The sequence below is a fragment of the Microvirga arabica genome (genome assembly GCF_016811235.1).
In the GTDB taxonomy this organism is placed as follows: Bacteria; Pseudomonadota; Alphaproteobacteria; order Rhizobiales; family Beijerinckiaceae; genus Microvirga; species Microvirga arabica.
Genome location: NZ_JAFBID010000040.1, coordinates 1 through 51334 on the forward strand (window position 1 = coordinate 1; position 51334 = coordinate 51334).

Genomic DNA, 51334 nt, shown 5'->3' on the forward strand with positions numbered 1-51334 from the left:
TTCCGATCCGGAAAAGGGCAGGGGTGGGGGTGCCGGCGCAAACCGATCTAAGGTCGCGCATACACCCCCCTCTCCAACTCTCCCCCACAAGGGGGGAGAGGGCCTGTCGGCGCCACCCCGTGACGACCTCGTCCTCGTGGGCGAGTTCGGTCGCGCCCATGGCCTGAAAGGTGAAGTGCGGCTGAAATCCCATACGGGCGATCCGCAGGCGATCGCCGGTTACCAGCCGCTGATTGCCGGCAACGGCAAAACCTATTCCCTCAAGAACGTGCGGACGGCGCCAGGCGGCGCACCCGATCTGCTCATCGCCGTCGTCGACGGCGTGACCACGCGCGAGGCCGCGGAAGCACTCAACCGCGTTCAGCTCCATGTGGAGCGCGACAAGCTTCCTCCGCCTGAGGAAGACGACGAATTCCTGCTCGCCGACCTGATTGGCCTGTCCGTTCAGACGGAAGCCGGCGACATCATCGGCACTGTTGTGGCCGTGCCCAATTACGGCGGCGGCGACCTTCTCGAAATCGCACCCGCGCAAAAAGGCCCGACGGCGTTCCTGCCCTTCACCAAGGCCTTCGTGCCGATGGTGGACATCGCGGCTAAGCGCATCGTGGCGGCACCGCCGGACGACCTGTTCGAGCCGGCTAAGCCTCAGCCCGAGGACGAGGCGTGAGCTTTTCCGCCACCATCCTCACGCTCTATCCCGACATGTTCCCGGGACCTCTCGGGATGTCGCTCTCCGGCGATGCGCTGACGCGCGGCGTGTGGTCGCTCGAGGCCAAGAACATCCGCGACCACGGCCTTGGCCGTCACCGCACCGTCGACGACACGCCGGCGGGCGGCGGCCCCGGCATGGTGATCCGCTGCGACGTGCTGGCCTCTGCCATCGACGCGAACGTTCCAGAAAACGATCCGCGCCCGAAGCTCCTCATGAGCCCCCGGGGGAAACCGCTCACGCAATCTTACGTGCGCGAGCTTGCTGCCGGTCCGGGCGTCGTCATCGTGTGCGGCCGGTTCGAGGGGGTGGACGAGCGCGTGATCGAGGCGCGCGGGCTTCAAGAGGTGTCGATCGGCGACTACGTGCTCTCCGGCGGCGAAATGGCCGCGATGATCGTGCTCGATGCCTGCGTGCGCCTTCTGCCCGGCGTCATGGGCAAGGAGGCGTCGGGCACGGAAGAGAGCTTCGAGTCAAACCGCCTCGAATATCCGCATTACACCCGCCCCCGCGAGTGGGAGGGCCGGCCGATTCCCGACGTGCTGCTCTCCGGCAATCACGCCATGATCGAGCGCTGGCGCCGCGAGGAATCCGAGCGCATCACCCGCGAGCGGCGGCCGGACCTGCTGCGGGGTCAGTAGTCCGACCAGACAGGGTGTCCATTCTCGCCCCAGTAGCGACACCAGCGCGCCAACGAGAGTAAGATCAGGAGCTGCTCTTCTTCATGGGAGCAGTCATCTCCAGCCTCGAGAGCCATGACGTCTCTGGAGATGTCGTGCTCCTGAGCATGCCTGAGAGCGGCCTCCTCAAGCTCATCGCTGTACTCGACCAGTTCCTGGGGTGAGAGATGCATCCAGGCTTTATTGTAGAGTTCGAGGCCGAGAATGTCCTCGATGCCTTCCAAGGTAAGTGCTTTGCCGCGGAACGCATATCCCTCCACATATTGCCCAGGGCCGCTGGCATAATGCGGAAGGCCTGGGCTGGGAGGAGCGAGCGCAAGCACGTACTCGCCATGGATGTCCTGCCTGAACTGCTCGAACGACTTGCCTTCGCGTTTGGCGTTGCTTTCGTCATAAGCGCTTCTGAGCCAGGGATCCGCCACGGGATCGATACCTGCGCGCGGGCAGCACAATGTGTCGTACGGTGAAACGGAAATGTCTTCCAGCTGACGAAGAAGAATCGGCCCATCGGCCAACCGGCCGGTGCTGACATCAGACCTCACCCTTCGCCCTAGAAGCACTTCAACCCGCTGCTTCAAACGGACGAAAAAAGGTGGGGATGGAATGTCGAAGAAGGCAGCTTCTTTGAGAGCTTCGAACAGCCGCGCATGCTCTTCCTCATAGCCCAGCTTAGGCTTACCAAGCGGTATCAAATCTAGACCCATGAGAACCTCCAAATTTAATATAACATATCAACTAGATCTGGGAAGAAGCCCTGGCACTATGGTTCAGCAAGCTTTGGTCATCCTCCCATAACGTCTCTCACCAGGTCATTGCCGTATCGAGAATTACTGTGATGAAGTTTGCCTCCGGCCGCTCTTGTCCGTGAGATTCAAGGGTGATCAGTTTGCGTCGTGAGGAATCGGAGCGCATCACCCGCGAGCGGCGGCCGGATTTGCTCACGTCCGAGTGGGGCTGATCCTCAGACGACTGACCCCGAGCCGCCACTTCGAGTTCACCCCGGCGCTGCCGAGCAGGATGAGCCCGATACCGCTCCACTGGCCGAGCGACAGGTCGCGGCCATAGGCCAGGTAATCCACGAGAATGGCAACAGCCGGATAGGTGAATGAGAGCACGGCGATCACCGGCGTCGGCAGCTTCTGGAGCGCCGCATACAGAAGGATGTACATGATGCCCGTGTGCACGATCCCGAGCACCGCGAGATACCCCCATTGCAGGGACTCCGCCGGCAGGCTTGAGAAGTCGGCCAGCGGCAGGAGAATCGCGGTGCCGAGCAGGGCTTGCACCAGCGCGATCACGTGCGGCGGGATGCCTTTAAGCTGCTTCACAATGACGGACGCCACAGCATAGAGGAAGGCAGCCCCCAGTGCCTGCAGCAGACCGATTCCATAGCCGCTGCTCCAGGGGAGACCGCCAGCCTCGATCTGGGTGACCATCAGAAGACCAAGGAACGCGAGGGCAATGAAACCGAGCGCGTCTCCCGTCGGCCGCTCGCCGAACAGCATCATCCCGAGCAGGATCAGGAAGAAGGGCTGGGTGTTGTAGACGGCGGTGGCGATCGAAATCGACGCATGCCCGTAGGACGAGAACAGCAGCACCCAGTTGAGCACGATGGCCGCACCGCTTAAAATGGCGAGCATCAGCGTGCGCGTCGAGAACGGCCATGGCGCCAGAGGCCCTTTCGTCCAGCAATAGGCGAACAGGCTCAAGGCCCCGAACAGACAGCGGAATAACACCACGTTCCAGACGCTCTGGCCGGACTCGACCACGAAGTACCCGATGGTGCCCGAGAGCGCCATCGCGCCGATCATCTCCAGCCGTCCCGACACCTTAACTTGCGATCCCATGGCTGCGCCTCCTGTGACGAGGGCAGAACTTTATCTTTCGCCGGGACGGGCGTACTTTCATGATCGAAAGCAGCTTGAACAATCGGCCTTCGAAGCAATGGCAATCTCAGCAAGAAACCTTAAAAGCAGAAACTCGGTTCCGGACGAGATCGACCAAGCGCTGATCGGCCTCCTGAGCGACAACGCCAGGCTCTCCCATGCGGAGCTTGCCCGGAGCGTGGGCCTCTCGCCTCCGAGCATCGCCGAGCGGCTGCGACGGCTGGAGGAGGACGGCGTGGTCGGTGCCTATACGCTCGAACTCGACCCAAAGGCCCTGGGCTACACCCTCACGGCCATCGTGCGCATCCGGCCGCTGCCGGGACAGCTGCACCATGTGGAGAAGCTCCTGATCGAAAGCCCCGAGGTCATCGAGTGCGATAAGGTGACGGGCGACGATTGCTTCGTGGCGCGCTATCTCCTGCGCTCCATCGACGAGCTCGATCCGATCTTGGAGCGCATTGCACAACGCGCCCAGACCAGCACCTCCATCGTCAAGGCCTCACCGGTCAAGCGCCGGCTGCCGCCCATTCGCTGAAAGGGGCTTCGGCATCAGGCACGTGCGTTCGCTCCGAGCCTTGTCCCGAAGGTCTTCAGGTACTTCATTCCCGTATCGCACATGACCGTCACGATTGTGACATCCGGCCCCAGCCGTTCGGCGAGCCGCAGAGCCGCGAGCACGTTGGCGCCCGTGGAGGTACCGGCGAACAAGCCTTCCTCGCGCGCGAGGCGGAACGCCATCGCCATGGCTTCCTCGGTCGAGATGCGCTCGATCAAATCGGCAAGCGTTGGCTGCCAGAGCGGCACCACATAGCCCGCACCTATCCCGTCGATCTTGTGCGCGCCGGATGGGCCGCCGGAGAGCACGGCGGACCCGGCGGGCTCGACGGCAACGATCCGGATGTCGTCGTGATGACGGCGCAGCCCCTCGGCAATGCCGCGCAATGAAGCCGCTGTTCCGACACTCTGAACGAAGCCATCGATGCGGCCGCCCGTCTGCTGCCAGATCTCGTCTGCCATGCGGTGATAGGCGGCGAGCTGATCCCGGTTCCTCATCTGGTCGGTCCAGAAGGAGCCTTTCGCTTCCGCGATGATGCGGGCCTGCTCGATCATGTCCTTGGTGAGCTTTTCCGTCATGCGGCCGCCCTCGCTTTCCACGATGTGGAGCGTCGCCCCAAGCAGCCGCATGTGGTCGAGCTTTTCCTGTGCGAAGGCATCGGACGTGACGACGTCGAGCGGGTAACCCTTCACGGCGCAGACGAGCGCCAGCGACACGCCCGTGCTGCCGCCGGTATATTCGACAACCGAGCCGCCGGGTTTGAGCCGTCCATCGGCCTCCGCCACCTCGATCATGGCGAGCGCCATGCGGTCCTTCATGCTTCCGGTGGGGTTCTCGTTCTCCAGTTTCAGCAGAATGCGCGCGCCGTTGCTCGGCACGATGTGGCGCAAGGGGATCAGCGAGGTGTTGCCGATGCGGTCGAGAATGGTGCGGGGCTGTACGGTCATGGATGCTGTCCAAAAGTGCGGCTTTCGATAAACCGCCATAGGCATTCCGTCAGGTCCGGAATTCGGACTTCTCGGCCCTTGGCCGCCATGGTAGCGCTGTGCTCATGGCAGATTACGGTCAGTTCTGTTCCGTGGCCCGCGCCCATGAGGCAATCGGCGGGCGCTGGACCCTTCTCGTGGTGCGCGAGCTTCTGTGCGGCAGCCGCCGCTTCAACGACATCCGCCGCGGCATCCCGCGCATCTCCCGCACCATGCTGTCCGAGCGCCTGCAGGCCTTGGCCCAGGCAGGTGCCGTGCTGCGGATCGAAGGCGATCACGGCCCCGAATATGCGCTCACGGGAGCTGGCCGGGAGCTGATGGGCATCGTGAGCGCGCTTGGCACCTGGGGGCAGCGCTGGCTGCCGCGGCACGCTGCCGATGAGGATCTCGATCTCGAACCCGTCCTCGTCGACATGCAGCGGCGGGTGCGCGTGGAGGCTCTGCCGAAGGAGCCCGTCGTCGTTCGCTTCGAGATCGAGGGGCAGCGCCAGCCGCGCTTCCTGCTGCTGAAGGAGGCCGAAGTCTCGCTCTGCACCCAGAACCCCGGCTTCCCTGAGCCCCTCCGTGTCCGCGCCCGCCTGCCGGCGCTGGTCGCCTGGTGGCGGGGTGACGTGAGCTTTGCCGAGGGGCAACGGATGGGGCTGACGGTGGAAGGGCCCCGAGAACTCGCCAAGGCGTTCCCGCACTGGTTCGAGCGCTACCTGTTCGCCGAGGTCCAGCCTGCCGCACGGCCATAGGCTCGACAACCCCCCCGAACTCCTGTATAGGCGCGGCCTCAACTTAAAACAGGACGCCGAAATCCAGCGGGTCCGGGGCTTGCCCTGAGGCCACGCAACGGCAGGAGTTAAGACCATGAACCTCATTCAGCAGCTCGAGCAGGAGCAGATCGCCAAGCTCGCCAAGACCATTCCCGATTTCCAGCCCGGCGACACCGTCATCGTCAACGTGAAGGTGAAGGAAGGCGAGCGCACCCGCGTTCAGGCCTACGAGGGCGTCTGCATCGCCCGTTCGGGCGGCGGCCTCCAGGAGAGCTTCACGGTTCGCAAGATTTCCTACGGCGAAGGCGTCGAGCGCGTTTTCCCGATCTATTCGCCGAACGTCGACTCGATCAAGGTCGTGCGCCGCGGCGCCGTCCGTCGCGCCAAGCTGTACTACCTGCGCGACCGTCGCGGTAAGTCGGCCCGTATCACCGAGCGCGCCGAGAAGAAGACCCAGGCTGCAGCCGAGTAAGGCTCCCACTTCTCAGGCAAAGTTTTTCAAAGCGCGGTGCAAACCGCGCTTTTTTGCTGATGGAACAAGCTTTGCGGAAAGGGTGGCGCGACAAAAATATAATTGCGCGTTGCATCATCTCTGCTATGCGATCGTTTCAAGGCGGCCTGCGCTCAGGGCATCTTCACCCGGGGGTGGCAAACCGCTAAACACGTTGAAATCACCGTTGTCGAGACTGTTGGAAGAGAACCATGGCCAAAGCCCGCACCCTCTATGACAAGATCTGGGACGATCACGTCGTCGATCAGCAGGATGACGGGACGTGCCTTCTCTACATCGACCGCCACCTCGTTCATGAGGTGACTTCGCCTCAGGCCTTCGAAGGCCTGCGCATGACCGGGCGCACGGTGCGCCAGCCGCACAAGACCCTGGCCGTGGTCGACCACAACGTGCCGACCTCCGACCGCTCGCACGGGATCGAGGATCCCGAGGCAGCGACCCAGGTGGCGGCTCTGGCCCAGAACGCCAAGGATTTCGGCGTCGAGTATTATAACGAGCTCGACACCCGTCAGGGCATCGTTCACGTGGTCGGGCCGGAGCAGGGCTTCACCCTGCCGGGCATGACCATCGTGTGCGGCGACAGTCACACCTCGACTCACGGCGCCTTCGGCTCGCTGGCCCACGGCATCGGCACGTCGGAGGTGGAGCACGTGCTCGCCACGCAGACGCTGATCCAGAAGAAGGCCAAGAACATGCGCGTGACCGTGGACGGGCAACTGCCCGCCGGCGTCACCGCCAAGGACATCATCCTGGCCATCATCGGCGAGATCGGCACCGCCGGCGGCACCGGCCATGTGATCGAGTATGCGGGCGAGGCCATCCGGTCGCTCTCGATGGAAGGCCGCATGACGATCTGCAACATGTCGATCGAGGGCGGTGCCCGCGCCGGCATGGTGGCGCCCGACGAGAAGACCTATGCCTACTTGAAGGGCAAGCCCAAGGCGCCGCAGGGCGAGGCCTGGGACGCGGCCGTGCGCTACTGGGACAGCTTGCGCACCGACGAGGGCGCGTTCTTCGACACCGAGATCCGCCTCGATGCCGCGAACCTTCCCCCCATCGTCACCTGGGGCACGTCTCCTGAGGACGTGATCTCGGTCACCGGCGTGGTGCCGAACCCGGACGACATCCAGGACGAGAACAAGCGCCGCTCCAAGTGGCGTGCCCTGGAATATATGGGCCTGACCCCCGGCACGAAGATCACTGACATCGCGCTCGACCGCGTGTTCATCGGCTCCTGCACCAACGGGCGCATCGAGGACCTGCGGGAGGTGGCCAAGGTGGTCGAGGGCAAGCGCGTGGCGGGGAGCGTCAGCGCCATGATCGTGCCGGGCTCCGGTATCGTGAAGATGCAGGCCGAGGCCGAGGGTCTCGACAAGATCTTCAAGGCGGCCGGCTTCGACTGGCGCGAGCCCGGCTGCTCCATGTGCCTGGCCATGAACGCGGATCGGCTGGCGCCGGGCGAGCGCTGCGCCTCCACGTCGAACCGCAACTTCGAAGGCCGTCAGGGCTTCAAGGGCCGCACCCACCTCGTCTCGCCCGCCATGGCGGCAGCAGCGGCGATCGCCGGCCGCTTCGTGGACATCCGCACCTTCGGCTGATCCACAGCCACACACGAAAAGAAAAGGCCGTGACCCTTAGCGAGTCACGGCCTCTTTCATTCGAAAAGCCTTTCGAGCTTAGTCCACGTAGACCCGGCGGCCGGCCACCACCTGGCGGCAGCGCTCGACCGGGCGACGGACGATCACGCCGTTCCGGCGGACGCGCTCTTCCATCACCGTGCGGCACACGGTGCGGGTGCGGGCGGGACGGACCACGCGGCGCTCGATGATACGCTCGCGATAGGCCGGGCGGTTCTGCTCCAGGCGAACGCCGTTCGGGCCGATCCGCACATCCACGCCCTGAGCCGACGCCGTGCCGGCGCCGAGGACAGTCAGCCCGGCCACAGCCAGGACACCGAGAATCATACGCATTGTTGCCTCTTCAAGAATTGGTTATCCGGGACTGTTAACGGCTGAGCCTCGGAGGCGTTCCGTTGCGAAGAGGTCGTTGAGGCGCCATGGTGAACCCAATGTTAAGCCGGGAGGGACCGATGAACGACCGGGAGCGCGAGGCCTCTGAGGCCCGCGAGGCGTTGGAGCGCGTGCAGCGGGACACGGAAACCCTGGGCTCCTCGGCCCTTGCCCGTATGGGCCGGCGGGCCGGCGACCATTTCGGTGCTAGGGACGCCATGGACCCGGACGGCGGCACCGACCCGATCGAACTCTGGGGCCGGCGCATTGGGCGCGTCCTGTCCCTGATCGGCGTCGTGGTCCTCGGCTTCTGGCTCCTCGTTCAGCTCGATATCCTTTGAAATTATGACCGATCTCGCTACCCTTCAGGCCCCCTCCCTCGACGATATGGAAGCCCTGGCGCAAGACGCCTATGCCCGCCTGCCGGAGGCGTTTCGCGCCCTGTGCGAGGGCGTGGTGATCCGGGTCGAAGATTTTCCCGATGACGAGACCCTGCGCGAGATGGGCTGCGAGACGCCTTTCGATCTCTTGGGTCTCTTCCGCGGGATCGGGCTCGCCCAAGGCGGCGCCATGATGCAGACGGGCCAGTTTCCGAACATGGTCTGGCTCTATCGCCGCCCGATCCTCGATTACTGGGCCGAGCACGAGGAAAGCCTAGGGTCCATCGTCACCCACGTGCTGGTGCACGAGATCGGCCACCATTTCGGCCTCTCCGACGAGGACATGGAAGCCATCGAGGCTGCCGCCGGCTAATCCCCGCAGCAACCTCTTATCTGTGAAGCTCACGCATGGATCAGAACGCCTTTCTGTTCACTTCACAGGATGTAGCGGCCCTCAACGAAGTGGCTGCTTTCCTGGCTTTGGACAATTTCGGCCCTAAGAGGTCTGACGGCCTGCCGGAGCATATGGCAGCTGGGTCTGTCGATTGCATCATCCTGGCAGGGAATTGCGTTCTTGAGACGGCCGAGGGTGCCTTTCGTGCCATGAAGGGCGATGTTGGCCCAAAACTCCTGATCACGGGCGGCGTCGGGCACGCAACGGAGGTTCTGCGCCGGAAGGTTGCAATGCATGCGGTCTATCGAGCTGTAGTCACGGATGCACGAACTGAGGCTCACATCCTCGCGGACATCGCCGAGCGGTTCTGGAGCATTGACCGTTCAAGCATTCTCATCGAGCCGGAGTCCACCAACAGCGGCGAGAATGCCCTGCTCTCGCGCAGGGTTCTCGAGAATGCCGATTTGCCTGTGAGAACGATCCTGCTCATCCAGGACCCGACGATGCAAAGGCGGGCCGATGCCACATTCCGTCACGTCTGGAGCGATCGTCCTGACCTGAAGGTCCTCAACTGGCCGACATTCACCCCTCGCGTTCGCCTCGCCGGGGAGGAGCTTCAGTTCGACCTGAATGGGATTGCGGGATTGTGGTCGATGGATCGCTTCCTGGCCCTCGTCATGGGAGAGATCCCCCGGTTGCGCAACGACCTCCATGGCTATGGCCCGAGGGGCAAGGGCTTCATAACGCATGTAGACATTCCTGAACACATCGAAGCAGTCTTTGCGCAATTAAAGAACAGCTTCGCCAGCCATTTTGTAAGACACTAAGTCATCATGCGGCTATCGTTGCCCTAGCCGATCCTAAAACCCTTTGGTATGAGGCTCCCGAGAGCGGCCCTTTGCCGCCCGAAGGAATGAGGATCATGGACAAGTTTACCGTGCTGGAGAGCGTCGCGGCGCCGCTGCGGATCATCAATATCGACACCGATATGATCATCCCCAAGCAGTACCTGAAGACGATCAAGCGCACGGGGCTCGGCACCGGCCTGTTCTCGGAGATGCGCTACCGCGAGGACGGCTCGGAGAACCCGGATTTCGTCCTCAACCAGCCGGCCTACCGCAATGCCAAGATCCTGGTGGCGGGCGACAATTTCGGCTGCGGCTCCTCCCGCGAGCATGCCCCCTGGGCGCTGCTCGATTTCGGCATCCGCTGCGTGATCTCCACGAGCTTCGCCGACATTTTTTACAACAATTGCTTCCAGAACGGCATCCTGCCGATCAAGGTCTCGCCGGAAGACCTGGAGAAGCTCTTCGACGATGCCAGCCGCGGCGCCAACGCCACGCTGACGGTCGATCTCGAAAACCAGGAGATCCGCGGTCCCGACGGCGGTTCGATCAAGTTCGACATCGACCCGTTCAAGAAGCACTGCATGCTCAACGGCCTCGACGGCATCGGCCTGACCATGGAGAAGGCCTCCGCCATCGACAGCTTCGAGAAGAAGCTCTCGGAACGCGCCTGGGCTTAAGATATCATCCTTGATGCATGAGGATGAGCCATGATTCAGGGCAAGCCGCGGGTTCTCGATCGCGCCGATTGGGCAACCCATCCGAGCCTTTTCTGGAAGGGCCATGTGGAGGGGCACACCCTCGGCACCGGCGTGACCGTGCTTTTCTATTCCACGGAAGAGGTCGGCGGCGGGCCGAAATGGCACGTCCATCCCTATGATGAGATCTTCATCATCCGCGAGGGGCGGGCGCTCTTCACCGTGGGCGACGAGCGCTTCGAATGCGAAAAGGGTCAGGTTGTTTTCGGACCGGCCCATGTGCCGCACAAGTTCGTCAATCTCGGTCCGGGTCGGCTGGAAACCACCGACGTTCATGTGAGCGACCGCTGGATTCAGACCAATCTGCCCGATCCGGAGATCGAGGCCGGCTGAAGAGGCCTTCTCATGACGAAAGCGTGAGGTGCGGCTCCGTTTTCACAAGATTAACCAAATTTACTGCAATCTGCCCGGCATGAAAAATCTTCTTGCCCCCGCTCTCCTCGTTCTCTCAAGCCTTGCCGCCGCCAATCCGGCTGCCGCCCAGGCTGATTTTGGCTCGTGCCTCGCCGGCCTGAGATCCCAGGCCGCCGCCAAGGGCATTTCCGGCCAGGCTTTCGATGCTGCGACCCGCGGCATTACGCCGGATCTGACGATCCTCGACCTCATGAGCAACCAGCCGGAGTTCAAGACGCCGATCTGGGACTACCTCGCGGCCCTCGTGGACGACGAGCGGGTGCAGGACGGGCGCACCGCCATGCGCCAATGGGGACAGGCTCTTGCTGCGGCCGAAGCGCGCTTCGGCGTCGACCGGCATGCGATTGCGGGCGTCTGGGGCGTCGAGTCGAATTTCGGCAAGGATATCGGCGGGCGGCCCCTCGTGCAGTCGCTCACGACGCTGGTCTGCTACGCGCCCCGCCGCAACGAGTATTTCAAGGGCGAGCTGATGGCGACGCTCAAGATCGTGCAGGACGGGGACATCAACCCGGCCAATCTGCGGGGCTCGTGGGCCGGCGCCTTCGGCCATACCCAGTTCATGCCCTCGACCTTCCAGCGCCTCGCCGTTGACGGCGACGGCGACGGGCGGCGCGACATCATGAACTCCGTGCCGGATGCGGTGCATTCCACGGCCAACTTCCTGAAGAAGGCCGGCTGGGTGAACGGCCTGCCCTGGGGCTACGAGGTGCGCCTGCCGGCGAACTTCAACTCCAGCCTTGCCGGGCGCAAGAACAAGAAGCCGCTGAGCACCTGGGCCTCGATGGGCGTGCGCCGCATCGACGGACGTCCCCTCGAAGGCAGCTACGCGGCCGGCATCCTGATTCCGGCGGGCGTGAACGGCCCGGCCTTCATCGTCACCAAGAACTTCGACGCGGTCTATTCCTACAACGCCGCCGAGTCCTATGGGCTTGCCATCGCGCTCCTCGGCGACCGGCTGAAAGGCCTGTCCGGCATCCAGACCGCCTGGCCCACCGACGACCCGCCCCTGTCCCGCGCCCAGCGCCGCGAGCTGCAGACCCTGCTCACCGCCCGCGGCTACGATGTCGGCGAGCCGGACGGCAAGATCGGCTCCAAGACCCGCGAGGCGATCAAGGACGTGGAGCGCCGCATCGGCCTCGAGCCGCGCGGCCGGCCCGGCGGCAAGGTGCTGCAGGCGCTGCGGGGGTAAGGCCCATGAGCGGGAGCACGCTTCTGCTGTTCGTGCCGGCGTGCTTCGCTCTGAACCTGGCCTTCGGCCCCAACAACCTGCTGTCGCTCACTTATGGCCTGCAGCAGGGCGTGCGCACGGCCGTCCTCGCCTCGGGAGGACGGCTCATCGCCTTCGCGCTGATGATCGGGCTGACGGCGCTGGGCGTCGGCGCCGTGCTTGCCGCCTCAGAGGCGGCCTTCACGATCCTCAAATGGGCCGGCGCCGCTTATCTGGTCTGGCTCGGCTTCAAGATCCTGCGGGCCTCCGGCTCGGTGACGGCCCCGCGCGAGGCAGCGCCCCGGCGCTCCCTGCGGTCCTTGAGCCAGCAGGAATTCTGGACTGCCATCGGCAACCCCAAGGCGATCCTGATCTTTACGGCCTTCCTGCCGCAGTTCATCGAACCCCACTCGTACTGGACGAGCTTCGCACTGACCGGCCTGATCTTTCTCGTGCTGGAAGTCTTTGCCGTGCTGTTCTACGCCGTGCTCGGCCAGCGCTTGAGCGCCCTGAGCCGCAACAGGCACGTTGTCGGATGGCTCAACCGCATTTCCGGCGCAACGATGATCGGGTTCGGCGTTGCGCTGCTGTTCGCGCGACGTCCCGCCTAAGCGTTTCCAAGCCGTTGAGCCTTCCATCGGCCGGCTTGCGGTGGCGATGGGTTTGGAGTTGAACTGCTCCCATGCTCATCGCCATCCTCACCGACATCCACGGCAACCGCGAGGCGCTCTCCGCCTGCCTTGCGCATGCGCGCCTGCTGAAGGTCGATCGTTTTGTTTTCCTCGGCGACTATGTCGGCTACGGGGCCGATCCGGCCTGGGTGGTCGACATGGTCAGGACAATGGTGGACCAGGGCGCCGTCGCGCTGCTGGGCAACCACGATGCGGCTATCGACGGCTCGGACGAGGACATGAACGGGACGGCCCGCGAGGCGCTGCGCTGGACCCGCGGCCAGCTCGGGCCCGAGCAGCGCCGGTTCCTGGCCGATCTTCCCCTCGCCCACGAGGAGGGAAACGTCCTCTACGTCCATGCCAACGGCTATGCCCCGCGCAACTGGGACTACATGGACGAGCCCATGGCGGCGATCCGGCATTTTTCCCGCGTCGAGGCGCACATTACCTTCTGCGGCCATGTGCATGTGCCCATGCTCTACCACATGAGCACCACCGCGAAGGTGGGCAGCTTCTCGCCGGTGGCCGACAACGACATCCCGCTTCTGCCGACCCGCACGTGGCTTGCCGTCATCGGGGCCGTCGGGCAGCCCCGGGACGGCGTGGCGGCTGCGAATTACGCGATCTTCGACACGGCCCGCCAGACCCTGCGCTACCTGCGCGTGCCCTATGACACGGCCACGGCCGCCCGGAAGGTGCGGGAGGCGGGCTTGCCCGAAAAGCTGGCGCTTCGCCTCGAACAGGGCCGCTGACGCATGCGCTGGCGTCTTGAACCGGGCCTAGTGATCGACGGCTTCACGCTGCAGGAGCACATCAGCACCGGCGGCATGGCGCTGCTCTGGACCGTGACCCGCGAAGACGATCCGACGCCCCTCGTCATGAAGATCCCGCTTCTCCTCGACAGCGACGATCCGCTGCCCATCGTCTGTTTCGAGACCGAGCAGATGATCATGCCGCGCCTTACCGGGCCGCATGTGCCGCGCTTCGTGGCGGCCGGACCCCTCGATCCCATGCCCTACATCGTCATGGAGCGGATTCCGGGCGATTCGCTCAAAAGCCGCCTTGAGGAAGTGCCGCTGCCCTGGCCCGAGGTGGTCGCCATCGGGGTGAAGGTGGCCAATGCCCTGCACGACCTGCATCTGCAGAAGGTCATCCATCTCGACATCAAGCCGAGCAACGTCATGATCCGCGAGACGGGCGAGATCGTGCTCATCGATTACGGCTTCGCCCGGCACGAGCAATTGCCCGATCTTTTGGCCGAGGAGTTCCGCGAGCCCTTCGGCACCACGCCCTACATGGCGCCCGAGCAGGTGCTGCAGGATCGCGCCGACCCGCGCAGCGACCTCTTCGCGCTCGGCGTGATGCTGTATTTCTTCGTCACCGGCGAGCGCCCCTTCGGCAACCCGAGGGGCGGCCAGATCCGCAAGCGCCTGTGGCGCGATCCGGTGCCGCCGCGGGCGCTCACCCCCGACTGTCCGACCTGGCTGCAGGAGATCGTCCTGCGCTGCCTTGAGGTCGACCCGCAGGACCGCTACGCGACGGCCGCCCAACTCGCCCTCGACCTCGATAATCCCGACCAGGTAAAGCTCACCGAGCGCGCCGAGCGGTTCGCCCGGGACAGCGGGATGAAGACGTTCCGGCGCTGGCTCAAGGCGCGTAAGGCCCAGCCGCTGGAGACGCCCAACATCGCCGGACAGCTCTCCCGCGCGCCCATCGTGCTCGCTGCTGTCGACCTGTCGCCCGGCAGCGAGGATCTGGCCGAAGCCTTACGCCTGATGGTGCAGCGCATCCTGTCGCTTGAGACCGAGGCGCGCATCGCCTGCGTCAACATCCTGAAGACCTCGCGCATCGCCGTCGACATCCTGGAGGATGCGGAGGGCAACAGCCTCCACGTGCAGCGCCTCGTCCAGCTCAAGCACTGGGGCTCGTCCCTAGAAATCCCGAAGGAGCGGATCTCCTACAGCGTGCTGGAGGCGCCCGATCCGGCGGCGGCGCTGGTCGATTATGCCCGCCACAACAATGTGGACCACATCGTGATCGGGGCGCGAGCCTCCTCGGCGCTCCGGCGCTACCTGGGGAGCGTCTCATCCCAGGTGGTGGCTGAGGCGCCGTGCTCGGTCACGGTGGTGAGGACGCCTAAGGACCGAAGAGTGGAGAACACCTGACCAGACTTGGTCTAACGGCCAACGCGATGAATGCTTGCAAGGCAAGGATCGCGCGCCTAAACCCTCCCGTCATGGCCGGACTTGTTCCGGCCATCCATGTCTTCGGAAATGCAGAGCCATCAAGACGTGGATCCCCGGGACAAGGCCGGGGATGACGAAACACAATCGAGCAGGGACACCGATCATGGCAACGCACAAGCTTCTCCTTCTCCCCGGCGACGGCATCGGCCCGGAGGTCATGCGCGAGGTCGAGAAGATTGTGGGCTGGTTCCGCAAGCGCGGCGTGGGCTTCGAGACCGAGACGGATCTCGTCGGCGGCTCGGCCTATGATGCCCATGGGGCGGCGATCTCGGAAGACGCCATGAAGCTGGCTCAGGCTGCCGATGCTGTGCTCTTCGGCGCGGTCGGCGGCGCGAAATGGGACAGCGTGCCTTATGCGGTGCGCCCCGAGGCGGGCCTGCTGCGCCTGCGCAAGGATCTCGGCCTCTTCGCGAATCTGCGTCCGGCAATCTGCTATCCGGCCCTGGCGGACGCCTCCTCGCTCAAGCGCGAGGTGGTGGAAGGCCTCGACATCATGATCGTGCGCGAGCTCACCGGCGGCGTCTATTTCGGCGAGCCGAAGGAGATCGTGACCCTGGAGGACGGCTCCCAGCGCGCGGTCGACACGCAGATCTATCACACGCACGAAGTGGAGCGCATCGCGCGCGTCGCCTTCGACCTTGCCAAAAAGCGCCGCAACAAGGTCTCCTCGGCGGAAAAATTCAACGTGATGAAGACCGGCGTGTTCTGGCGCCAGGTGGTCACGCGCATCCACAAGGCGGAGTTCTCCGACGTCGAACTGGAGCATGTGCTCGCCGACAACTGCGCCATGCAGCTCGTGCGCTATCCGAAGCAGTTCGACGTGATCGTCACCGACAACCTGTTCGGCGATATCCTGTCGGATATCGCGGCCATGCTCACCGGCTCCCTCGGCATGCTGCCATCCGCGTCGCTGGGCGCCGAGGATCCGGCCACCGGCCAGCGCAAGGCCCTCTACGAGCCGGTCCACGGCTCGGCGCCGGACATTGCCGGCAAGGGCTTGGCCAACCCAATTGCCATGATCGGCTCCTTCGGCATGGCGCTGCGCTATTCCTTCGGCCTGCTCGACGAGGCGGATCGTCTCGACAAGGCCATCGCCAACGTGCTCGCCTCCGGCACCCGCACGAAGGACATTGCCGGCCCCGGCATGAACGCGGTGGGCACGCAGGATGTGGGCGATGCCATCGTCAAGGAGCTGGATTCCCTGGCGTAAAACGACAAAAGCCCCGGAGCGCTCCGGGGCTTTTTTACTGAGAGGTCTTAGCGGATCGACCCGGTCGAATCGATATCCGAGAACGGGTTGCGCGCGCCTACGAACGGCCCGCCGATCGGATCGGGCAAGGAGCCCTCGCCGAAGCGGTCGCGCTGATGGCTCCAGGGCGGGTTCGCCACGGACGAGATCATCGGCGCTGTGACATAGCGGTTGAGTGTGCCCGGCTGGGCCACGGGGCCCGGATCGAGGAAGCTGCGGGGCTGCACGCGAAGAACGAGGGGACGGTCCTGAGCCTGCGCGTCCGCCACCATCGGGACGGTCGTGAGCGCAGCCAGCGAGGCCAGACCCAAAAGGGCGAAGCGGCGCATGGATAAACCTCCAAGGGTAGCGCGCCAGCTCGTTTTGCCGGGCGCCATTGGTACGTGTGAAGACTGTCAGAACAAGCCGACCTCGCTAAAATGGTTCCGTCAGGTCATGGTGTTCACTGAGAGGTGAGAGGGAAGCAACCGATGCAGCACAGGCGTGAGGTGCGGGAAGGCCTTGAAGACAAGGACGGCTTGAGCCTGCTGGGCGATATGCCCCTCGTGGCCGAGACGCCCGAGGAGCTTCTTGACGACGAGACGACGCCTATTGCGCGCTTCTTCGTGCGCAACAACGGCCTGCTGCCGGAGCCGGTGGTGGATGCGGAGGGCTGGACCTTCACGGTCGACGGCGAGGTGGAGCGCCCGCTGAGTCTGTCGCTCGCGGATCTCAAGAGCCGTTTCCCGCAAAAAACCTTTCGCATGGTGCTCGAATGCGGCGGCAACGGCCGCTCGTTCTTCGAGCCGAAGGCCGAGGGCAATCCCTGGACCAATGGCGGCGTCGGCTGCGCGGAATGGACGGGCGCATCCTTAAGCGACGTGCTGCGCGAGGCGGGCCTGAAGGAGAGAGCGCTGTCTTCACCGGCCATTTCGGCGCAGATCCCGACAAGCATGGAAGCCGCGAGCATCAGGCCATGTCCCGCGGGGTGCCGATCGCAAAGGCGATGGAAGAGCACACGCTTCTCGTCTGGGCCATGAACGGCGAGCCGCTGCCCTTCATCCATGGCGGTCCCTTGCGCCTCGTCGTGCCGGGCTGGCCCGGTTCTTTGAGCCAGAAATGGCTCAAGCGCATCTGGATCCGCGACCGGGAGCATGACGGGCCGGGCATGACGGGCCTGTCCTATCGCCTGCCGGTCCGCCCTCTGGCGCCGGGCCAGGATGGCCGGGACGTGGAGAACCGCATCATCGAATCGATGCCGGTGCGCAGCATCGTCACGGCGCCGGCCGATGGCAGCCGCTATCCGGCAGGCACACGCAGGATCGACGTTCGCGGCGCGGCCTGGGCGGGAGACGACGCGGTGGCGCGGGTCGCGGTGACCCTCGACGGCGGTGCGACCTGGACCGAGGCCGCGATGACGCCGCCGCGCAACCGCTACGACTGGACGCGCTGGCAGGTGTCCCTCACCCTGCCTGAGGACGGCTTCTATGAGATTTTCGCCCGCGCGACCGATTCACGGGGCCGGGCGCAGCCCTTCCGCGCCGCGAACTGGAATCCGAACGGCTACGGCTGCAATGTCATGCACCGGGTGGCGGTTACGGTCGGGCCGGAGGCTTGATGGAGACGGAAGCGGTGCGGGCAACAGGTCCGCAAGCTTCGGTCCGGCTGCGTTCAGCCTTGGCGAAGACCGCCTTGAGGGAGGGGCTGGAGCCGCCGGCTAGCGTCAGCCCGTCGATGAAGCAGGCCAGCTGCGCATCGTCGGGCGCGGAGGATCCGCAGAGCCAGCCCTGAAAGCTGAACTCCGTCTCCGCATCCGCGAAGCGGAAGGCCTGACAGGCCTGCTCGCCCTTGGCCGCTAGCGTCAAGGGAGCGGCCTCCAGGGTGCCGAACTTCGTCGCCACCGACCGGCCCTGGCCCTGATGCGCCACGGCCAGGCCCGCGCGGGCGGCCCGGCGCACGATGTCGATATAGAAGCTGCCCGCCGTCTCAGGCTGTCCCTGCACGAGGGACACCTGGGTATAGCGGAAGTCGCCGAAGCGGCCGAGGACCAGGGTATCCTCCCGCGCGCCATTCGTGTGCTGGCGCGCCTCCGTGGTGACGGGACCGGTAGCGCCTGCGAGAGCATAGGGAGCCGGGGAGGCAGGGACCGGCTTCCAGGCCGGTGCGGGGGCAACCAGGACGGAGGAGGGCACCGCCTTTGCGCGCTCGGCCGGGCGGCGTGCCGGCTCCAGCTGCAGGGCCAGATAGGCAAGGCCCGCGATGCTGCAGACGGACATCAGGATCACCCGCAGCCAGGATGGCCTCTTACGCCTCAGGCGACGGGCCGGGCGCTCGTCGACCCACTCGGCGAGATCCTCCTCGTCCCATTCGGCATAGCCTGCCCTCGGCATCGCGCCACCACCTACGTCCAATGATCACGTCATCCCCATGTTCTACCGTGACACTGGCCAGGGTTCGAAAGGTTTTGCTAAGCAAGGTAAACCAAAGCTTAAAGCGCTGAGCCCCGATGCCCGAGACCGCCGTCCGCCTTGCCAATCTCGATGATGCTGCCGATGTCGCGATGCTGGTCCGCGCGGTGGACCTGCACTATGTCGGCCCGGAGGTCGCGCAGCCTTTTGAGCCGACGATAGCCATGGTCGAGCGCTCGATGCGAGAGGCGGAAGGAACGCGTTACGCCTTGGCCTATCGAGAGGGGCACCCGGTCGGCCTCGCCTGCTTCGCCGTGCTGCGGCCAGGCTTCAAGCTGTCGGGGCTTCTCTTCGTCAAGGAACTTTTCGTCGAGACCGAAGCCCGAGGCCAAGCGGTGGGGGTGGTGCTGATGCGCTGGCTGGCGGATTTTGCCCGGTCGCATGGCCTTACCCGCATCGACCTCACCACCGATGGCACCAACACGGGCGCTCAGGCGTTCTACGAGCGCCTCGGGGCCGAGCGAATGAACAAGGTTTTCTACCGCTTCAATCTCTCGACCGATGTGCTGACGGGCGATTGAACGCACCGAGCCCAAGGAAACGCTTGACGAAAGCGTGTCTTTGGTGTGTTTCTGGCGCGATCAAAGCCGCAACCAGGCTTTGGATGGACGATGGCAATGGCGCTGCTCACCCACACGACGAGCAAAACGAAAACCGCCACGACGGCTGTGAAAACAGCCGAATAAGCCTCGTCGTCCCCGGTCCTCTCTCCCACGGGGCGAGAGGCAGCACCCGAGCAGGGTTCTTAAAAAATTTCCGGGGAGAGCCGCAACAGGAGAAGTCACATGGGTTTCAAGATCGCCGTCGTCGGTGCGACCGGCAATGTGGGCCGCGAGATGCTGAGCATCCTTGCCGAGCGGGCCTTCCCGGCCGATGAGGTGGTGGCGCTGGCCTCCCGCCGCAGCCAGGGGTCGGAAGTCTCCTTCGGCGACCGGACGCTCAAGACCAAGACCCTCGACACCTATGACTTCTCCGATGTCGATATCTGCCTCATGTCCGCCGGCGGCGAGGTCTCCAAGGAGTGGTCGCCGAAGATCGCAGCCCAAGGCGCCGTCGTGATCGACAACTCCTCGGCCTGGCGCTACGACGCCGACGTGCCGCTCGTGGTGCCAGAGGTGAACGCCGAGGCCCTGCGCGATATGAAAAAGGGCATCATCGCCAATCCGAACTGCTCCACGGCACAGCTCGTGGTGGCCCTCAAGCCGCTCCATGACCGCGCCACCATCAAGCGCGTGGTGGTGGCCACCTACCAGTCGGTCTCCGGCGCCGGCAAGGACGGCATGGACGAGCTCGACCGCCAGACCAAGGCGCTCTACTCCCTGCAGGACGTGCAGGAGAAGAAGTTCCCCAAGCGCATCGCCTTCAACCTGATCCCCCAGATCGACGTGTTCATGGAGGACGGGTACACGAAGGAAGAGTGGAAGATGGTGGCCGAGACCAAGAAGATGCTCGACCCGAAGATCAAGCTCACCGCCACCTGCGTGCGCGTGCCGGTCTTCATCGGCCACTCGGAAGCCGTGAACGTGGAATTCGAGAACCCGATCAGCGCCGACGAGGCCCGCGACATCCTGCGGTCGTCGCCGGGCATCATGGTGGTCGATAAGCGCGAGCCCGGCGGCTACATCACCCCGCACGAGGCCGCCGGCGAGGACGCCACCTACATCTCCCGCATCCGCGAGGACATCACGGTGGAGAACGGCCTGTCGTTCTGGTGCGTCTCCGACAACCTGCGCAAGGGCGCGGCGCTCAACGCCGTGCAGATCGCAGAAGCCATGGCCAATCGCGGCTTGCTGAAGCCGAAGAAGCAGGCGGCGTAATCAACCGCACATCGAAATGAAAAGGCCGCCTTCGGGCGGCCTTTTTTGCATCAAGCTTCCGACAGGTCCTCACGATAGCTGAAGAAGTCGAAATCCGCCGGCAGGGCGCGGCCCGTCATATCGTGAGCGGCCATGCCGACGAAGGCTCCCGTGAACGAGCCGTGGGCTCCGGGACCGGCCTCGTCGGACAGGATGCTTGCATCGAGTACCGGGCCAACTGGCCTCCAGGTTTCGCCATCGGTGGACCAGCGGAATTGCAGCTCCGCCAGACGCACGTCCACGCCGAGATGAATCGGGCCGCTCTCCGGCAGAGGCAGGTCGCTCTCAAGCGCATAGGTCATCAGTGCATCCGGGTGGTCGCCCAAGCACGAGATGACCTGCAGCACGTGCCGTCCGTCGTCATCGGCGGAGACCGCCAGATAATGGAAACGGGCGCGGTCGTAGTAGCAGATCAGGCCTGCCAGCTGCTGATAGGTCTCGGGTTGGAACTCAACCGATGTTTCGGCCGAGTAGACCCAGGAGGTCTGGCGGCGGGCCACCAGGGCCTGCTCGAACCAGCTGCCGATCGACTCGCGTCCATAAAGGCGCAGAAAGCCCGGTCGCGCCGAAAGCGAGAAGATCCGCTCCGGCTCCGGCGTGCGCAACCACTGGAACGGGGAGGGCAGTTCGGCTTCGTTAAAATCGTGGCGCTCGGGCTCGGGCGGGAAGGGATGGGGCGGAAGATCCGGACCGTCCACCTCGAGCGCGGGCACCTGTCCGCCCTGCGCCAGATAGAGCCAGCCGTCATCCGCCCAGACCACCCGCTGGATCGCCGTCTCGCGCCCCAAGGGCGAGCGCCGCGTTCCGGGGAGCGGTCGGCTGCACAGGTGGGTGTGGAACACCTCGCCCGTGGACGTCTCCACGTAGAAGCCGTGGCCCGCCCGCTGGAGGGGCGCATCCGGAGCGTCCTTGCTGGTGATGAGATGGGCGTTGGGGTGAAGCTCGTAAGGGCCGTCGATGGTTTTTGAACGCGCCATCGTGACCGCATGGTTGTAGGCGGTGCCGCCTTCGGCCACGGTCAGATAGTACCAGCCGTTGCGCTTCCACAGATGCGGGCCTTCGACCAGACCGAGCGGAGAGCCCTTGAAGATGTTCTTGATGGGGCCGACGAGGCGCTGCTCTTCCGTCGAGTATTCCTGCAGCAGGATGCCGTCGAAGGAGCTGCGACGGCGGCGGTGATCCCAGACCATGTTGACGAACCACTTGCGGCCGTCCTCATCGTGGAACAGGGACGGGTCGAACCCGGAGGAGTTCATGTAGACGGGATCGGACCAGGGGCCTTCGATGGACGGCGCGGTGACAAGGTAGTTGTGCGTGTCCTTGAAGTTGCCGAGGCGCCGCTTCACGTCGGTGTAGATCAGCCAGAACAGGCCATCCGCATAGGTGAGCGCCGGCGCCCAGACGCCGCAGCTGTCGGGGTTGCCGCGCATGTCGAGTTGGGATTGGCGGTTGAGCGGCCGGCCCACCAGCCGCCAGTTCACCAGATCGCGCGAGTGGTGGATCTGCACGCCCGGATACCACTCGAAGGTGGAGGTGGCGATGTAGTAATCGTCGCCGACCCGGCAGAAGGCCGGATCCGGGTTGAAGCCCGGCAGGATGGGATTGCGGATGGTGGCCATGGATCTTTCCGGTGAACCGACGGAAGGGCGAGAGACCGTGTGAGCGGCGGAGAGATCCTAGCTTTTGACCTCGCGGGCGGAAAACATCGATATGCGCTCCGGCATGTCTTCCACCGCCGGCTTGAACTCCCCGGTCTCGGGATCGCGCACCATCAGCACGCCGGTGGCCACGCCGAAATAGGCGCCGTGGAGCTGCAGCTTGCCGCGCTCCACCAGAATCCGCACGCACGGGAACGTCATCAGGTTCTTCAGGCTGTTCTCGATGGCGGCGAGTTCGAGTCGCGGCAGGTATTCTTCCAGGTTGCCGTCATGGGGCCCGAGCCGTTCGCCGGCGGGCTTGATCAGGTTCATCCAGCGACCGATGAAATCTCCCGGCGAGAGCGGTGCGGTCTCGTCGGCAAAGGCGCGCACGCCGCCGCAGCGGGCGTGTCCCAGCACTACGATGTGCTTCACGCGAAGCGCCTGCACGGCGAATTCAAGGGCCGCGGACGTGCCGTGATAATCGCCGCCGGTCTCGAAGGGCGGAACGAGATTGGCCACGTTGCGCACCACGAACAGCTCGCCGGGGCTGGCATCGAAGATGACCTCGGGCGAGACGCGGCTGTCGCAGCAGCCGATCACCATCACCTCCGGCGACTGGCCTTTTTCCGCAAGCGCCTCGAAGCGGTTCTTCTCGCGCGGGAAGCGGTCGTCGAGGAATGCGCGGTAGCCATCGGTCAGGCGGGTGGGGAACATGGGTCACTCCTATCGGTCGAGGGCTTATAGGGCGTAGGTCCGCAAGCCTCAACGGGGCCGGGGCTGTCAGAAATGGTCCGAGCGGATGACCTGCACGTCGGAGATGGTGACGATGCCGATGTGGCGGGCCACCACCGCATAGACCTCTTCCAGAACCGGATCGAGCCGGGCCGGATCGGTGATGCAGATCACCATCATCATGCGGCCTGCATCGCCCGCCAGCCCTTCGCTGCTCCAGAGGCCGTCATGTCCGCGGCCTGCAAGAGCGGGCACCACCGTGTAGCCCGTCACCTGGGCGCGGTCGAGGCGGTCCAGGAGCCGCCGCAAGGCCGGATATTCAACGACGATCTCGATGCGCTTCTTCGGATGGGTCTGCATGATCGTTTCCTCCGCGAGGGCGCTACTCTGCCACCAGTCCGGCCAGGGCCAGATAGAGGGGAATTCCAAGGGACAGATTGAACGGAAAGGTCACCCCGAGCGACAGGGTCAGATAGATGGCGGGCTTCGCCTCCGGCAAGGCAAGGCGCATGGCGGCGGGGACGGCGATGTAGGAGGCCGAAGCCGCAAGCGTGACGAACAGGGCAGCTCCCCCTAAGGAGAGCCCCAGCGGCCAGATGGCGAGAGTAGCGAACGCTGCGCTGATCAGCGGCATGACGATGCCGAAGCCCAGCACCGGCGCCGAGAGATGGCGCGCGCCCTCGCGCATGCCGCGCCCCGCCACGAGGCCCATGTCGAGCAGGAACAGGCACAGCACGCCGCGGAACGGATCGACGATGAAGGGGGCGATCATCTGCAGGCCCTTGGGACCGGTGGCCCAGCCGATGAGGAACGAGCCCACCAGCATCACCACCGAGCCGTTGAGGCCGACCTCGTGCAGAAGCGGCCCAAGCCCCTCGTTTCCGTTCCTGGTCGGCTGGCCGCTGCGGGCCAGCAGCAGCGCGGACAGAATGGCGGGCGTCTCCATGACGGCCGCCACGGCGACGATGTAGCCCTCAAAGGGCAGGTTCTGCCCGCGTACGATTTCGGTCGCGGCAATGAAGGTGACGATGGAGATCGAGCCGTAATGAGCCGCCACCGCCGCGGCATCCACCGTGGAGAGGCCGGAGACCGCACGCAGAATCAGGAAGCCGATCACCGGAAGGGCGAAGGACAGGACGATGCCAACGCCCATCACGCCGATCATGCGAAGGGTGATGCCGTTGGCCGCCACCTCCACCCCGCCTTTGAAGCCGATGGAGAGCATCAGGTAGAGCGCGAGGGTCTTGGCGACTGCCTCGGGCACCGTGAGGTCCGAGCGTGCGAGCGCTGCGGCCAGACCCAGGGCGAAGAACAGCACCATGGGCGACAGCAGATTCTGGGCGGCGAGATCGACAAGGCTCACGACAACAAACCTGCGGATGGGAGAAGATTGCGGCAGAGGCGCCCGGCTCTCACGAGGCGACCTCTGCGAGACGGGCGAGCTCCACATTGGCCCCACACAGCAGCACCCCGACCCGCTCGCCAGCCCGGGGCGTGTAGGCACCCGAGATCAGCGCGGCCAGGGCTGCCGCGCCGCCGGGCTCGGAGGCGATGCGGTAGTCGCGCCAGAGCGTCCGCTGGGCATCGCGGATGGCCGCATCGGTGACGAGCGCCACGTGGTCGACCGTTTGGCGGCAGATCTCGTAGACCAGATCGCCAGTGTTCTTGGCGCCGAGCGAATCGGCCGCCACCGAGTCGATCTCCACGTCGACTGGCCCCCTGGCTTCAAGCGCCGCATGGAGCGCCCGTGAGCCTTCGGGCTCGACGCCCACCACCTTGACCCGGCCCGCCCACCAGCTCGCGACACCGCTGATGAGGCCGCCGCCGCCGACGGCAATGAGCACTGTGTCGAGGGCAGGGCCGTCCTGCTCCCATTCCAGCGCCGCCGTGCCCTGGCCGATCATGGTGCTTTCCGCAGCAAAAGGATGGATGCGCAGCGCGCCACTCTCGGCAACATAGCGATCGCAGGCTTCCTGGGCGTCCGCATAGCGCGCACCGCCGATCACCACCTCGGCGCCGTGCGAGCGGATGACCGCGATCTTCGCGGGGCTCGAGATCTCCGGCACGAAGATGCGGGCCTTCACGCCAAGCTGGCTCGCTGCATAGGCCACCGCCGCCCCGTGATTGCCGCCCGAGGCCGCCGCCACGCCGGCGGATGGCACCTCCTGCGACAGGAGGGCGTTGAAGGCGCCGCGCGTCTTGAACGAGCCCGCATGCTGCAGGAATTCGAGCTTCAGGCTCACCGGCCCGTCATGGCCGAAGGCCTTGCTCTGGTGCAGGACCGGGGTGCGGCGCACGTGCGGGGCGATGCGGGCATGGGCGGCTTCGATCTCGGCGCGGGTGATGGTCATGAGCTGCGCAGCGTCCAGATGGCGACCGGCAGGCCGTGGGCGTCGCGGCCGGGCGGGTCGGGAAAGGGTTGTCCTCCACCTCTCGCGATATCCAGCGCCACGGTCAACCCCGCGAGCGCATCGAGGAGATCATCCTGCGCCGCGCCGCGCGGCGGCGATGCGTGGATCAAGCTGTCGGGCAGGAGGCCGGATCGGCTGAGAAGCCCGCGCCGTAAGGCCATGCCGGGTGCATAGGGGGTGCCTTTGACCTTCTTCGGCTGGTCGAGGGCCTTAGCATCGTTCAGGGCCCAGAAGGCAAGTTCCGGATGCACTTCGTAGACGCGCGATACCAGATCGGGCTGGGCGTGCAGCAGGGCGTCGATCTCGCGGATCTTGGGGAAGATGGCAAAGCCCTGGCGCGACACTTTCCGCGGCGGCTCGGAGGTGGCGGCCGCAATCGCGCAGGCTTCTCCATAACTCTCGGCCTCCACGGCGCGGCGCGAGGGAATGGCGAAGACAGAGGATTGCCGCTGGCCGAGCAGCGGACGGATCAGCTGCTTCGGCAGCCGCCCCGAGCCTTGCGTGCGTTCCGGCAGGCCGATGGGCATGTCGACGGCGATGACGGCAGGCTGCTCCGGTGCGTCGGCAATGGCGGCGAGCGTCGGCGCCGTCACGATGCGATGGGTGTGCGGATCGTCCACCCGCATGAGCACCGCGATCCACCCAGCCCGGCAGCCATCGACGCCTGCAACCCACATTCTTCAGCCTCCCCTCTCGTCTGCAGAACAAGCACTTTGCCCTGAATAACACCCTCTCCGTCATCCCCGGGTTCGTCCCGGGGATCCACGTCTTTCCAACGTTGTGCTTCCTAAGACGTGGATGGCCGGAACAAGTCCAGCCATGACGGGCGGATTGAAATGGACCTGTTCCTGAACTCGGACCACGATTACAACCAATCTACCTTTCAGGGGAAAAGCCATGACCGCCATCCGCCCGCGCTGCAGCGCGCTATACATGCCGGGCTCCAATGCCCGGGCTCTCGAGAAGGCGAAGACGTTGGCTGCGGACGTGGTGATCTTCGATCTCGAGGACGCGGTGGCGCCGGACGTGAAGGCTGAGGCGCGCGAGCAGGTCTGCGCGGCGGTGCAGGCCGGTGGCTACGGGAGGCGCGAATTGGTGATTCGCATCAACGCCCTCGAAACACCCTGGGGCGAGGCCGATCTCGTGGCCGCTGTTGCAGCAGCGCCCGATGCGATTCTCGTGCCGAAGGTCTCTTCTGCCGAAACGCTCGCGGCGGTAGGCCTTCGCCTGCGCAGATTAGGCGCCGCGGAGCGCACCCGCGTCTGGGCGATGATCGAGACGCCGCTTGCGATCTTGAATGCGGAAGCGATCGCCAGTGCAGGGCGTGACGTGGACACGCGGCTCGACTGTCTCGTCATGGGCACGAACGATCTCGCCAAGGACACCCGCGCGCGCCTGCTGCCGGGCCGCGCCGCGATGCTCCCCTGGCTCATGACGGCGCTCGCCGCCGCGCGGGCGCATGGCATCGACATTCTCGACGGGGTCTACAACAGCCTGTCCGATGCAGACGGCTTTCGCGCCGAGTGCGGGCAGGGCCGCGATTGCGGCTTCGACGGCAAGACGCTGATCCATCCGGATCAGATCGCAGCGGCGAACGAGCTCTTCGCGCCATCGACGGAGGAGGTGGAGAGCGCCCGCGCCATCGTGGCGGCCTTCGATCAGCCGGAGAATGCAGGCAGAGGCGCTATCAACCTGGGCGGCCGCATGATCGAGCGGCTGCATGCCGAGATGGCGAGGCGCGTTCTGGCGCTGGCGGAGGCGGTGTCGCATCGCTCAGGGCATCATGTTTAAGCCAGAAGCCTGCTCTACGATGCCTCCAAGACATTCTTGGAGTAGGTATCCCTCTCGATCTCTATAATCTCGACGCAAATCTGAACATGAAGTCCAGGGTGCTCGGGCACGAGGCCGCTCAACTCCTGCAACAGCATCGTCGACAAGGCCTGCCTGACCGCTGGAGGCCTGTTGCTCATGATAGCCAGCCTTGCATGAATGAACCCTCGGTTTTCGGGCGACGTTCCGATCACGAAGCAGTCGATGGGGATTGCGCGGCTTTTGATGTCGACTTCATCAAAGTGCCCTGAGCCGAAGATTGCCTTGTTCATGTGAAGCAAGGCCTCTTGGGCATCGAACCCGGACAGATTTCTCGTAAATTCCAGCGTCAGATGAGGCATTGCGGTTCCGCTATCCTGCTAGGATTGATTGCTCTCGCAGCCTTAGCGCCACCGTGTTCGATGAACAAGGCGTGGGCCTCAATCCCCCAGCGGCCGCGCCTCTTCCGGCAGCATGATCGGGATGCCGTCGCGGATCGGGTAGGCGAGCTTGGCGCGGCGGCTGATGAGTTCCTGGCGCGCTGCGTCGTATTCCAGCGTTTCCTTGGTGAGCGGACAGACGAGCAACTCCAGGAGCTTGGGGTCGATCCGCGTCGCCTCCACGGCCTGGGGCGTCTCGGGTGTGTCGGGAACCATCGTCGAAATTCCTATTGCAGGGTCGAGTCGGAGCCGGCGCTGCTGCGGGCGAGCTCGATCTCGGTGAGCGCGATGAGCACCTCCGCCCGCGACTTGAGATCGGGCGCTTCCAGCAGCGCCTGCTTCTCGCGGATTCCGAACGGGCTCATCATGCACAGCGCGTTCACGAGGGCCTCGTTTGGTGCCTCCTCGATGCCGCGCCAGTCGACCTTCACATGCACGGCGTCGACGAAATCGCGCAGGGCCTTCACCACGCCGGCGCGGTCGACCTCGGTCTCGCCGGCGCGGGCCGTGAAATCGGGTGCGAAAGGCTCGAAACTCACGCGGCAGCGGCGGAAGAGATCGATCGGCGGCAGCTCTTCCTCGATGCGGAACCGCGCGACGCCGATGAGCGTGATCAGGTAGCGCCCGTCGCCGGTCTCGGCGAATTGCGTGATGCGGCCGGCGCAGCCGACCTTATAGAGCTTCGGCACCGTCGCGTTGGGATCGTTGTCCGCGTCCGGTTGGACCATGCCGATGATGCGGTCGGTCTTGAGCGCCTCATCCACCATCGCGAGATAGCGCGGCTCGAAGATGTTGAGCGGCATCTGCCCGCGCGGCAGAAGAAGCGCGCCGGGAAGGGGAAAGACCGGGATGACCGACGGGCAATCCTCCGGCCCTCGGTATGCCGCGTTCATTCCCATTCCGATCTCCCCAAACTTGGGCGCGTCAGGAGAACAGGAGCGAGGAGAGCCTCCGCCGCCCTGCCAGCGTCATCTCGTCCATCGGGCCCCAGGCCTCGAAGAACTGAACGAGCTGCTTGCGCGCGCCGTCATCGTTCCAATTGCGGTCGCGCCGGACGATTTCAAGGAGGTGATCGACAGCTTCTCCGCGCCGCCCGCGGGCGTTCAACCCGATGGCGAGATCGAAGCGAGCCTGATGGTCGGTGGGATCCGTCTCGACCTGGCGCTGGAGATCCGCGAGATCGCCCAGCGAGCCTGCCTGCTCGGCGAGTTCGATGGCCGCGCGGGCGCCGGCAATGGCCGGATCGTTGGCCTTCGCCTGAGGCGCCATGGCGAGGAAGCGCTTGGCGCCTTCCAGATCACCCACCTCCACGTGGAGCTTTACGAGGGCGGCGAGCGCCGCGACGTTCTCCGGGTCCTGCGACAGAACGGCGGCGTAGAGTTCAGCCGCTCCCCCCATGTCGCCGGCCGCCGCCAGGCGGTCGGCCTCGGCCAGGATCTCTTCGGCGGCGCTGGGGCCGAGCGGGCCCACCAGGCGCTCGATGAAACTTTTGATTTGGCTTTCCGGCAGGGCGCCCATGAAGCCGTCCACGGGCTGGCCGCGCTGGAACGCGAACACGGCCGGGATCGACTGCACGCCGAGCTGGCCGGCGATCTGCGGGTGCTCGTCGATGTTCATCTTCACGAGCTTCACCTTGCCGCCGGCCGCGCGCACGGCCTTTTCCAGGATCGGGGTGAGCTGCTTGCAGGGACCGCACCAGGGTGCCCAGAAATCCACGAGCACCGGCTGCTGCATGGACTCGGCCAGCACGTCCTGGCGGAATGCCGCCGTGGTGGTGTCCTTCACCAGATCGTCGGAGGGGGCGGAGTTGTCGGAGAGCATGCGATCCTCGAATCGAGAGAAGAACTTCCCTTAGATGGCCTTAGATGGGAGCTTAAGCGTTGTCTGGCAATTCCGCCGGCGGCTCCGGCAGGCGGAGAATGAGAGGGTCATGTCCCGTGGCGCGCAGGAACGCGACCAGATCCTCCCGCGACACCCCGGTGGTCATGGAATTGACCAGCGGGTGAAAGTTCACCCGCTCATGCTCCATGAGGTTGGCATCGAGCACCATGGTGACCTTGCCGTCCGTGTCGTTCACCACCGCGAAGGCCGTAACGGATCCGGGCTCGACACCGAGCAGGGCGCGCAGCTGCTCGGCGGAGCCGAAGGACAGGCGGCCCGAGGCGCCGAGGACCTCGTGCGTGCGCTTGAGGTCGATGGCCGTATCGTGCTTGGCGGAGATCAGGAAGAAGCGGCCCTTCTTGTCCTTCACGAACAGGTTCTTGGAATGGGCTCCCGGAATGCGTTCCTTGACGGACGCCGACTCGGCCACTGTGAAGACAGGCTCGTGCTGCACGGTCTCGGCCTTGATGCCGAGGGCCGAGAGGCGCTCCAGAAGTTCTTGAGGGGAGAGATGGGCCAAGGCAATTCTCCAAAAACCTGCCAGGCTTCTAGCGACCGGATGAAGCAGGCTCAAGGGCTCGTCCGAAAAGTTCGCCAGGACCCTCTTGCAATGCGAGGCGTTTTGGGGCACATCAACGGCCTCGCAAGGATGCCACGGCATCGCGGAGCGCGGGTGTAGCTCAGGGGTAGAGCACAACCTTGCCAAGGTTGGGGTCGAGGGTTCGAATCCCTTCGCCCGCTCCAAATTTCCGGAAACCCACCGGAACCACAAAAACCGCCTTCGGGCGGTTTTTTGTTGTCCGATCGAGGCTTGCTCAATCCGTACGTTTGGATGAGGGCTGAGGAATCGGCAGGGCGTGGGATCGCTTCACCTGACCAAGGGCAAAGCTCGATTCGATGGAGGCCACGCCGTCGAGGCGGGTCAGCTTGTCCTTGATGAAGCGCTCGTAGGATTCGAGATCGCTCACCACGATCCGCAGCAGATAATCCCTCTGCCCGGTCATGAGATAACAATCGACCACCTCGGGCCAGCGGGCGACCGCCTGCGAGAAGCGGTCGAGATCGTCCTCCCGCTGCCGCTCCAGCTTCACCGAGGCGAAGACGCTGATCGGCAGCCCGACCTTGGCCTGGTCGATCACCGCCACATAGCCCTTCACGACCCCGGCTTCTTCCAGAAGGCGCACGCGCCGTGCACACGGGGAGGGGGACAGGCCGACGCGATCCGCCAGCTGCTGGGCGGTCATGCGGCCATCGGCCTGCAGCGCGGCGAGGATGCGGCGGTCGATATCGTCGAGCTTGCGGTCTGCCATGATTCACCAACAAAGGGCACAAGATTGGTGAATCGAGTTAAAACATTCGTCGCGGCGGTGCCAAATTGATCTCGCCAGCCAACCGAGCCGCATTAGACTTGTCCCAAGAATAAAGGGAGGGACCTATGGCTGACGCACGGCACCTGAGCATCTTGAAGGAACTCGAGCGCAAGGTGCTCTGGCTCTCCACCTGGACGATCCACAACGCCAATCACCTGCGTCCCAACGAGGACGGGATGAAGATCGGCGGGCACCAGGCCTCCTCCGCGTCCCTCTCCACCATCCTGACGGCGCTCTACTTCTCGGTGCTGCGCCCCGAGGACCGGGTGGCGGTGAAGCCCCATGCCAGCCCGATCTACCACGCCATCCAGTATCTCTTCGGCCGGCAGACCCGCGAGAAGCTCGAAAACTTCCGCGGCTACAAGGGCGCGCAGTCCTATCCCTCCCGTACCAAGGACATCGACGACGTGGATTTCTCCACCGGCTCGGTGGGCTTAGGCGTCGCCCAGACGCTGTTTGCCAGCCTCGTGCAGGATTACGTGAAGGCCCATGGCTGGGCCAAGGACGCCCCTGAAGGCCGCATGATCTCGCTGGTGGGCGATGCGGAGATGGACGAGGGCAACATCTTCGAGGCCCTGCTGGAGGGCTGGAAGCACGGCATCCGCAACACGTGGTGGATCATCGACTACAACCGCCAGAGCCTGGACGCGGTGATTCGCGAGGGCCTGTGGCAGCGCTTTGAAGCGCTGTTCCGCAATTTCGGCTGGGACGTGGTGGTGCTCAAGCACGGCTCCCTCATGCAGGCTGCCTTCAAGGAGCCCGGCGGCGAGAAGCTGCGCGACTGGATCGATTCCTGCCCGAACCAGCTCTACTCTGCCCTGACCTATCAAGGCGGCGCCGCGTGGCGCAAGCGCCTGCTCGACGATCTCGGCGACCAAGGTCCGGTCACCCGCCTCATCGAAAAGCGCTCGGACGAGGAACTGGCCGAACTCATGGCCAATCTCGGCGGACACGACCTGCCGAGCCTGCTCGACGCCTTCGAGAAGGCCCGAGGGCACGACCGCCCGGTCTGCTTCCTGGCCTATACGATCAAGGGCTTCGGGCTGCCGCTCGCCGGCCACAAGGACAACCATTCGGGCATGCTGACGCCCACCCAGATGGAGGCCTGGCAGAAAACGCAAGGGGTGCGCCCCGGCCACGAATGGGACAAGTTCGAGGGCGTGACGATCCCGCAGGCCGAGGTCGAGCGCTTCCTGAGCGCGGTGCCGTTCATCCAGAAGGGCACCCGCCGCTATACGGCGCCTCAGGTTCCGGTGCCGGACAAGCTCACCTTCCCGGCCAATCCGGCCATGTCGACCCAGCAGGGCTTCGGCTTCATCCTCAACGAGCTGGCACGCTCGGACAACCCGCTCGCCTCGCGCATCGTCACCACCGCGCCGGACGTGACGGTTTCGACCAATCTCGGGGCCTGGGTGAACCGGCGCGGCCTCTATGCCCGCGAAAGCCTGGTCGACACCTTCAAGAAGGAGCGGATTCCCTCCACCTATAACTGGGAATTCTCGCCGTCCGGCCAGCATATCGAGCTCGGCATCGCCGAGATGAACTTATTTATCGTGCTCTCGGCCTTAGGCCTGTCGCACTCCCTCTTCGGCGAGCGCATCCTGCCCATCGGCACCCTCTACGACCCGTTCATCTATCGCGGCGCCGACGCCCTGAACTATGCCTGCTACCAGGATGCCCGCTTCATGATCGTCGCCACGCCGTCCGGCGTGACCCTGGCCCCGGAGGGCGGCGCGCACCAATCCATCGGCACGCCGCTGGTCGGCATGGCGCAGGATGGGCTGGCCTCCTTCGAGCCCGCCTTCGTGGATGAACTTGCCGTGATCATGCGCTGGGCTTTCGACTACATGCAGCGCGAGGGCGGCGAGCCCGACGAGCGGACCTGGCTGCGCGACGAAACCGGCGGCTCGGTTTACTTACGCCTGTCGACCCGCACGCTCGAACAGCCGCAGCGCGAGATGACCCCGGAACTCGCCGACGACATCATGGCGGGCGCCTACTGGCTGCGGAAGCCCGGGCCGAACGCTCAAGTTGTCGTCGCCTATACGGGCGCGGTAGCGCCGGAAGCCATCGAGGCGGTGGGCCTCATGGCCGAGGACCGGCGCGACATCGGGCTCTTGGCCATCACCTCGGCCGACCGGCTCAATGCGGGCTGGACGGCGGCGCAGCGCGCCCGCGAGCGCGGCCTCGTTCATGCCCGCTCCCATGTGGAGCGCCTGCTCGGGGACGTACCGCCCCATTGCGGGCTGGTGACGGTGATCGACGGCCATCCGGCGACGCTCGCCTGGATGGGCTCGGTCATGGGCCACCGCACCCGCTCGCTGGGCGTGGAGCATTTCGGCCAGACCGGCACGGTCAAGGACCTCTATCGCCATTTTGGCATCGACGCGCAGGGCATCATCGCGGCCGCCGAGATGATCGCCCCGGGCCGTCCGATCCGGCACTTGAAGGCGGTCTGAACGACCTTCGCGGCATCACTGTTTTAAGGCCAGCGCTGCTCTGCGAGCGGCAAAGCAGCGCTGGATCCCTGTTGGCGGTTCGAAAGATTTGCCGCCGGATGGTTCACATGCTAACCGCGAGCCTTCAATCGGGAATTTCACAGAATCCATGGCGTCCAAGAGCATCCTTCGGGGGGACACCCTTCCCTTGATCAGCCGTCTGTGGCGGGACTGGATGCGTCCGCATCGGAAGACCCTGGCCGTGGTGGTTCTGCTGGTAGCCCTGGTGTCCGGCGCGACGGGGCTCTACCCGGTCCTGATCAAGGCGGCTTTCGACGCCTTCGACATGAAGGACGCGCAGGCCATCATGCTGGCCCCGCTCTTCGTGATCGCCGTGACCTCCGTGAAGGGCTTCTCGCTGCTGGCGCTCACCGTGCTCACCAACAAGGTGGTGACCCGGATCGAGGCCGACATGCAGACGGCGCTCTACGGTCACATGATCGAGGCCGACCTGTCCCAGATTGATCGCGAGAGCCCGGCTGCCCTCACCCAGCGCTTCACCACGGACTTCGCCTTCATCCGGGAGGCGCTCACCCGCCTCTCCACGGTGTTCCTGCGCGAGACGACAACCCTCATGGCGCTGATCGCCGCCATGCTCTGGATCGACCCGGTTCTGACCATTGTGGCGGCCGTGATCGCGCCCTTCTTTGCTTATCCGGTCAATAAGATCGGCCGCAGGCTGCGCCAGGTGGCCGCCTCGACCCAGGAACAGACCGGCGTGATGGCGAGCCTCATCACCGAAAGCCTCGCCGGCACCCGCATCGCCAAGACCTATGGCCTCGAGCGCTATCTGAAGGCCAAGGCCGCCAAGACCTTCGACGACGTGCGCGGCCTCAAGATGAAGGCCGCCAATGCCCGCGGCCGGATGGATCCGGTGCTCGAGACAGGCGGCGGCCTCGCCGTGGCCATCGTGTTGATGCTGATCGGCCAGCGCATTCTCGCCGGGGACAGCACCGTGGGCGATTTCACCGGCTTCGTCAGCGCCCTCGTCATGGCAGCCCACCCGGTCCGGGCGCTCGGCAACCTCAACGCCATCGTTCAGGAGGCGTCGGCGGCCCTGCAGCGCACCTTCGACGTGATGGATCAGGCTCCCCGGATTCAGGACAAGCCGGGCGCCGAGCCCCTGCGGCTGGCGGGCGGCGAGATCCGGCTTGCTGACCTGTTCTTCTCCTATGACGGGGAGGCGGCTGCCCTCGATCACGTCAATCTCGTGGCCGAGGCCGGGCAGACCACCGCCCTGGTGGGCCGCTCCGGTTCGGGCAAGTCGACTCTCCTGTCCCTCGTGCCGCGTCTCTACGATGTGACCCGGGGCGCCGTGCTGATAGACGGGCAGGATGTGCGCGACGTGTCCATGGCGAGCCTCCGGCAGGCCGTTGCGGTGGTGAGCCAGGACGTGATCCTCTTCGACGACACGATCCGGGCCAACATCGCCTTCGGACGGCCCGGCGCCTCCGACGAGGAGATCGTGAACGCCGCCAAGGCGGCGGCGGCCCACGACTTCATCATGAGAATGCCGGAGGGCTACGACACGGTGGTCGGGCCGGGGGGCGGGCGCATGTCGGGCGGCGAGCGCCAGCGCATCTCTCTCGCCCGCGCCTTCCTGAAAGACGCGCCGATCCTGCTCCTGGACGAGGCGACAAGTGCGCTCGACTCCGAATCGGAGCGGCTGGTGCAGGATGCCATCCGCAAGCTCATGAAGGGCCGCACCACCCTGGTGATCGCCCACCGCCTCTCGACGGTCCGCAATGCGGAGAAGATCGTCGTGATGGAAAAAGGCCGGGTTGCCGAAACCGGGTCGCACGAGGCTCTCATCGCCAAGGCGGGAGCCTATGCCCGCCTGCACCGCCTGCAGCTGTCCGACGACAGCGAGCCGAGCTTGGCGGTCTCCTGAGGCCTACTCGCGCCGCATGATCCTGTCGACGAGAAGATGGGACCAGAAGCCGTAGCGGAAATTCCGTTCCAGATCGTCTGCGTCGTAGCGGGTCTCGATCCAGGTGAGGAACGGAATGCCCTTGGCTTCGCCCTCTCGACGGTAGAGGTCGAAGAACGCGTCCAGGATGCCGGTCTTCGAGAAGCGGAAATGCCCGTAGCGCATGGATAATTGCCGCTGAGCCTCGTCGATGGACTTGCCCTCATAGACCACGAGGTAGAGGGCGGCCACAAAGCCGGCCCGGTCCGCCCCCGACTTGCAGTGCAGAACCGCCGGGTACTCGATCGTGTCGAAGAATTCCTTGGCGGAGAGCAGGGCCTCCCGGTCCGGCGCGCCGCGGGAGCGCACCACGAATTCTTCCAGGTGGATGCCGAGCCGGTCGCAGGCTTCCTTCTGGAGCTGCCACGAGCCGTGCTCCCGGCCGCCGCGCAGGTTGATGATCGTCTTGATGCCCTCAGCCTTCAGGGCGGCGATCTGGTGCGGTGCCGGCTGGGCCGAGCGCCAGAGCCGGTCCGTGACCGGGTGCTTGTTCAGGTAGAAAAGACGGAACACGCCGTGATCGGCGATCAGCATATGAGCCCAGGCGCGCAGGCGGCCGGACAGGCCCTCGACAGGTCTGTCCCATCGGGCGATCCGGGCCATGCGGCGGGCATAGCGGACTTCAGGCTTTAGGAACCTGTTGAGCACGTCGATCCAGTATTCTGTCTTTATTTAAGATCATTCGGTTCAAGCCCGAAGGCGGCCCTTATCGACGATGGACGCCGAATAATCAATCGCTTGCTTCCTATGCCGTTGCCGCAGGGAAAGTTCCAGCTCCTCGGGCAGGGCCGATTCGACCCGATGCAACCAATCGGTTGCCGGTCAGGCGCCTGTCGTGTAAGGGGTGCGCTTCGAAACAACCCTCCTCGACGACAAGAGCGTCTGGACCCCGGCCTTCTCAAGCTTGCCGGCGCCGCATCGTTGAGACCAACAAGCATTTCAGGAGAGCGGCGTCATGTCGTCCACCTTCGAGACCGTCGCCGGCATCATTTCGGAAACCGCCGATATCCCGCGCGAGCAGATCACGCCCGAGAGCCACGCCATCGAGGATCTGGGCATCGACTCGCTCGCTTTCCTCGACATCGCGTTCGCCATCGACAAGGCTTTCGGGATCAAGCTGCCCCTGGAGCAGTGGACCCAGGAAGTGAACGAGGGCAAGGCCCCGGCCGAGGAGTACTTCGTCCTGAAGAACCTCGTGGCGCGCATCGATGCGCTGGTGGCCGCCAAGCAGGCCTGATTGACCAACATATCCCGGCGGGCCGGCTGATTGAGGCCGGCTCGAAGAGGCGATCCATCAAGCGCCCCGCCTCATGGATTCTCTTCCCATTGAACTTGCCGGGAGCAAGAGGGTAAGAGAGCCGGATGCGCCTCGAATATTTTGAAATGATCGACCAGGTGACGGCCCTCGACCGCGAGACCAAGCGGATCGAGGTGACCTCCGTGGTCCCCCAGGAAAGCCCTGTCTTCGAAGGGCATTTCCCCGGCCACCCCCTCGTGCCCGGCGTTCTCCTCACCGAGACCATGGCCCAGGCCTCCGGCTATCTCGTGCTGGGCCTGATGGGCTTCACCCACATGCCGTTTCTGATGGGCGTCGACAAGGCGCGCTTTCGCACCTTTGTCGGACCGGGTACGGTGCTCACCGTCACGGCGCAGCTGGAGCATGAGGGCTCGGGCTATGCGGTGACCAAGGCCAGGATCGCGGCCGAGGGCAAGCCGATCTGCGACGCGGAGCTGCGCTTCCGGATCATGCCCTTCCCCGATGGCATGGACGGCCTGATGCGCGCGCAAGCCAGGCGCATCGGTCTTCTCGAGGAGAGTGTGTGATGCGGGATGTGGTCATTACGGGCGTGGGCCTCGTCTCCTCGGCCGGAGAAGGCCTGGAGGCGCATCTGACGGCCCTGGCCGGCGGCGCTCCGAACACGGATACGGCCAGTTTCGAGCCCTTCCCGGTCCACCCGGCGGTTCCCCTCGAGTGGGACCGGCAGATCCCGAAGAAATCCGATCAGCGCCAGATGGAGCCCTGGCAGAAGCTCGGCTGCTACGCGGCGGGCCTTGCCCTCGACTCGGCCGGCGCGAAAGAGGATGCGGCTCTGAAAGGCCGCATGCAGCTCATCGTCTCGGCTGGCGGCGGCGAACGGGATTACGCGGTCGACGGGCAGATCCTCACGGGACTGCGTCAGGCGGACAATCCCGGCGTCTTCCTCAACGAGCGCCTCATGGGCGACCTGCGCCCGACTCTCTTTCTCGCCCAACTCTCCAATCTGCTCGCGGGCAACATCTCCATCGTCCATGGGGTGACCGGCGCCTCGCGCACCTTCATGGGTGAGGAATCGAGCGGCGTCGACGCCATCCGCATCGCCCGCGAGCGTATCGCTTCGGGCCAGGACGACATCTTTCTCGTGGGCGGCTCGTACAATGCCGAGCGGCCCGACGTGCTCCTCATTTATGAGATGGGCGGCTTTCTCTGGAAGAAGCCCTACGCCCCCGTCTGGGAGCGTTCCGCCGATGGCGGCGGCATGATCCTGGGCAGCGGGGGCTGTTTCCTGGTGCTCGAATCCCGTGAGCACGCCGCTTCCCGTGGGGCAAAGCCGCTTGCCGCGATTGCCGGCGTCGCCTCAGACCGCAGCCGCCGTCGGCCGGGCAGCGTCGAAGGCGCGCTTCACGGCCTGTCGCGGCAGCTCGGGGCCAAGCCCGATGTGGTGCTGTCCGGCGCTACCGGCATCAAGGGGATTACGGACGAGGAACGGGCAGCGCTCAAGGACATCGCACCCGGCGCTGGCGTGCATGCAACTGGCGATCTTGTCGGCCACACCATGGAAGCCCAGGCACCCATCGGCGTCGCGCTGGCCGCGGGCCTGATCGCCCGTGGTGGGCCAAGCGAGGCGCTCGTCACCTCCATCGGACATTGGCGCGGCGAAGGCGCCATCCGGCTTACCAAGGCTTGAGGAGAAGGCTATGGCGCTTCGCGACAAACAGGGCCGGCCGCTCGTCGCCGTCACCGGCATGGGCGTGGTCACGTCCCTCGGCCAGGGCAAGGGCGACACCTGGGCCGCGCTGACGGCCGGGCAGTCCGGCATCCGCCGCATCGAGCGCTTCCCCACCGAGGGCCTGCGCACCACCATCGCCGGCACCATCGACTCGGTCGATGTGGAGCCCTTCTGCGCCCCTATGCTATCCGAGCGGCTCGCCATGCTGGCGGCCGAGGAGGCGGTGGGACAGTCGGGGCTGGCGTCCAGCGATTTCCCGGGCGCGCTGTTCATTGCCGTGCCGCCCGTCGAGATGGAATGGCCGCAGCGCGAGGCTTTGGCCAAGGCGTCGGGCCAGGAGGGCGACGTCACCTACAAGGACCTGCTGAAGGCAGCGGCCTCAGGCGAATTCAAGCCCTGGCACGACCTGTTCATCTTCGGCACGGTGGCCGACCGGGTGGCCGACCGCTTCGGCACCAGGGGCTCGCCGATCTCGCTTTCGACCGCATGCTCGTCCGGCGCCACCGCGATCCAGCTTGGCGTCGAGGCGATCCGCCGCGGCGAGATGGAAGCGGCGCTTTGCATCGGCACCGATGGTTCGGTGAACCCGGAATCGCTCATCCGCTTCTCGCTGCTCTCGGCGCTCTCGACCCAGAACGACAACCCGGAAGGCGCCTCAAAACCCTTCTCCAAGAACCGCGACGGCTTCGTCATGGGCGAGGGCGGCGCGGCCCTCGTGCTGGAGGATGCCGAGAAGGCGAAGGCGCGCGGTGCAAAAATCCTCGGCTACGTGCTCGGCTGCGGCGAGAAGGGCGACGGGTTCCATCGCACCCGCTCGTCCCCGGATGGCATGCCGGCGATCACCGCCATCCGCCAGGCGCTGGAGGATGCGGGCCTCGCACCCGACGACATCGATTATGTGAACGCCCACGGCACCTCGACGCCGGAGAACGACAAGATGGAAGCCATGAGCTGCACCGCCGTGTTCGGCGAGCGCATGGCAAGCGTTCCGATCTCCTCCAACAAGTCGATGATCGGCCACACGCTCACGGCCGCTGGCGCGGTGGAGGCGGTGATGTCGCTCATGACCATCGGCACCGGCCGCATCGCGCCGACCATCAACTATCAGGTGCCCGACCCGGCGATCCCCCTCGACGTGGTGCCGAACGTCGCCCGCGATGCGCAGGTGAACTACGTGCTCTCGAACTCCTTCGGCTTCGGCGGCCAGAACACCTGCCTCGTCTTCGGGGCCGAGCCGAAGTGAAGTCTATCTCGGGAGGCGCAGTGGAGCCCTCCTCCCCCTTGTGGGGAGGAGTTGGAGGTGGGGGTGTAAACGCCAACCTTTCAGAACGTGGCGCCTGCACCCCCACCCCTAGCCCCTCCCCACAAGGGGGAAGGAAATTGTCGGAGTTCAACTCATGACCCGCGTTCTCGTGACAGGCGGCGGCAAGGGCGTCGGTGCTGCCATCGTGCGGGCGCTCGTGGCTGCCGGCCACGACGTCGACTTCACCTATCGCTCATCCGGTGATGCCGCGAAGGCGCTCGCTGACGAGCTGATGCAGGCCCATCCTGGCCGCACCATCACGGCCCATGAGGTCGATCTATCTGACAAGGCGGCGCTCGAAGCCTTCTGCGAGAGCATCGAGGGCGAGAGCTTCTTCGGGCTCATCCACAATGCCGGCCAGCCCTACGATGCGTTGGCTGCCATGATGCAGCAGGACAAGGCCGAAGCCGCCATGCAGGTGAACTTCTGGTCGCTCACCCGCATCGCCAAGGCGCTCATGCGCGGCATGATCCGCGCCAAGCAGGGCCGCATCGTTGCCATCGGTTCTGTGGCGGCGCTCCAGGGCAATCCCGGCAACGCGGCCTATGCGGCGTCGAAAGGCGCCCTGATCTCCTATTGCCGCACGCTGTCCGTCGAGACAGCCAAGCGCGGTGTGACCGTGAACGTCATCGCCCCGGGCTTCATCGACACGGACATGATGGCGCCTTACGCCGCCTATCGCGAGAACATGGAAAAGCAGATCCCGGCCGGGCGCTTCGCCAAGCCCGAGGAGATCGCAGGCCTTGCCGCCTTCCTCCTGAGCGAGCCCGCCGCCTACATCACCGGCGCGGTGCTGCCGATTGATGGCGGGCTCACCTCGATGCTGGGCGTGCATCGGTAAGACGTTCTTCCCAGAAGCTAGTTCTGCTGATGATGTTATAAAGGGGCATGATCAGCTACGAAGACGTAACGACCCATGGAAGGCGTTCTGTCCTTCCTCCCGACCTGCAAAGGGCCGTTGCTCGGTTGGGCGAAGTGTCAGCTGAGTTGGTGGATGAAGAGGCACTTTCAGCATTTGTCCTCGGCCTCCATCAGCTTCCTGTCGACGCCTATCCGCAAGCCGCGAAGGAAATCCACCTGAAAGGCAGGCTATATCATCAGCCTGGGCGAAAGAGGACCCACTTCCTCAGCCTCGTTTGGCCGACAAAGACGGAAAGCAATCTGCTGCGGCAGCATTCGCTCCTGAAGTTTTTCTACCTCTTCCACGGCAGCGGGTATTTGCGCGAGGCGGCTCTCAAGGCTCTGGACGGACCGCTGGAGAGCCCGTTCCTGTTCACCTGTGTCGCCTATCGTTTGAACGATTGGGTCAAAGAGGTCCGACAAGAGGCGCTCGCATGTGCGGAGAGGGCGTTTCCACAAACCTCGCCTGACATCGTTGCAAAGGCCGCCTTTATTCTGCTCGCGCGGGTCCGTGATTGGCACCGGTGGAGCGAAGAGGCTGTAATTCTGGAGGAGACCTTCTCTCGCCCCGATGTGATGGAGTGCCTAGCTTCGCTACTTGTCACCGCAGCCACCGGACCGGTGGGCAAGGCGCTCACCTTTGCCCTGCGCCACCAGGAGATGGACCATTATCTCCTGCAAATTTTCCAGGCAGCAATACAGCCGTCTGTGCGTGCGTTAGCCCTCCGAACTCTCATTGAAGGGAGGGCCCTATGGCCAGAGGGTTTGAGAAAAGAGTGGATCGATAAGTCAATGGGGCGCTTCAAGCTGGCTGTGGCTTATGGGGAGCGACCGATTGCCAGACCTGCCTCTCTCGATTCCCTGATCGTTCAGGGTGCCGCGGACCAAGCGGCTATGGTCCGAAGAGTCGCGGCAGATGGTCTTGTCCGCTACCGGGCCTCCTTGAATGAGGTTGACCAACTGACGCAAAAATTCGCCGTGGATCGGAGCGCCTCCGTTCGGGAGCGCGCGATTTTCATTCTTAAAGAGCGTGAAGGGAAGGTGACGCGGTAGGGGCTAGGATGCGCCCGGAACTTGCCATCCGCCTCGCTGCCCTTTAAGCCGCCGTCTCAAGTTTTTCCCGTCATGGCCGGGCTCGTCCCGGCCATCCACGTCTTGAGAACCGCGACGGGCTAGGACGTGGATGCCCGCAACAGGTGCGGGTATGACGATGAACAGGATCTGACCTTCATGCGCTCCCTCCAGCTCTTCGGCGACCGTGACCTTCGCATTACCGAGATCGACGCCCCGCCGCCGCCCGCCGCCGGCGAGGTGCAGGTGCGGGTGAGGGCGCTGGCGCTCAACTTCCTTGATGTCTGGGGCTTTCGCGGCATGGCGTTCGCCAAGCGCAAGATGCCTCAGGCGGTGGGCGTCGAGGCGTCGGGTGAGATCGCCGCGGTCGGCGAGGGCGTCACGCGGTTCAAGGCGGGCGATCCGGTCACCATGTACGGCGCCGAAACCTGCGGCCATTGCTCGGCCTGCCGGAAAGGTTGGGACAATCTCTGCGAGAACGTCGCCGGCATCATGGGCTTTCATATCGATGGGTTTGCCCGCGAGCTGATCAACCGGCCGGAGCGCCTCGTGATCCCGGTGCCCAAGGGCGTCTCCTTCGAGCAGGCGGCCTGCGCGCCCATCGGCTTCGGCACGGTGCAGCACATGCTCTTCGACAACGCCAAGCTGGAGCCGGGCGAGTCGATCCTGGTCCATGCGGGCGGCTCCGGCATCGGCACGGCGGCGATCAAGATGGCGAAGGCCATCGGCTGCACCGTCTACACCACCGTGGGCGATGACGAGAAAGGCGAGAAGGCCAGGGCCCTGGGCGCCGATTACGTGGTCAACTACCGCACCGAGCGCTTCGAGGGCGAGGTGAGGCGGCTCACCAAGCGCAAGGGCGTCGATGTGGTGTTCGAGCATGTGGGCGCCGAGACCTGGAACGGGAGCCTGCTCTGCCTCAAGCGCGGCGGACGCCTCGTCACCTGCGGCTCGACCTCGGGCGTGTCCACCACCATGAACCTGATGCAGCTCTTCCAGCAGCAATACCGGATCTTTGGCTCCTTCGGCTGCCGCATCGAGAACATCTCCCAATCGCTGGACAAGATGGCCCAAGGGATGAGCCCGGTGATCGACGCGGTCTTCCCGCTCGACGAGTTCCAGAAGGGGCTGGAGCGGCTCGAAGGCCGCAAGGTCTTCGGCAAGGTGCTCGTGACGTTCTGAACCGGGAGCCGGCCGCTGGAACAATGGGCCGCGACGGCAGACCTTGACGAAACCGTCTCCCCGCGAAAAGACGCGGGGAGTTTCTTTTCAGGCCAGGATTCAAAAGAACGTGCAGCAACCCCACCGCCCCCGCAGCCTCGTCTCGCGCCTCACCGAGACGGTCATGGTCGGCGTCGTGCGCGGCGTCTTCGGCCTGGCGCGGGCGCTCGGCCCCGAGCGTTCCGGTGCTGTGGGCGCGGCGCTCACCCGCACCTTCGGTCCCCTGTTGCGCGCCCACAAGACGGCTCTGAACAACATCCGTGCCGTCTACCCCGAGAAGGCGGACGCCGAGGTCAAGGCGCTCGCCATGGCCGCCTGGGACAATCTCGGGCGCACCGCCGGCGAATATCCGCATCTCGGGCGGCTGTTCGACTTCGACCCGGACAGCACGGTGCCCGGCCGCACCGAGGTCGACGGGATCGACCACTTCCTCGCGCTTCGCGACGACGGCAAGCCTGGCCTCATCTTCTCGGCCCATCTCGCCAACTGGGAGCTGCCGGCGATCTGCGCGGCCCGTTTCGGACTCGATACCACGGCGGTATTCCGCGCGCCGAACGATCCGGCCATCGCCCGCGTGCTGCATGAGATCCGAAGCGAGACCATGGGCAATCTCGAAGCGGCCCGCCAGGGCGCGGCCTTTGCCATGCAGGGGGCGCTGGAGAAGGGCGGGCATCTGGGCATGCTCATCGACCAGCATTTCACCCGCGGGGTGATCGTCAGCTTCATGGGCCGGCCGGCCCTGGTGAACCCGATCCTGGGGAAATTCGCCCGCCGCTTCGATTGTCCGGTCCACGGGGTGCGGGTGATCCGCCTGCCCAACCACCGATTCCGCCTGCAGCTCACGCCGCCCCTCGATCTGCCGCGCGATCCCGACGGCCACATCAACGTGCAGGGCGCCATGCAGGCCATGACCGCCGTGGTGGAGGAATGGGTGCGGGAATACCCCGAGCAATGGCTGTGGATGCATCGCCGCTGGCGGGTGCCTGCCAAAGCATCGGACCCAAAAGTAGAATCCAATTTTGGGATCTGATCCGATGCTCCAATCGTTGAAGAGCGCATCGTTGAGAGCGAAAAATCGGATCCACTTTTTCGCACGATGCGCTGGCGCTCAAGGTAAAGTGAGTTCACCTTGAGGCGGAATTCATGTTCCATGGCCTACATCATGGTATTCCGATTGAAAGCGACCCTAGCGGCCCTTGCATTTGCCGCCTTCCTGCAGCCCGCTTGGGCGGACCCGACCCGCGCGGTGGTCGAGCTCTTCACCAGCCAAGGCTGCTCCTCCTGCCCGCCGGCGGACGAGCTTCTGGTCGAGTTTTCCCGCCAGCCGGACATCGTGGCGCTGTCGCTGCCGGTCAATTATTGGGATTATCTCGGCTGGAAGGACACGCTCGCCCATGTGGCCTTCACCGAGCGGCAGAAGGCTTATGCCCATTCCCGCAACGACCGGCAGGTTTTCACGCCGCAGATGATCGTCAACGGCAAGAAGTCCACCATCGGGTCCGACCGGGCTCAGGTCGAGAAGGCGATCCAATACACCACCAAGGGACGCAGGACCCTGCCGGTGAATGTCGTCGTCACTGAGCGGAACGATACGATCACGATCACCGTCGAGGAGACGCCCGACACCACCCAGCGCGAGGCGGAAATCTGGATCCTGCCGGTGCTGAAGTCGCAAACGGTGCCGATCGAGCGCGGCGAGAACAAGGGCAAGACCATCACCTACGCCAATGTGGTGCGCGGCCTGAACCGGGTCGGCGAATGGCGTGGCGGCTCCGCCCGCTTCGAGGTGCCGCTCGACATGGCCCGCAAGGGCGGCGACGCCTATGTGGTGCTCCTGCAGGGCACCGATGCGGCGCAGCCCGGACTCATCCTCGGCGCTGCGAAAGGCCCCGGGCTTTAATCGAGCAGGATAACTTTGTTAGGCAGCTCGTCCACGTCATCGAGGCGGGGAGGGGCATGCTCGGCGAGGATCGCGCCCGTGCGCCGGATGGCCTCCTCCAGTCCTGCGATCATCCGACCGGCTCTGATCGCCGCCGTCAGGTCTGCGATGATGGCCGCCCAGATTCCCGGATCCACCCGATCCGCCACCCCTGTATCGGCCAGGATCTCGGCATGATGCTCGGCAAGCGCCAGATAGATCAGCACGCCCGTTTTCTCCCGGGTGCGGGTCATCCCGCGCCGCAGGAACTCGCGCGAGGCCGCCTCATGCGCCTGGTTGTGCTTGACGGAGCGCGGCACCAAAGCAAAACGAAGCTTGGGCCAGGAGAGCCCGAGGCTCAATGCCAACGCCACCGCGAGCTGGATCAGGGCAATGCGAGAAGTGCTGATGTCTGTGAACCAGATCAGCGGCCAGGGCGTGACGAGGGCCGCGAGCATAGCCCAGAGCAGGGGAACGGCCCGGTAATGCCCGGCCTGCTCGGCGATCACGAGAACGATCTCGCCGGAGGTCTCACCCTCCACGTCGCCGATCACGCTGGCCAGGCGGGCCTGTTCGTCGCTTGAGATCATCTACCAGCTCCCCGAAGCGCCGCCGCCGCCGGACGAGCCGCCGCCTCCCGAGAAGCCGCCCCCGCCGGACCATCCACCCCCGCCGCGCGACCAGCCGCCGCCTCCCAGCCCACCGGTGGTGACGATCCAGGGACCGCGGCGGCCATGCCTGATGCCCTGTCTGCGGCCAGCACCCATCAGGCGCGAGATCAGGAAGAACAGGATCAGCAGGATGATGAAGGCGATGACGGGGTCGATGGCCGTGGTGCTGTCCTCGCGCACCTGGGCTCTCCGCTGCCATTCGTCCGCATCGCCGGTGAGGATCGACAGCATGGCGTCGATGCCCGCGTCGATGCCGCCCGCGAAGTCGCCCCTCTGGAACCGGGGCGCGATGGCCGTGGTGATGATGATCTTCGACAGGGCATCCGTGAGGGCGCCCTCGAGCCCGTAGCCCACCTCGATGCGGACTTTCCGTTCCTGCGGTGCCACGAGGAGCAGGGCGCCATTGTCCTTGCCTTTCTGGCCGAGCTGCCAGTGCCGGAACAGGCGGTTGCCGTAATCCTCGATCTCATAGCCCTCCAGGGAGCGCAGGGTCGCGACCACCACCTGGTCGGTGGTCCTGTCCTCATGCGCCTTCAGTTTGGCTTCAAGGGCCGCCCGCTCCTCGGGCTTGAGGAGATTGGCCGTATCGACCACCCGGCCGGTGAGCGGCGGGAAGGTTTGCGCGAGGGTGGGGAAGGGGAGGAAGAGGACGAAGAGGGCAAGGAGGAGTGCCGCCATTCTTCCCTCCCCCTTGCGGGGAGGGGCAGGGGTGGGGGGCGCGCAGCCAAGCGCACGGCGCAACCAGAACCCGCTGTAGCGGCCACATGCGTTCTGGACGAGGTATCGAGCTCTGACGATCCGACCCTCACCCTCGATCCCTCCCCGCAAGGGGGAGGGAGGATCGCCATTACCTCCCATCCCGTCAGAACTTCACCGGCGGCGGGCGGTCCGATCCGGCCGTTGCGGTGAACGTCTCCATGGGCTTGGCCTCCGGATAGAGGATGCCGGCGATCCAGCGCCCAGGGATCGTGCGCAGCTCCGTGTTGTAGGCCTGAACGGTCGAGATGTAGTCGCGCCGCGCCACGGCGATGCGGTTCTCCGTGCCCTCGAGCTGCGACTGCAGGGCCAGGAAGTTGGCGTTCGACTTCAGCTCCGGGTAGCGCTCGACGGTGGCGAGCAGCCGGCCGAGCGCGCCGGAGAGCTGGTTCTGCGCCTCTTGGAACTGCCGGAATTTCTCGGGATCCGTCACGGTGGAGGCATCGACCTGCACTTGCGTGGCGCGGGCGCGGGCTTCCGTCACCTGGGTCAGCACCTCGCGCTCCTGCTGGGCAAAGCCCTTCACGGTCTCGACGAGATTCGGGATGAGGTCGGCCCGGCGCTGGTACTGGTTCTGCACCTCGCTCCAGGCGGCCTTGGCCTGCTCCTCCAGGGTCGGGACGTTGTTGATGCCGCAGGCTGACAATCCGAATGCCAGGATCAGGCCCATCAGACCTATGCGGATCCGGCCGGTTGAGAGCAATGCGGTCATGTCTGTCCTTTTCGCGGTTCTTGGTTCTTCTTACCCTGCCCGGATCAACACATGGGGCAGGGGCGGCGTTTCAACAAGCGGCTTTCGGGTAGCCGTGCACACGGGATTAAGGCATGATCCCGCGATCTTAGCGACCAGAGCCGACCCATGACCTTCCTGCCCGACGTCAGCACCCTGCTCACCTACACCCTGGCGGCGATTCTGCTCTTCATCACACCAGGTCCCGACATGAGCCTGTTCCTGGCAAAGACCATGTCGGGCGGGCGCCGGGCCGGCATGGCTTCGATGCTGGGCGCGACGGCGGGATGCTGCGTGCATACGCTGCTTGCAGCGCTGGGACTCTCGGCGCTTCTGGCGGCCTCCGTGACCGCCTTCACGGTGCTGAAGATCGTCGGTGCGCTTTACCTGCTCTGGATGGCTTTCGATGCGGTACGCCACGGCTCGGCGCTGAGCGTGAAGGACGAGGGGCGGGTGGAGGTCTCGTTCTGGAAGACCTTCTTCATGGGTGTCGGCATCAATCTCACGAACCCGAAGGTGGTGCTGTTCTTCGTGACCTTCCTGCCGCAATTCGTGGACGCGAGCGATCCGCATGCGGCCGACAAGCTGTTGTTTCTCGGCCTTTACTTCGTCGTGCTGAACACCCCGCTGGGCGCGCTCATGATCCTGGGCGCCGACAAGGTGATCGCGCTCCTGCGCGGCCGGCCGAAGCTCATGCGGGGAATCGACTATTCCTTCGCCGGCCTGTTCTCGGTCTTCGCGATCAAGATCCTGACGACATCGACGCGTTAGAGCATTGGACCTGCTTTGGGTCCAATGCTCAACTTCTTGGCTGATGCATCATGCGGGTGGAAAACCGGATCCACTTTTCCTCATGATGCGGTAGGCTCCCTTCGCCGCGGCTCGCGTCCGCCGATGATCGCCCAGTAGACGAGGCCAGCAACCGCTCCGGTCAGCCCCAGCACGAAGCTCACATGCAATTCCTCCGGGCTGGCGATTCGCGCCTGTCCGCGCAGGATCCACGGCACCGCCGCGGTCAGGACCGCAGTCGCCAGCACGTGCCAGAGAAGGCTGCGCATCCCCAGCACCTCGCTGACGATGGCGACCAGCAGCGGCGGGAAGATCAGCAGCGTGAACATGATCCGGCCGACCGCCAGGAACGCGTCCTCCACGATGGGACCGGGATCTTCTGCTGCAAACACCGCATCAATCAGCGACCAGAAGCCGACGAAGAGCGTGTCGCCTGTCAGCAGCGCCATCACCGGATCGACCATGGAGGCGATGAGGAAGAACGTGCCGCTCGCACCGATGGCGATGAGGAGTGCGAAAGGGATGAGGATGAGCCAGCGGATCATAGGCCGTCTATAGCACGGGCCGGGGCGGAAAGCTTTCCCAAAGCACGGCTTTACCGTGGCGAAGCTCGTGGCCAGCGCTAGTTCCCTCCTGTGCTGCCGCAGGGGAAATGAATATGGGCGTGGATTGGACCGCGATGTTCGTGCCGGAGCACTCCCTCCTGGAGATCGTCGTGCGCGGCACGATCATGTACATCGTGCTGTTTTCGATCCTGCGCTTCTTCATGAAGCGGCAATCGGGGGTGATCGGCATCGCCGACCTGCTCGTCATCGTTCTCATCGCCGATGCGGCGCAGAACGCCATGGCGAACGAGTACAAGTCGATCCCCGAAGGCGTTCTCCTCGTTCTGACCATTGTGTTCTGGAACTTCGCCATCGACTGGCTCGGCTACCACTTTCCCCTCATTCAGCGCTTCACCCGTCCGCCGCCGCTGCAGCTCATCAAGGACGGCCAGTTCCTTCGCCGCAACATGCGTCAGGAGATGGTCACGGTCGAGGAACTGATGAGCCAGCTGCGTCAGCAAGGCATTGACGATCCGGCACAGGTGAAGAAGGCCTTCATTGAGGGCGACGGCCGCATCAGCATCATCCGCCACGACAATGGCGAAACGGGAGGGCAGAACGACGATCCCCGTGCGGTGACATGAAAAGGCCGGCGCTTTCGCCGGCCTTATCGTCAGGATTACTCCCCGTCCCTCACCGCATACACGCCTTCGGCCCCGATGCCCTGTTCGGCCATCATGCGGGCGCGGGCGCGCAGCTTTTCGGTCTCGCTCTTGAGCTGACCGCAGGCGGCGAGGATGTCGCGGCCGCGCGGGGTGCGCACTGGCGAGGCGTAGCCGGCCCGGTAGACGATCTCGGAGAAGCGCTCGATCCGCTCCCAGTCCGAGCATTCGTATTTCGAACCGGGCCAGGGATTGAACGGGATCAGGTTGATCTTGGCCGGAATGCCCTTCAGCAGCTGGACGAGCGTGCGGGCATCCGCGTCCGAATCGTTCACGCCCTTGAGCATCACGTACTCGAAGGTGATGCGGCGCGCATTCGACAGGCCCGGATAGGCACGGCAGGCATCGAGCAGCTGCTTGATGTCGTATTTGCGGTTGATCGGCACCAGCTCGTCGCGCAGCTCGTCGCGCACGGCGTGGAGCGAGATCGCCAGCATGGTATTGGCTTCCGCACCGAGGCGCTCCATCTGCGGCACCACGCCGGAGGTGGAGACGGTGATGCGACGGCGCGAGAGGGTCAGGCCCTCGCCATCCGACATGACGTCGATGGCGGCCACCACGTTGTCGGTGTTGTAGAGCGGCTCGCCCATGCCCATGAACACGATGTTGGACACGAAGCGTCCGCCGTCATTCGGCACGAAGGCGCCTTCCGGCGGGGTGGCGCCGGGCCAGTCGCCGATGGCATCGCGCGCGACGATCAGCTGGGCCACAATCTCGGCCGAGGTCAGGTTGCGCACGAGGCGCTGGGTGCCCGTGTGGCAGAAGGAGCAGGTGAGCGTACAGCCGACTTGGCTCGACACGCACAGCGTGCCGCGGTCAACCTCCGGGATGTACACGCACTCGATCTCCGCGCCCTTGTCGAGCGGGCCGGTGGAGGCCATGCGGATGAGCCACTTGCGGGTGCCGTCCTTCGACACCTGCTCGGAGACCACCTGGGGCCGGGCGAGCGTATAGGCTTGGCTGAGCTTAGCGCGCAGCTCCTTGCCCATATTGGTCATCTCGGCGAAGTCTTTCGCGCCCCGGAAATAGATCCAGTGCCAGAGCTGGGCCACGCGCATCTTGAGCTCGCGCTCGGGCACGCCGATGGCCGCCAGCGAGTCCTTCAGCTGGTCGCGGGTGAGGCCGACGAGCGAGGCGCCGCCGGGGGCTGCTCCCGCTGCGACGGTCAGTTCCGCGGTCTTTTCGATGAACCCGGCCGCGCGCGCGGCATTGCTGACGGCAACGGGAGCCGCATTGGGGTTGCGCTTGGCGATGTCGAGCACCGTCGCCATGGGAGATCATGCCTTCGTTGTTGGGAGTTCGGCGGTCTTATAACACGATTGCGCCGGAAACGTGAGCGCCTCAACGCAAAATCCGGGCCTCAAGCCCGGAAGATGCTCATCGGGGTGCTGTTTTTCAACCGCCCCGGAGGCTTAGGAAGCGCATTCCTTGCGGGCGTGCTCCAGGGCCTTGGTGAAGCCGTTCAGGGAGTAGCGGTCGGTAAGATTCGAGCCACGGGCCGATTGCGACTTCACCGTCATGGTGCCGCTCTTGGCCATCGTGGCGATGGCCTGGCCTTCCTCGGCCGGGTTCTTCAGCCAGGCATTGGTGGCCTTGGCCAGGAGAGCATAGGACGTGTTGCCCACGGAAACCTCGGCCGGGCCGTTCTCCTTGGCCGTGAAGCCGAACTCGAACGCCACCTCGTTCTTCACGTTCTCCGCCGGGCGGAAGGAGACGAAGAGATAGGCCGGGTCGCGGCTGACGGTCTTGGGCGTCCAGTCCTTGGGGCGGCTGAGCGCATAGCAGATCTTCGAGCGGCCGCTCTGGGCCATGTAGACCTCCCAGTCGCCGTAGGACGTCACGAGCGAGCCGCCGGGGCTCGCAGCCCGGGCGGGTTTGGCCGCAGTAGCAGCCGCCGCCGCTCCGGCGGCCGCCGCTGCAGCAGGCTTCGCCGGCGTGGTCTTGGCGGCGGGCTTTGCTGCGGCAGCCGGCTTGGCTGCGGGCTTGGCCGGAGCCGAGCGGGTGGATGGCTGCGTCGAACGCTGGGCCTGAGCCAGGGCTGCAGGTCCGGTTCCAAGGACGACGAGGGCGGAAAGGATGCCCGCGGCGATGCCGCGCTGGAGAGATGCAGTGAACATGGGGCGGGACGATACAGGCCGATGGTTAAGAACTTTTCACCATCTCCGTTAAGGCCGCATTGCCGGCTTGGCGATGCGTCGAAACGAGGCGGTTGCCTCGAGGATGCCGCTTCGAGCTGAACGGCAGCTCAATAAAAAGGGCCGCTTGCGCGACCCGTTCAGTATCCTTCAAAGCTTGTTCGTTTTTGAAAAGATTGGAGGAGTTGAAATCACTTTAGTGCTTCTGTAATGGGCCGTTGGGTGTCAATCCCCTGAGTGACTGTCCTGTCGCCGAAGTCTTGCTTCTGTTCGG

General features: G+C 65.0%; 58 protein-coding genes, 1 tRNA gene and 1 pseudogene. 35 read left to right on the plus strand and 25 right to left on the minus strand.

Going from position 1 to position 51334, the window contains the following annotated elements; genetic code table 11:
* Positions 1-103: 103 nt before the first annotated feature.
* The gene (rimM, locus tag JQC81_RS18710; protein WP_203273346.1) at positions 104-667 is read left to right on the plus strand and encodes a ribosome maturation factor RimM; all 564 of its coding nucleotides are present in this window, start codon (positions 104-106) and stop codon (positions 665-667) included.
* Complete coding sequence (trmD, locus tag JQC81_RS18715) at positions 664-1350, plus strand: tRNA (guanosine(37)-N1)-methyltransferase TrmD (RefSeq protein WP_203273295.1); 687 nt, start codon at positions 664-666, stop codon at positions 1348-1350. The genes rimM and trmD overlap by 4 nt, the downstream gene beginning before the upstream one ends.
* Here trmD and JQC81_RS18720 read toward each other — a convergent pair.
* Positions 1344-2093 carry a hypothetical protein gene (locus JQC81_RS18720; RefSeq protein WP_210347216.1) on the minus strand — a complete coding sequence of 250 codons (750 nt, stop codon included), beginning with the start codon at positions 2091-2093 and terminating at the stop codon, positions 1344-1346. The genes trmD and JQC81_RS18720 overlap by 7 nt on opposite strands.
* 234 nt (positions 2094-2327) lie before the next feature.
* Positions 2328-3236 carry a DMT family transporter gene (locus tag JQC81_RS18725; protein WP_203273297.1) on the minus strand — a complete coding sequence of 303 codons (909 nt, stop codon included), beginning with the start codon at positions 3234-3236 and terminating at the stop codon, positions 2328-2330.
* 97 nt (positions 3237-3333) lie between these two features.
* On the opposite strand from JQC81_RS18725, the gene JQC81_RS18730 reads away from it, so the two are divergent.
* Positions 3334-3810, plus strand: a complete 477-nt coding sequence (locus JQC81_RS18730; protein ID WP_203273298.1) for an Lrp/AsnC family transcriptional regulator — start codon at positions 3334-3336, stop codon at positions 3808-3810.
* A gap of 14 nt (positions 3811-3824) precedes the next feature.
* Here JQC81_RS18730 and JQC81_RS18735 read toward each other — a convergent pair whose 3' ends face one another.
* Positions 3825-4778: a PLP-dependent cysteine synthase family protein gene (locus JQC81_RS18735; protein WP_203273299.1), complete on the minus strand. Its 954-nt coding sequence runs from the start codon at positions 4776-4778 to the stop codon at positions 3825-3827.
* Positions 4779-4882: 104 nt separating this feature from the next.
* Here JQC81_RS18735 and JQC81_RS18740 point away from each other — a divergent pair, with 104 nt between their 5' ends.
* The 3 genes from JQC81_RS18740 (at position 4883) to leuC (ending at position 7684) form a co-directional block, all read left to right on the plus strand.
* On the plus strand, positions 4883-5554 hold the full coding sequence (locus JQC81_RS18740) for a winged helix-turn-helix transcriptional regulator (RefSeq protein ID WP_203273300.1): 672 nt from the start codon (positions 4883-4885) through the stop codon (positions 5552-5554).
* Between the two features lie 115 nt (positions 5555-5669).
* Entirely contained in the window at positions 5670-6047 is a 378-nt protein-coding gene (gene rplS / locus JQC81_RS18745) for a 50S ribosomal protein L19 (RefSeq protein ID WP_203273301.1), read from the plus strand.
* Positions 6048-6277: 230 nt separating this feature from the next.
* Positions 6278-7684, plus strand: a complete 1407-nt coding sequence (gene leuC, locus JQC81_RS18750; RefSeq protein ID WP_203273302.1) for a 3-isopropylmalate dehydratase large subunit — start codon at positions 6278-6280, stop codon at positions 7682-7684.
* Between the two features lie 78 nt (positions 7685-7762).
* Here the strand turns inward: leuC and JQC81_RS18755 are convergent, their stop codons facing one another.
* Complete coding sequence (locus JQC81_RS18755; protein ID WP_203273303.1) at positions 7763-8056, minus strand: hypothetical protein; 294 nt, start codon at positions 8054-8056, stop codon at positions 7763-7765.
* A 119-nt stretch (positions 8057-8175) separates the two neighbouring features.
* Here JQC81_RS18755 and JQC81_RS18760 point away from each other — a divergent pair, with 119 nt between their 5' ends.
* From JQC81_RS18760 to leuB, 10 genes are all read left to right on the plus strand, one after another.
* Positions 8176-8436 carry a hypothetical protein gene (locus JQC81_RS18760; RefSeq protein WP_203273304.1) on the plus strand — a complete coding sequence of 87 codons (261 nt, stop codon included), beginning with the start codon at positions 8176-8178 and terminating at the stop codon, positions 8434-8436.
* A 4-nt stretch (positions 8437-8440) separates the two neighbouring features.
* Positions 8441-8848 carry a metallopeptidase family protein gene (locus tag JQC81_RS18765; RefSeq protein WP_203273305.1) on the plus strand — a complete coding sequence of 136 codons (408 nt, stop codon included), beginning with the start codon at positions 8441-8443 and terminating at the stop codon, positions 8846-8848.
* Between the two features lie 35 nt (positions 8849-8883).
* Entirely contained in the window at positions 8884-9696 is an 813-nt protein-coding gene (locus JQC81_RS18770; RefSeq protein WP_203273306.1) for a YdcF family protein, read from the plus strand.
* 95 nt (positions 9697-9791) lie between these two features.
* Positions 9792-10394 (plus strand): 3-isopropylmalate dehydratase small subunit, encoded by a 603-nt coding sequence (gene leuD / locus JQC81_RS18775; RefSeq protein WP_203273307.1) that lies wholly within the window; start codon positions 9792-9794, stop codon positions 10392-10394.
* Between the two features lie 30 nt (positions 10395-10424).
* Complete coding sequence (locus JQC81_RS18780) at positions 10425-10805, plus strand: cupin domain-containing protein (protein ID WP_203273308.1); 381 nt, start codon at positions 10425-10427, stop codon at positions 10803-10805.
* A gap of 79 nt (positions 10806-10884) precedes the next feature.
* Complete coding sequence (locus tag JQC81_RS18785) at positions 10885-12075, plus strand: lytic murein transglycosylase (protein WP_203273309.1); 1191 nt, start codon at positions 10885-10887, stop codon at positions 12073-12075.
* 5 nt (positions 12076-12080) lie between these two features.
* Positions 12081-12704 (plus strand): LysE family translocator, encoded by a 624-nt coding sequence (locus JQC81_RS18790; RefSeq protein ID WP_203273310.1) that lies wholly within the window; start codon positions 12081-12083, stop codon positions 12702-12704.
* A 71-nt stretch (positions 12705-12775) separates the two neighbouring features.
* Positions 12776-13516: a metallophosphoesterase family protein gene (locus tag JQC81_RS18795; protein ID WP_203273311.1), complete on the plus strand. Its 741-nt coding sequence runs from the start codon at positions 12776-12778 to the stop codon at positions 13514-13516.
* A gap of 3 nt (positions 13517-13519) precedes the next feature.
* Positions 13520-14929, plus strand: coding sequence for a serine/threonine protein kinase (locus JQC81_RS18800; protein ID WP_203273312.1), 1410 nt, complete (start codon positions 13520-13522; stop codon positions 14927-14929).
* Between the two features lie 184 nt (positions 14930-15113).
* Positions 15114-16220: a 3-isopropylmalate dehydrogenase gene (gene leuB / locus JQC81_RS18805; RefSeq protein WP_203273313.1), complete on the plus strand. Its 1107-nt coding sequence runs from the start codon at positions 15114-15116 to the stop codon at positions 16218-16220.
* A 47-nt stretch (positions 16221-16267) separates the two neighbouring features.
* Here leuB and JQC81_RS18810 read toward each other — a convergent pair whose 3' ends face one another.
* Positions 16268-16588, minus strand: coding sequence for a hypothetical protein (locus JQC81_RS18810; RefSeq protein WP_203273314.1), 321 nt, complete (start codon positions 16586-16588; stop codon positions 16268-16270).
* A gap of 207 nt (positions 16589-16795) precedes the next feature.
* Between JQC81_RS18810 and JQC81_RS34390 the strand changes: the two are divergent.
* Positions 16796-17071, plus strand: a pseudogene (locus tag JQC81_RS34390) (molybdopterin-dependent oxidoreductase); the annotation flags it as partial.
* Between the two features lie 23 nt (positions 17072-17094).
* Complete coding sequence (locus JQC81_RS34395) at positions 17095-17856, plus strand: molybdopterin-dependent oxidoreductase (RefSeq protein ID WP_376772422.1); 762 nt, start codon at positions 17095-17097, stop codon at positions 17854-17856.
* Here JQC81_RS34395 and JQC81_RS18820 read toward each other — a convergent pair.
* Entirely contained in the window at positions 17834-18628 is a 795-nt protein-coding gene (locus JQC81_RS18820) for a hypothetical protein (protein ID WP_203273315.1), read from the minus strand. The two genes, JQC81_RS34395 and JQC81_RS18820, sit on opposite strands and share 23 nt — an antisense overlap.
* Before the next feature lie 116 nt (positions 18629-18744).
* On the opposite strand from JQC81_RS18820, the gene JQC81_RS18825 reads away from it, so the two are divergent.
* Positions 18745-19227 carry a GNAT family N-acetyltransferase gene (locus JQC81_RS18825; protein ID WP_203273316.1) on the plus strand — a complete coding sequence of 161 codons (483 nt, stop codon included), beginning with the start codon at positions 18745-18747 and terminating at the stop codon, positions 19225-19227.
* 264 nt (positions 19228-19491) lie between these two features.
* The gene (locus JQC81_RS18830) at positions 19492-20523 is read left to right on the plus strand and encodes an aspartate-semialdehyde dehydrogenase (RefSeq protein ID WP_203273317.1); all 1032 of its coding nucleotides are present in this window, start codon (positions 19492-19494) and stop codon (positions 20521-20523) included.
* A gap of 50 nt (positions 20524-20573) precedes the next feature.
* On the opposite strand, the gene JQC81_RS18835 is transcribed toward JQC81_RS18830, so the two are convergent.
* The 6 genes from JQC81_RS18835 to JQC81_RS18860 all read right to left on the minus strand — a co-directional run bounded on the left by JQC81_RS18835 (position 20574) and on the right by JQC81_RS18860 (position 26022).
* Positions 20574-22181, minus strand: coding sequence for a glycoside hydrolase family 43 protein (locus JQC81_RS18835; protein WP_203273318.1), 1608 nt, complete (start codon positions 22179-22181; stop codon positions 20574-20576).
* A 57-nt stretch (positions 22182-22238) separates the two neighbouring features.
* Positions 22239-22916 carry a carbonic anhydrase gene (locus tag JQC81_RS18840; RefSeq protein WP_203273319.1) on the minus strand — a complete coding sequence of 226 codons (678 nt, stop codon included), beginning with the start codon at positions 22914-22916 and terminating at the stop codon, positions 22239-22241.
* 66 nt (positions 22917-22982) lie between these two features.
* A complete protein-coding gene (locus JQC81_RS18845) occupies positions 22983-23294 on the minus strand; it encodes a DUF190 domain-containing protein (protein ID WP_203273320.1) in 312 nt (103 codons plus the stop codon).
* A gap of 22 nt (positions 23295-23316) precedes the next feature.
* Positions 23317-24297, minus strand: coding sequence for a sodium-dependent bicarbonate transport family permease (locus tag JQC81_RS18850; RefSeq protein WP_312887554.1), 981 nt, complete (start codon positions 24295-24297; stop codon positions 23317-23319).
* A 49-nt stretch (positions 24298-24346) separates the two neighbouring features.
* Positions 24347-25285, minus strand: coding sequence for a threonine/serine dehydratase (locus JQC81_RS18855; RefSeq protein WP_203273322.1), 939 nt, complete (start codon positions 25283-25285; stop codon positions 24347-24349).
* Positions 25282-26022 (minus strand): DUF429 domain-containing protein, encoded by a 741-nt coding sequence (locus JQC81_RS18860; RefSeq protein WP_203273323.1) that lies wholly within the window; start codon positions 26020-26022, stop codon positions 25282-25284. The genes JQC81_RS18855 and JQC81_RS18860 overlap by 4 nt, the downstream gene beginning before the upstream one ends.
* Before the next feature lie 220 nt (positions 26023-26242).
* On the opposite strand from JQC81_RS18860, the gene JQC81_RS18865 reads away from it, so the two are divergent.
* Positions 26243-27136, plus strand: a complete 894-nt coding sequence (locus JQC81_RS18865) for an HpcH/HpaI aldolase/citrate lyase family protein (RefSeq protein WP_203273324.1) — start codon at positions 26243-26245, stop codon at positions 27134-27136.
* A gap of 14 nt (positions 27137-27150) precedes the next feature.
* Here the strand turns inward: JQC81_RS18865 and JQC81_RS18870 are convergent, their stop codons facing one another.
* From JQC81_RS18870 to JQC81_RS18890, 5 genes are all read right to left on the minus strand, one after another.
* A complete protein-coding gene (locus JQC81_RS18870; protein WP_203273325.1) occupies positions 27151-27516 on the minus strand; it encodes a 5-carboxymethyl-2-hydroxymuconate Delta-isomerase in 366 nt (121 codons plus the stop codon).
* Positions 27517-27594: 78 nt separating this feature from the next.
* Positions 27595-27810, minus strand: coding sequence for a Trm112 family protein (locus JQC81_RS18875; RefSeq protein WP_190846049.1), 216 nt, complete (start codon positions 27808-27810; stop codon positions 27595-27597).
* A gap of 11 nt (positions 27811-27821) precedes the next feature.
* The gene (locus tag JQC81_RS18880) at positions 27822-28493 is read right to left on the minus strand and encodes an LON peptidase substrate-binding domain-containing protein (RefSeq protein WP_203273326.1); all 672 of its coding nucleotides are present in this window, start codon (positions 28491-28493) and stop codon (positions 27822-27824) included.
* A gap of 25 nt (positions 28494-28518) precedes the next feature.
* Positions 28519-29415, minus strand: coding sequence for a thioredoxin (gene trxA / locus JQC81_RS18885; protein WP_203273327.1), 897 nt, complete (start codon positions 29413-29415; stop codon positions 28519-28521).
* A gap of 52 nt (positions 29416-29467) precedes the next feature.
* On the minus strand, positions 29468-29995 hold the full coding sequence (locus JQC81_RS18890) for a prolyl-tRNA synthetase associated domain-containing protein (protein WP_203273328.1): 528 nt from the start codon (positions 29993-29995) through the stop codon (positions 29468-29470).
* A gap of 149 nt (positions 29996-30144) precedes the next feature.
* Here JQC81_RS18890 and JQC81_RS18895 point away from each other — a divergent pair.
* Positions 30145-30219: transfer RNA gene (locus JQC81_RS18895), tRNA-Gly, on the plus strand.
* Positions 30220-30290: 71 nt separating this feature from the next.
* Here the strand turns inward: JQC81_RS18895 and JQC81_RS18900 are convergent.
* Positions 30291-30785 (minus strand): Lrp/AsnC family transcriptional regulator, encoded by a 495-nt coding sequence (locus JQC81_RS18900; protein WP_203273329.1) that lies wholly within the window; start codon positions 30783-30785, stop codon positions 30291-30293.
* A gap of 125 nt (positions 30786-30910) precedes the next feature.
* Here JQC81_RS18900 and JQC81_RS18905 point away from each other — a divergent pair, with 125 nt between their 5' ends.
* Together JQC81_RS18905 and JQC81_RS18910 are read left to right on the plus strand one after the other, a co-directional pair.
* Positions 30911-33304, plus strand: a complete 2394-nt coding sequence (locus JQC81_RS18905; protein ID WP_203273330.1) for a thiamine pyrophosphate-binding protein — start codon at positions 30911-30913, stop codon at positions 33302-33304.
* Positions 33305-33452: 148 nt separating this feature from the next.
* The gene (locus tag JQC81_RS18910; protein WP_203273331.1) at positions 33453-35234 is read left to right on the plus strand and encodes an ABC transporter ATP-binding protein; all 1782 of its coding nucleotides are present in this window, start codon (positions 33453-33455) and stop codon (positions 35232-35234) included.
* Between the two features lie 3 nt (positions 35235-35237).
* On the opposite strand, the gene JQC81_RS18915 is transcribed toward JQC81_RS18910, so the two are convergent.
* Complete coding sequence (locus tag JQC81_RS18915) at positions 35238-35960, minus strand: fused DSP-PTPase phosphatase/NAD kinase-like protein (protein ID WP_203273332.1); 723 nt, start codon at positions 35958-35960, stop codon at positions 35238-35240.
* Positions 35961-36267: 307 nt separating this feature from the next.
* Between JQC81_RS18915 and JQC81_RS18920 the strand changes: the two genes are divergently transcribed.
* The 9 genes from JQC81_RS18920 to JQC81_RS18960 all read left to right on the plus strand — a co-directional run bounded on the left by JQC81_RS18920 (position 36268) and on the right by JQC81_RS18960 (position 44694).
* Positions 36268-36549: an acyl carrier protein gene (locus JQC81_RS18920; protein WP_009490841.1), complete on the plus strand. Its 282-nt coding sequence runs from the start codon at positions 36268-36270 to the stop codon at positions 36547-36549.
* Positions 36550-36674: 125 nt separating this feature from the next.
* Entirely contained in the window at positions 36675-37136 is a 462-nt protein-coding gene (locus JQC81_RS18925) for a 3-hydroxyacyl-ACP dehydratase FabZ family protein (RefSeq protein ID WP_203273333.1), read from the plus strand.
* Positions 37136-38257: a beta-ketoacyl-ACP synthase gene (locus tag JQC81_RS18930; protein WP_203273334.1), complete on the plus strand. Its 1122-nt coding sequence runs from the start codon at positions 37136-37138 to the stop codon at positions 38255-38257. The genes JQC81_RS18925 and JQC81_RS18930 overlap by 1 nt, the downstream gene beginning before the upstream one ends.
* 10 nt (positions 38258-38267) lie before the next feature.
* Positions 38268-39542, plus strand: a complete 1275-nt coding sequence (locus JQC81_RS18935) for a beta-ketoacyl-ACP synthase (protein ID WP_203273335.1) — start codon at positions 38268-38270, stop codon at positions 39540-39542.
* Positions 39543-39696: 154 nt separating this feature from the next.
* A complete protein-coding gene (locus tag JQC81_RS18940) occupies positions 39697-40443 on the plus strand; it encodes an SDR family NAD(P)-dependent oxidoreductase (protein ID WP_203273336.1) in 747 nt (248 codons plus the stop codon).
* 47 nt (positions 40444-40490) lie between these two features.
* Positions 40491-41555 carry a hypothetical protein gene (locus JQC81_RS18945; RefSeq protein ID WP_203273337.1) on the plus strand — a complete coding sequence of 355 codons (1065 nt, stop codon included), beginning with the start codon at positions 40491-40493 and terminating at the stop codon, positions 41553-41555.
* Between the two features lie 177 nt (positions 41556-41732).
* Positions 41733-42755 carry a zinc-binding dehydrogenase gene (locus tag JQC81_RS18950; RefSeq protein WP_203273338.1) on the plus strand — a complete coding sequence of 341 codons (1023 nt, stop codon included), beginning with the start codon at positions 41733-41735 and terminating at the stop codon, positions 42753-42755.
* Positions 42756-42864: 109 nt separating this feature from the next.
* On the plus strand, positions 42865-43824 hold the full coding sequence (locus JQC81_RS18955) for a lipid A biosynthesis lauroyl acyltransferase (RefSeq protein ID WP_312887555.1): 960 nt from the start codon (positions 42865-42867) through the stop codon (positions 43822-43824).
* Positions 43825-43944: 120 nt separating this feature from the next.
* Positions 43945-44694, plus strand: a complete 750-nt coding sequence (locus JQC81_RS18960; RefSeq protein ID WP_246520522.1) for a DUF1223 domain-containing protein — start codon at positions 43945-43947, stop codon at positions 44692-44694.
* Here JQC81_RS18960 and JQC81_RS18965 read toward each other — a convergent pair.
* From JQC81_RS18965 to JQC81_RS18975, 3 genes are all read right to left on the minus strand, one after another.
* Positions 44691-45302: a TPM domain-containing protein gene (locus JQC81_RS18965; RefSeq protein WP_203273339.1), complete on the minus strand. Its 612-nt coding sequence runs from the start codon at positions 45300-45302 to the stop codon at positions 44691-44693. The two genes, JQC81_RS18960 and JQC81_RS18965, sit on opposite strands and share 4 nt — an antisense overlap.
* Positions 45303-46061 carry a TPM domain-containing protein gene (locus JQC81_RS18970; protein WP_203273340.1) on the minus strand — a complete coding sequence of 253 codons (759 nt, stop codon included), beginning with the start codon at positions 46059-46061 and terminating at the stop codon, positions 45303-45305.
* 184 nt (positions 46062-46245) lie between these two features.
* Positions 46246-46851 carry a LemA family protein gene (locus JQC81_RS18975; RefSeq protein WP_203273341.1) on the minus strand — a complete coding sequence of 202 codons (606 nt, stop codon included), beginning with the start codon at positions 46849-46851 and terminating at the stop codon, positions 46246-46248.
* A gap of 147 nt (positions 46852-46998) precedes the next feature.
* On the opposite strand from JQC81_RS18975, the gene JQC81_RS18980 reads away from it, so the two are divergent.
* Complete coding sequence (locus JQC81_RS18980; protein WP_203273342.1) at positions 46999-47640, plus strand: LysE family translocator; 642 nt, start codon at positions 46999-47001, stop codon at positions 47638-47640.
* An 80-nt stretch (positions 47641-47720) separates the two neighbouring features.
* Here the strand turns inward: JQC81_RS18980 and JQC81_RS18985 are convergent, their stop codons facing one another.
* Complete coding sequence (locus JQC81_RS18985; protein ID WP_203273343.1) at positions 47721-48203, minus strand: hypothetical protein; 483 nt, start codon at positions 48201-48203, stop codon at positions 47721-47723.
* Positions 48204-48316: 113 nt separating this feature from the next.
* Here JQC81_RS18985 and JQC81_RS18990 point away from each other — a divergent pair, with 113 nt between their 5' ends.
* A complete protein-coding gene (locus tag JQC81_RS18990; protein WP_203273344.1) occupies positions 48317-48847 on the plus strand; it encodes a DUF421 domain-containing protein in 531 nt (176 codons plus the stop codon).
* A gap of 35 nt (positions 48848-48882) precedes the next feature.
* Here the strand turns inward: JQC81_RS18990 and rlmN are convergent, their stop codons facing one another.
* Both rlmN and JQC81_RS19000 read right to left on the minus strand, forming a co-directional pair.
* Complete coding sequence (rlmN, locus tag JQC81_RS18995; RefSeq protein WP_210347217.1) at positions 48883-50196, minus strand: dual-specificity RNA methyltransferase RlmN; 1314 nt, start codon at positions 50194-50196, stop codon at positions 48883-48885.
* 141 nt (positions 50197-50337) lie between these two features.
* Positions 50338-51042 (minus strand): invasion associated locus B family protein, encoded by a 705-nt coding sequence (locus tag JQC81_RS19000; protein WP_203273345.1) that lies wholly within the window; start codon positions 51040-51042, stop codon positions 50338-50340.
* Positions 51043-51334: the final 292 nt, after the last annotated feature.

Bases quoted from the DNA above. Each gene is read 5' to 3' on its own strand.
- JQC81_RS18720 (WP_210347216.1), bottom strand. From the start codon at position 2,093: ATGGGTCTAGATTTGATACCGCTTGGTAAGCCTAAGCTGGGCTATGAG.
- JQC81_RS18725 (WP_203273297.1), bottom strand. From the start codon at position 3,236: ATGGGATCGCAAGTTAAGGTGTCGGGACGGCTGGAGATGATCGGCGCG.
- JQC81_RS18730 (WP_203273298.1), top strand. From the start codon at position 3,334: ATGGCAATCTCAGCAAGAAACCTTAAAAGCAGAAACTCGGTTCCGGAC.
- JQC81_RS18735 (WP_203273299.1), bottom strand. From the start codon at position 4,778: ATGACCGTACAGCCCCGCACCATTCTCGACCGCATCGGCAACACCTCG.
- JQC81_RS18740 (WP_203273300.1), top strand. From the start codon at position 4,883: ATGGCAGATTACGGTCAGTTCTGTTCCGTGGCCCGCGCCCATGAGGCA.
- rplS (WP_203273301.1), top strand. From the start codon at position 5,670: ATGAACCTCATTCAGCAGCTCGAGCAGGAGCAGATCGCCAAGCTCGCC.
- leuC (WP_203273302.1), top strand. From the start codon at position 6,278: ATGGCCAAAGCCCGCACCCTCTATGACAAGATCTGGGACGATCACGTC.
- JQC81_RS18755 (WP_203273303.1), bottom strand. From the start codon at position 8,056: ATGCGTATGATTCTCGGTGTCCTGGCTGTGGCCGGGCTGACTGTCCTC.
- JQC81_RS18760 (WP_203273304.1), top strand. From the start codon at position 8,176: ATGAACGACCGGGAGCGCGAGGCCTCTGAGGCCCGCGAGGCGTTGGAG.
- JQC81_RS18765 (WP_203273305.1), top strand. From the start codon at position 8,441: ATGACCGATCTCGCTACCCTTCAGGCCCCCTCCCTCGACGATATGGAA.
- JQC81_RS18770 (WP_203273306.1), top strand. From the start codon at position 8,884: ATGGATCAGAACGCCTTTCTGTTCACTTCACAGGATGTAGCGGCCCTC.
- leuD (WP_203273307.1), top strand. From the start codon at position 9,792: ATGGACAAGTTTACCGTGCTGGAGAGCGTCGCGGCGCCGCTGCGGATC.
- JQC81_RS18780 (WP_203273308.1), top strand. From the start codon at position 10,425: ATGATTCAGGGCAAGCCGCGGGTTCTCGATCGCGCCGATTGGGCAACC.
- JQC81_RS18785 (WP_203273309.1), top strand. From the start codon at position 10,885: ATGAAAAATCTTCTTGCCCCCGCTCTCCTCGTTCTCTCAAGCCTTGCC.
- JQC81_RS18790 (WP_203273310.1), top strand. From the start codon at position 12,081: ATGAGCGGGAGCACGCTTCTGCTGTTCGTGCCGGCGTGCTTCGCTCTG.
- JQC81_RS18795 (WP_203273311.1), top strand. From the start codon at position 12,776: ATGCTCATCGCCATCCTCACCGACATCCACGGCAACCGCGAGGCGCTC.
- JQC81_RS18800 (WP_203273312.1), top strand. From the start codon at position 13,520: ATGCGCTGGCGTCTTGAACCGGGCCTAGTGATCGACGGCTTCACGCTG.
- leuB (WP_203273313.1), top strand. From the start codon at position 15,114: ATGGCAACGCACAAGCTTCTCCTTCTCCCCGGCGACGGCATCGGCCCG.
- JQC81_RS18810 (WP_203273314.1), bottom strand. From the start codon at position 16,588: ATGCGCCGCTTCGCCCTTTTGGGTCTGGCCTCGCTGGCTGCGCTCACG.
- JQC81_RS34395 (WP_376772422.1), top strand. From the start codon at position 17,095: ATGGACGGGCGCATCCTTAAGCGACGTGCTGCGCGAGGCGGGCCTGAA.
- JQC81_RS18820 (WP_203273315.1), bottom strand. From the start codon at position 18,628: ATGCCGAGGGCAGGCTATGCCGAATGGGACGAGGAGGATCTCGCCGAG.
- JQC81_RS18825 (WP_203273316.1), top strand. From the start codon at position 18,745: ATGCCCGAGACCGCCGTCCGCCTTGCCAATCTCGATGATGCTGCCGAT.
- JQC81_RS18830 (WP_203273317.1), top strand. From the start codon at position 19,492: ATGGGTTTCAAGATCGCCGTCGTCGGTGCGACCGGCAATGTGGGCCGC.
- JQC81_RS18835 (WP_203273318.1), bottom strand. From the start codon at position 22,181: ATGGCCACCATCCGCAATCCCATCCTGCCGGGCTTCAACCCGGATCCG.
- JQC81_RS18840 (WP_203273319.1), bottom strand. From the start codon at position 22,916: ATGTTCCCCACCCGCCTGACCGATGGCTACCGCGCATTCCTCGACGAC.
- JQC81_RS18845 (WP_203273320.1), bottom strand. From the start codon at position 23,294: ATGCAGACCCATCCGAAGAAGCGCATCGAGATCGTCGTTGAATATCCG.
- JQC81_RS18855 (WP_203273322.1), bottom strand. From the start codon at position 25,285: ATGACCATCACCCGCGCCGAGATCGAAGCCGCCCATGCCCGCATCGCC.
- JQC81_RS18860 (WP_203273323.1), bottom strand. From the start codon at position 26,022: ATGTGGGTTGCAGGCGTCGATGGCTGCCGGGCTGGGTGGATCGCGGTG.
- JQC81_RS18865 (WP_203273324.1), top strand. From the start codon at position 26,243: ATGACCGCCATCCGCCCGCGCTGCAGCGCGCTATACATGCCGGGCTCC.
- JQC81_RS18870 (WP_203273325.1), bottom strand. From the start codon at position 27,516: ATGCCTCATCTGACGCTGGAATTTACGAGAAATCTGTCCGGGTTCGAT.
- JQC81_RS18875 (WP_190846049.1), bottom strand. From the start codon at position 27,810: ATGGTTCCCGACACACCCGAGACGCCCCAGGCCGTGGAGGCGACGCGG.
- JQC81_RS18880 (WP_203273326.1), bottom strand. From the start codon at position 28,493: ATGGGAATGAACGCGGCATACCGAGGGCCGGAGGATTGCCCGTCGGTC.
- trxA (WP_203273327.1), bottom strand. From the start codon at position 29,415: ATGCTCTCCGACAACTCCGCCCCCTCCGACGATCTGGTGAAGGACACC.
- JQC81_RS18900 (WP_203273329.1), bottom strand. From the start codon at position 30,785: ATGGCAGACCGCAAGCTCGACGATATCGACCGCCGCATCCTCGCCGCG.
- JQC81_RS18905 (WP_203273330.1), top strand. From the start codon at position 30,911: ATGGCTGACGCACGGCACCTGAGCATCTTGAAGGAACTCGAGCGCAAG.
- JQC81_RS18910 (WP_203273331.1), top strand. From the start codon at position 33,453: ATGGCGTCCAAGAGCATCCTTCGGGGGGACACCCTTCCCTTGATCAGC.
- JQC81_RS18920 (WP_009490841.1), top strand. From the start codon at position 36,268: ATGTCGTCCACCTTCGAGACCGTCGCCGGCATCATTTCGGAAACCGCC.
- JQC81_RS18925 (WP_203273333.1), top strand. From the start codon at position 36,675: ATGCGCCTCGAATATTTTGAAATGATCGACCAGGTGACGGCCCTCGAC.
- JQC81_RS18930 (WP_203273334.1), top strand. From the start codon at position 37,136: ATGCGGGATGTGGTCATTACGGGCGTGGGCCTCGTCTCCTCGGCCGGA.
- JQC81_RS18935 (WP_203273335.1), top strand. From the start codon at position 38,268: ATGGCGCTTCGCGACAAACAGGGCCGGCCGCTCGTCGCCGTCACCGGC.
- JQC81_RS18940 (WP_203273336.1), top strand. From the start codon at position 39,697: ATGACCCGCGTTCTCGTGACAGGCGGCGGCAAGGGCGTCGGTGCTGCC.
- JQC81_RS18945 (WP_203273337.1), top strand. From the start codon at position 40,491: ATGATCAGCTACGAAGACGTAACGACCCATGGAAGGCGTTCTGTCCTT.
- JQC81_RS18950 (WP_203273338.1), top strand. From the start codon at position 41,733: ATGCGCTCCCTCCAGCTCTTCGGCGACCGTGACCTTCGCATTACCGAG.
- JQC81_RS18960 (WP_246520522.1), top strand. From the start codon at position 43,945: ATGGCCTACATCATGGTATTCCGATTGAAAGCGACCCTAGCGGCCCTT.
- JQC81_RS18965 (WP_203273339.1), bottom strand. From the start codon at position 45,302: ATGATCTCAAGCGACGAACAGGCCCGCCTGGCCAGCGTGATCGGCGAC.
- JQC81_RS18970 (WP_203273340.1), bottom strand. From the start codon at position 46,061: ATGGCGGCACTCCTCCTTGCCCTCTTCGTCCTCTTCCTCCCCTTCCCC.
- JQC81_RS18975 (WP_203273341.1), bottom strand. From the start codon at position 46,851: ATGACCGCATTGCTCTCAACCGGCCGGATCCGCATAGGTCTGATGGGC.
- JQC81_RS18980 (WP_203273342.1), top strand. From the start codon at position 46,999: ATGACCTTCCTGCCCGACGTCAGCACCCTGCTCACCTACACCCTGGCG.
- JQC81_RS18985 (WP_203273343.1), bottom strand. From the start codon at position 48,203: ATGATCCGCTGGCTCATCCTCATCCCTTTCGCACTCCTCATCGCCATC.
- JQC81_RS18990 (WP_203273344.1), top strand. From the start codon at position 48,317: ATGGGCGTGGATTGGACCGCGATGTTCGTGCCGGAGCACTCCCTCCTG.
- rlmN (WP_210347217.1), bottom strand. From the start codon at position 50,196: ATGGCGACGGTGCTCGACATCGCCAAGCGCAACCCCAATGCGGCTCCC.
- JQC81_RS19000 (WP_203273345.1), bottom strand. From the start codon at position 51,042: ATGTTCACTGCATCTCTCCAGCGCGGCATCGCCGCGGGCATCCTTTCC.